This window comes from Bacillus sp. FSL K6-0255, from assembly GCF_045040725.1.
In the GTDB taxonomy this organism is placed as follows: domain Bacteria; phylum Bacillota; class Bacilli; order Bacillales; family Bacillaceae; genus Bacillus; species Bacillus subtilis.
This window is the reverse complement of record NZ_CP150278.1, coordinates 102501-157805: the sequence shown is the minus strand read 5'-3', so window position 1 is coordinate 157805 and position 55305 is coordinate 102501. Positions and strand designations below refer to the sequence as shown.

70 protein-coding genes, 1 pseudogene and 2 other annotated features (2 of these 73 running past the window's edge) are annotated in these 55305 nt (G+C 42.7%); all 71 genes and pseudogenes read right to left on the bottom strand.

The features are described from left to right. Positions 1–796, bottom strand: partial view of an iron-sulfur carrier protein/transcriptional regulator SalA gene (salA, locus tag MHB62_RS00920; protein ID WP_003235124.1) — the 5' portion only. The gene continues 263 nt to the left of window position 1, outside the view; 796 of the gene's 1059 nt are visible here — the first part of the coding sequence; it begins with the start codon at positions 794–796; the stop codon falls past the left edge of the window. 95 nt (positions 797–891) lie between these two features. After that, on the bottom strand, positions 892–1605 hold the full coding sequence (gene cwlD, locus MHB62_RS00915; RefSeq protein ID WP_015252979.1) for an N-acetylmuramoyl-L-alanine amidase CwlD: 714 nt from the start codon (positions 1603–1605) through the stop codon (positions 892–894). Positions 1606–1664: 59 nt separating this feature from the next. After that, on the bottom strand, positions 1665–2108 hold the full coding sequence (locus tag MHB62_RS00910) for a YbaK family protein (RefSeq protein WP_003235118.1): 444 nt from the start codon (positions 2106–2108) through the stop codon (positions 1665–1667). A 185-nt stretch (positions 2109–2293) separates the two neighbouring features. Next, positions 2294–3061: a class I SAM-dependent methyltransferase gene (locus tag MHB62_RS00905; protein WP_032723020.1), complete on the bottom strand. Its 768-nt coding sequence runs from the start codon at positions 3059–3061 to the stop codon at positions 2294–2296. 463 nt (positions 3062–3524) lie between these two features. Beyond that, positions 3525–3917: a 30S ribosomal protein S9 gene (gene rpsI / locus MHB62_RS00900; RefSeq protein ID WP_004399691.1), complete on the bottom strand. Its 393-nt coding sequence runs from the start codon at positions 3915–3917 to the stop codon at positions 3525–3527. 20 nt (positions 3918–3937) lie between these two features. Then, on the bottom strand, positions 3938–4375 hold the full coding sequence (rplM, locus tag MHB62_RS00895; protein WP_003241966.1) for a 50S ribosomal protein L13: 438 nt from the start codon (positions 4373–4375) through the stop codon (positions 3938–3940). Between the two features lie 161 nt (positions 4376–4536). After that, positions 4537–5280 (bottom strand): tRNA pseudouridine(38-40) synthase TruA, encoded by a 744-nt coding sequence (gene truA / locus MHB62_RS00890; RefSeq protein ID WP_004399657.1) that lies wholly within the window; start codon positions 5278–5280, stop codon positions 4537–4539. 9 nt (positions 5281–5289) lie between these two features. After that, positions 5290–6087 carry an energy-coupling factor transporter transmembrane protein EcfT gene (locus MHB62_RS00885; RefSeq protein WP_004399656.1) on the bottom strand — a complete coding sequence of 266 codons (798 nt, stop codon included), beginning with the start codon at positions 6085–6087 and terminating at the stop codon, positions 5290–5292. After that, on the bottom strand, positions 6084–6953 hold the full coding sequence (locus MHB62_RS00880; RefSeq protein WP_029727019.1) for an energy-coupling factor ABC transporter ATP-binding protein: 870 nt from the start codon (positions 6951–6953) through the stop codon (positions 6084–6086). Before MHB62_RS00880 ends, MHB62_RS00885 begins: the two co-directional genes overlap by 4 nt. Next, positions 6929–7774, bottom strand: a complete 846-nt coding sequence (locus tag MHB62_RS00875; RefSeq protein ID WP_004399689.1) for an energy-coupling factor ABC transporter ATP-binding protein — start codon at positions 7772–7774, stop codon at positions 6929–6931. Before MHB62_RS00875 ends, MHB62_RS00880 begins: the two co-directional genes overlap by 25 nt. A gap of 127 nt (positions 7775–7901) precedes the next feature. After that, a complete protein-coding gene (gene rplQ / locus MHB62_RS00870; protein WP_003225836.1) occupies positions 7902–8264 on the bottom strand; it encodes a 50S ribosomal protein L17 in 363 nt (120 codons plus the stop codon). A gap of 77 nt (positions 8265–8341) precedes the next feature. After that, positions 8342–9286 carry a DNA-directed RNA polymerase subunit alpha gene (locus tag MHB62_RS00865; protein WP_003225835.1) on the bottom strand — a complete coding sequence of 315 codons (945 nt, stop codon included), beginning with the start codon at positions 9284–9286 and terminating at the stop codon, positions 8342–8344. Between the two features lie 176 nt (positions 9287–9462). Beyond that, positions 9463–9858 (bottom strand): 30S ribosomal protein S11, encoded by a 396-nt coding sequence (gene rpsK, locus MHB62_RS00860; RefSeq protein WP_009966385.1) that lies wholly within the window; start codon positions 9856–9858, stop codon positions 9463–9465. A 20-nt stretch (positions 9859–9878) separates the two neighbouring features. Continuing rightward, positions 9879–10244 carry a 30S ribosomal protein S13 gene (gene rpsM, locus MHB62_RS00855; RefSeq protein ID WP_003235095.1) on the bottom strand — a complete coding sequence of 122 codons (366 nt, stop codon included), beginning with the start codon at positions 10242–10244 and terminating at the stop codon, positions 9879–9881. A gap of 22 nt (positions 10245–10266) precedes the next feature. Further along, positions 10267–10380, bottom strand: a complete 114-nt coding sequence (rpmJ, locus tag MHB62_RS00850) for a 50S ribosomal protein L36 (protein WP_003156543.1) — start codon at positions 10378–10380, stop codon at positions 10267–10269. 33 nt (positions 10381–10413) lie between these two features. Continuing rightward, a complete protein-coding gene (infA, locus tag MHB62_RS00845) occupies positions 10414–10632 on the bottom strand; it encodes a translation initiation factor IF-1 (protein WP_003156508.1) in 219 nt (72 codons plus the stop codon). Then, positions 10610–10878: pseudogene (locus tag MHB62_RS00840) on the bottom strand (ribosome-binding protein ybzG). The gene infA and the pseudogene MHB62_RS00840 overlap by 23 nt, the downstream one beginning before the upstream one ends. A 65-nt stretch (positions 10879–10943) precedes the next feature. After that, entirely contained in the window at positions 10944–11690 is a 747-nt protein-coding gene (gene map, locus MHB62_RS00835) for a type I methionyl aminopeptidase (protein WP_003225828.1), read from the bottom strand. Next, entirely contained in the window at positions 11687–12340 is a 654-nt protein-coding gene (locus tag MHB62_RS00830) for an adenylate kinase (protein ID WP_004399686.1), read from the bottom strand. Before MHB62_RS00830 ends, map begins: the two co-directional genes overlap by 4 nt. 54 nt (positions 12341–12394) lie before the next feature. Then, positions 12395–13690 (bottom strand): preprotein translocase subunit SecY, encoded by a 1296-nt coding sequence (gene secY / locus MHB62_RS00825; RefSeq protein WP_004399662.1) that lies wholly within the window; start codon positions 13688–13690, stop codon positions 12395–12397. Position 13691: 1 nt separating this feature from the next. Further along, complete coding sequence (gene rplO / locus MHB62_RS00820; RefSeq protein WP_003225819.1) at positions 13692–14132, bottom strand: 50S ribosomal protein L15; 441 nt, start codon at positions 14130–14132, stop codon at positions 13692–13694. 30 nt (positions 14133–14162) lie between these two features. Further along, entirely contained in the window at positions 14163–14342 is a 180-nt protein-coding gene (gene rpmD, locus MHB62_RS00815; protein ID WP_003156497.1) for a 50S ribosomal protein L30, read from the bottom strand. A 13-nt stretch (positions 14343–14355) separates the two neighbouring features. After that, positions 14356–14856: a 30S ribosomal protein S5 gene (gene rpsE / locus MHB62_RS00810; RefSeq protein WP_003328273.1), complete on the bottom strand. Its 501-nt coding sequence runs from the start codon at positions 14854–14856 to the stop codon at positions 14356–14358. Between the two features lie 24 nt (positions 14857–14880). Beyond that, on the bottom strand, positions 14881–15243 hold the full coding sequence (gene rplR, locus MHB62_RS00805) for a 50S ribosomal protein L18 (protein ID WP_003225816.1): 363 nt from the start codon (positions 15241–15243) through the stop codon (positions 14881–14883). 32 nt (positions 15244–15275) lie between these two features. Then, positions 15276–15815: a 50S ribosomal protein L6 gene (gene rplF / locus MHB62_RS00800; protein WP_004399690.1), complete on the bottom strand. Its 540-nt coding sequence runs from the start codon at positions 15813–15815 to the stop codon at positions 15276–15278. 29 nt (positions 15816–15844) lie between these two features. Further along, positions 15845–16243 (bottom strand): 30S ribosomal protein S8, encoded by a 399-nt coding sequence (gene rpsH, locus MHB62_RS00795; protein WP_003241998.1) that lies wholly within the window; start codon positions 16241–16243, stop codon positions 15845–15847. Positions 16244–16274: 31 nt separating this feature from the next. Then, positions 16275–16460 carry a 30S ribosomal protein S14 gene (gene rpsN, locus MHB62_RS00790; protein WP_003156488.1) on the bottom strand — a complete coding sequence of 62 codons (186 nt, stop codon included), beginning with the start codon at positions 16458–16460 and terminating at the stop codon, positions 16275–16277. Between the two features lie 22 nt (positions 16461–16482). Beyond that, positions 16483–17022, bottom strand: a complete 540-nt coding sequence (gene rplE, locus MHB62_RS00785) for a 50S ribosomal protein L5 (RefSeq protein WP_003225809.1) — start codon at positions 17020–17022, stop codon at positions 16483–16485. Between the two features lie 26 nt (positions 17023–17048). After that, positions 17049–17360: a 50S ribosomal protein L24 gene (rplX, locus tag MHB62_RS00780; RefSeq protein WP_003156486.1), complete on the bottom strand. Its 312-nt coding sequence runs from the start codon at positions 17358–17360 to the stop codon at positions 17049–17051. A 36-nt stretch (positions 17361–17396) separates the two neighbouring features. After that, positions 17397–17765 carry a 50S ribosomal protein L14 gene (gene rplN, locus MHB62_RS00775; RefSeq protein WP_003225805.1) on the bottom strand — a complete coding sequence of 123 codons (369 nt, stop codon included), beginning with the start codon at positions 17763–17765 and terminating at the stop codon, positions 17397–17399. 40 nt (positions 17766–17805) lie between these two features. Further along, positions 17806–18069 carry a 30S ribosomal protein S17 gene (gene rpsQ, locus MHB62_RS00770; protein WP_003225804.1) on the bottom strand — a complete coding sequence of 88 codons (264 nt, stop codon included), beginning with the start codon at positions 18067–18069 and terminating at the stop codon, positions 17806–17808. A gap of 22 nt (positions 18070–18091) precedes the next feature. Continuing rightward, positions 18092–18292, bottom strand: a complete 201-nt coding sequence (gene rpmC, locus MHB62_RS00765; protein ID WP_003156482.1) for a 50S ribosomal protein L29 — start codon at positions 18290–18292, stop codon at positions 18092–18094. Continuing rightward, positions 18282–18716: a 50S ribosomal protein L16 gene (rplP, locus tag MHB62_RS00760; protein WP_003225801.1), complete on the bottom strand. Its 435-nt coding sequence runs from the start codon at positions 18714–18716 to the stop codon at positions 18282–18284. The genes rpmC and rplP overlap by 11 nt, the downstream gene beginning before the upstream one ends. Position 18717: 1 nt before the next feature. Then, on the bottom strand, positions 18718–19374 hold the full coding sequence (gene rpsC / locus MHB62_RS00755; protein WP_003235068.1) for a 30S ribosomal protein S3: 657 nt from the start codon (positions 19372–19374) through the stop codon (positions 18718–18720). 3 nt (positions 19375–19377) lie between these two features. Beyond that, entirely contained in the window at positions 19378–19719 is a 342-nt protein-coding gene (gene rplV / locus MHB62_RS00750; RefSeq protein ID WP_003156475.1) for a 50S ribosomal protein L22, read from the bottom strand. 16 nt (positions 19720–19735) lie between these two features. Beyond that, the gene (rpsS, locus tag MHB62_RS00745; protein WP_003156472.1) at positions 19736–20014 is read right to left on the bottom strand and encodes a 30S ribosomal protein S19; all 279 of its coding nucleotides are present in this window, start codon (positions 20012–20014) and stop codon (positions 19736–19738) included. 57 nt (positions 20015–20071) lie between these two features. Then, the gene (gene rplB, locus MHB62_RS00740) at positions 20072–20905 is read right to left on the bottom strand and encodes a 50S ribosomal protein L2 (RefSeq protein WP_003225795.1); all 834 of its coding nucleotides are present in this window, start codon (positions 20903–20905) and stop codon (positions 20072–20074) included. A 31-nt stretch (positions 20906–20936) separates the two neighbouring features. Continuing rightward, positions 20937–21224 (bottom strand): 50S ribosomal protein L23, encoded by a 288-nt coding sequence (rplW, locus tag MHB62_RS00735; protein ID WP_003156467.1) that lies wholly within the window; start codon positions 21222–21224, stop codon positions 20937–20939. After that, a complete protein-coding gene (gene rplD, locus MHB62_RS00730; RefSeq protein WP_032723019.1) occupies positions 21224–21847 on the bottom strand; it encodes a 50S ribosomal protein L4 in 624 nt (207 codons plus the stop codon). The genes rplW and rplD overlap by 1 nt, the downstream gene beginning before the upstream one ends. A 27-nt stretch (positions 21848–21874) precedes the next feature. Next, positions 21875–22504 (bottom strand): 50S ribosomal protein L3, encoded by a 630-nt coding sequence (rplC, locus tag MHB62_RS00725; RefSeq protein ID WP_004399671.1) that lies wholly within the window; start codon positions 22502–22504, stop codon positions 21875–21877. 39 nt (positions 22505–22543) lie between these two features. After that, a complete protein-coding gene (gene rpsJ / locus MHB62_RS00720) occupies positions 22544–22852 on the bottom strand; it encodes a 30S ribosomal protein S10 (protein ID WP_003156464.1) in 309 nt (102 codons plus the stop codon). 236 nt (positions 22853–23088) lie between these two features. Then, positions 23089–24045 carry an alpha/beta fold hydrolase gene (locus MHB62_RS00715; protein ID WP_032723018.1) on the bottom strand — a complete coding sequence of 319 codons (957 nt, stop codon included), beginning with the start codon at positions 24043–24045 and terminating at the stop codon, positions 23089–23091. A 98-nt stretch (positions 24046–24143) separates the two neighbouring features. Next, positions 24144–25334 carry an elongation factor Tu gene (gene tuf, locus MHB62_RS00710; RefSeq protein WP_003235058.1) on the bottom strand — a complete coding sequence of 397 codons (1191 nt, stop codon included), beginning with the start codon at positions 25332–25334 and terminating at the stop codon, positions 24144–24146. 119 nt (positions 25335–25453) lie between these two features. Then, positions 25454–27532, bottom strand: coding sequence for an elongation factor G (fusA, locus tag MHB62_RS00705; RefSeq protein ID WP_003235056.1), 2079 nt, complete (start codon positions 27530–27532; stop codon positions 25454–25456). Between the two features lie 53 nt (positions 27533–27585). Continuing rightward, the gene (gene rpsG / locus MHB62_RS00700) at positions 27586–28056 is read right to left on the bottom strand and encodes a 30S ribosomal protein S7 (RefSeq protein WP_003225784.1); all 471 of its coding nucleotides are present in this window, start codon (positions 28054–28056) and stop codon (positions 27586–27588) included. 41 nt (positions 28057–28097) lie between these two features. Beyond that, the gene (gene rpsL / locus MHB62_RS00695) at positions 28098–28514 is read right to left on the bottom strand and encodes a 30S ribosomal protein S12 (protein WP_003225781.1); all 417 of its coding nucleotides are present in this window, start codon (positions 28512–28514) and stop codon (positions 28098–28100) included. Between the two features lie 113 nt (positions 28515–28627). Then, complete coding sequence (locus MHB62_RS00690) at positions 28628–28876, bottom strand: 50S ribosomal protein L7ae-like protein (RefSeq protein WP_003225778.1); 249 nt, start codon at positions 28874–28876, stop codon at positions 28628–28630. Between the two features lie 178 nt (positions 28877–29054). Beyond that, on the bottom strand, positions 29055–32654 hold the full coding sequence (rpoC, locus tag MHB62_RS00685) for a DNA-directed RNA polymerase subunit beta' (protein WP_004399688.1): 3600 nt from the start codon (positions 32652–32654) through the stop codon (positions 29055–29057). A gap of 61 nt (positions 32655–32715) precedes the next feature. Then, positions 32716–36297 (bottom strand): DNA-directed RNA polymerase subunit beta, encoded by a 3582-nt coding sequence (gene rpoB, locus MHB62_RS00680; protein WP_009966326.1) that lies wholly within the window; start codon positions 36295–36297, stop codon positions 32716–32718. 245 nt (positions 36298–36542) lie between these two features. Beyond that, entirely contained in the window at positions 36543–37148 is a 606-nt protein-coding gene (locus MHB62_RS00675; RefSeq protein ID WP_003235045.1) for a class I SAM-dependent methyltransferase, read from the bottom strand. 89 nt (positions 37149–37237) lie between these two features. After that, positions 37238–37609, bottom strand: a complete 372-nt coding sequence (gene rplL / locus MHB62_RS00670) for a 50S ribosomal protein L7/L12 (protein ID WP_003156436.1) — start codon at positions 37607–37609, stop codon at positions 37238–37240. A 45-nt stretch (positions 37610–37654) separates the two neighbouring features. Further along, positions 37655–38155, bottom strand: coding sequence for a 50S ribosomal protein L10 (gene rplJ, locus MHB62_RS00665; protein ID WP_003235042.1), 501 nt, complete (start codon positions 38153–38155; stop codon positions 37655–37657). A 65-nt stretch (positions 38156–38220) separates the two neighbouring features. Then, positions 38221–38361: a sequence feature (ribosomal protein L10 leader region), on the bottom strand. A gap of 45 nt (positions 38362–38406) precedes the next feature. Continuing rightward, on the bottom strand, positions 38407–39105 hold the full coding sequence (rplA, locus tag MHB62_RS00660) for a 50S ribosomal protein L1 (RefSeq protein ID WP_003235040.1): 699 nt from the start codon (positions 39103–39105) through the stop codon (positions 38407–38409). 94 nt (positions 39106–39199) lie between these two features. Beyond that, the gene (gene rplK / locus MHB62_RS00655) at positions 39200–39625 is read right to left on the bottom strand and encodes a 50S ribosomal protein L11 (RefSeq protein ID WP_003156430.1); all 426 of its coding nucleotides are present in this window, start codon (positions 39623–39625) and stop codon (positions 39200–39202) included. A gap of 167 nt (positions 39626–39792) precedes the next feature. After that, positions 39793–40326, bottom strand: a complete 534-nt coding sequence (gene nusG, locus MHB62_RS00650; protein ID WP_003225764.1) for a transcription termination/antitermination protein NusG — start codon at positions 40324–40326, stop codon at positions 39793–39795. A 178-nt stretch (positions 40327–40504) separates the two neighbouring features. Continuing rightward, positions 40505–40684, bottom strand: coding sequence for a preprotein translocase subunit SecE (secE, locus tag MHB62_RS00645; RefSeq protein ID WP_004399676.1), 180 nt, complete (start codon positions 40682–40684; stop codon positions 40505–40507). Between the two features lie 33 nt (positions 40685–40717). Beyond that, on the bottom strand, positions 40718–40867 hold the full coding sequence (gene rpmG, locus MHB62_RS00640; RefSeq protein ID WP_003156421.1) for a 50S ribosomal protein L33: 150 nt from the start codon (positions 40865–40867) through the stop codon (positions 40718–40720). Positions 40868–40959: 92 nt separating this feature from the next. Then, positions 40960–41616, bottom strand: coding sequence for an RNA polymerase sporulation sigma factor SigH (sigH, locus tag MHB62_RS00635; RefSeq protein WP_003225758.1), 657 nt, complete (start codon positions 41614–41616; stop codon positions 40960–40962). Between the two features lie 62 nt (positions 41617–41678). Further along, positions 41679–42191: a ribosome-dependent mRNA decay endonuclease Rae1/YacP gene (gene rae1, locus MHB62_RS00630; protein ID WP_003235032.1), complete on the bottom strand. Its 513-nt coding sequence runs from the start codon at positions 42189–42191 to the stop codon at positions 41679–41681. Positions 42192–42197: 6 nt separating this feature from the next. After that, the gene (gene rlmB, locus MHB62_RS00625; RefSeq protein ID WP_004399684.1) at positions 42198–42947 is read right to left on the bottom strand and encodes a 23S rRNA (guanosine(2251)-2'-O)-methyltransferase RlmB; all 750 of its coding nucleotides are present in this window, start codon (positions 42945–42947) and stop codon (positions 42198–42200) included. Continuing rightward, the gene (locus MHB62_RS00620) at positions 42931–43362 is read right to left on the bottom strand and encodes a mini-ribonuclease 3 (protein WP_004399685.1); all 432 of its coding nucleotides are present in this window, start codon (positions 43360–43362) and stop codon (positions 42931–42933) included. Before MHB62_RS00620 ends, rlmB begins: the two co-directional genes overlap by 17 nt. A gap of 3 nt (positions 43363–43365) precedes the next feature. Beyond that, positions 43366–44766 (bottom strand): cysteine--tRNA ligase, encoded by a 1401-nt coding sequence (gene cysS, locus MHB62_RS00615; protein WP_004399682.1) that lies wholly within the window; start codon positions 44764–44766, stop codon positions 43366–43368. Further along, entirely contained in the window at positions 44763–45416 is a 654-nt protein-coding gene (gene cysE, locus MHB62_RS00610; protein ID WP_003225749.1) for a serine O-acetyltransferase, read from the bottom strand. Before cysE ends, cysS begins: the two co-directional genes overlap by 4 nt. Positions 45417–45484: 68 nt before the next feature. After that, positions 45485–45715, bottom strand: a binding site (T-box leader). Between the two features lie 2 nt (positions 45716–45717). Continuing rightward, complete coding sequence (gene gltX / locus MHB62_RS00605; RefSeq protein ID WP_004399675.1) at positions 45718–47169, bottom strand: glutamate--tRNA ligase; 1452 nt, start codon at positions 47167–47169, stop codon at positions 45718–45720. Between the two features lie 90 nt (positions 47170–47259). Further along, a complete protein-coding gene (gene ispF / locus MHB62_RS00600) occupies positions 47260–47736 on the bottom strand; it encodes a 2-C-methyl-D-erythritol 2,4-cyclodiphosphate synthase (RefSeq protein ID WP_003225745.1) in 477 nt (158 codons plus the stop codon). Beyond that, positions 47729–48427, bottom strand: a complete 699-nt coding sequence (gene ispD / locus MHB62_RS00595; RefSeq protein ID WP_003235019.1) for a 2-C-methyl-D-erythritol 4-phosphate cytidylyltransferase — start codon at positions 48425–48427, stop codon at positions 47729–47731. Before ispD ends, ispF begins: the two co-directional genes overlap by 8 nt. Positions 48428–48441: 14 nt before the next feature. Further along, positions 48442–49542, bottom strand: coding sequence for a PIN/TRAM domain-containing protein (locus MHB62_RS00590; RefSeq protein WP_003235014.1), 1101 nt, complete (start codon positions 49540–49542; stop codon positions 48442–48444). Positions 49543–49657: 115 nt separating this feature from the next. Continuing rightward, positions 49658–50740 (bottom strand): DNA integrity scanning diadenylate cyclase DisA, encoded by a 1083-nt coding sequence (gene disA, locus MHB62_RS00585; protein ID WP_003225736.1) that lies wholly within the window; start codon positions 50738–50740, stop codon positions 49658–49660. A gap of 3 nt (positions 50741–50743) precedes the next feature. Continuing rightward, complete coding sequence (radA, locus tag MHB62_RS00580; protein ID WP_004399687.1) at positions 50744–52120, bottom strand: DNA repair protein RadA; 1377 nt, start codon at positions 52118–52120, stop codon at positions 50744–50746. 91 nt (positions 52121–52211) lie between these two features. Further along, on the bottom strand, positions 52212–54644 hold the full coding sequence (gene clpC / locus MHB62_RS00575; protein WP_003235011.1) for an ATP-dependent protease ATP-binding subunit ClpC: 2433 nt from the start codon (positions 54642–54644) through the stop codon (positions 52212–52214). Next, positions 54641–55305, bottom strand: the 3' portion of a protein-coding gene (locus MHB62_RS00570; protein ID WP_003235007.1) for a protein arginine kinase. It continues 427 nt past the right edge of the window; the window shows 665 of its 1092 coding nt (coding positions 428–1092); its start codon lies beyond the right edge, outside the window — the gene reads right to left on this strand; it ends in the stop codon at positions 54641–54643. The genes clpC and MHB62_RS00570 overlap by 4 nt, the downstream gene beginning before the upstream one ends.

Sequence of the window (55305 nt, the reverse complement as noted above, 5' to 3'; positions counted from 1 at the left end):
GATCGGTTTTAATCGCCATAGAGCCCGCTCTGGCCGCGACAAAAGCAGCTGTCGGATGTGGCGTAGATACGATAATTTCTTTGCAGCTCGGAAGCATTGTATGTACATCGAGAGCAACGTCCCCTGTACCAGGCGGAAGATCAAGAACGATATAGTCTACTTCTCCCCACTCTACTTCATGGAAAAAATTATTCAGCATTTTGCCGAGCATCGGCCCTCTCCATACGACCGGGGCATTTTCTTCTACGAAAAAGCCCATTGACATGACCTTTACTCCAAAGCGTTCAACAGGAAGAAGTTTCTCTCCTTCAATTGTTGGACGCACAGTGATACCCATCATGTCCGGCACACTGAACCCATAAATATCCGCATCAATTAAACCAACCTTTTTCCCTAGACGAGCCAGAGAAATAGCTAGGTTTACTGACACAGTTGACTTGCCTACGCCGCCTTTTCCACTTGCTACAGCAAGAAAGACTGGCGGGTTATCCATATTTAATAATGTTTTTTTCTCAGCTGACGGCGCCCGGAATTTAGCAACCGTTTCTTCAGGCAGCTCTTCAAATCGAAGGCCGACTGTCTCAGCTCCTGCCCCTTTTAATACGTTTACGATCTCTTGCTGAATCTGCATTTGTTCTGCAGTTCCTGTTTTTGCAAGAGCGACTTTTACACTGATATGCCGTTTTTCAGGCTTTATTTTAATTTCCTTAACGGCATCCAATTCTCCCAGAGGTCTTTGAAGAAAAGGTTCGCGCATTTCTCCGACTAGTTTTCTTACTTCATCTTCTCTTATCATCGAACCTCACCCTTTTGTGTATTCGTTTACAATTATTATTATATCATACATAAATGGCGGGTGTCTTATGCTTAGAACCACAAGAAAACCCTCCATTACTCCGGAGGGTCTCCTTTTTCTGTGAAATATCGCAAAATGCCTTTATATATGGAAGATGCCACCTTGTCTTGATATTTCGGTTTACCGAGCAGCGTTGCTTCGTTTGGATTGGATAAAAATCCGACTTCTATAAGCGCCCCCGGTTTGGTGACGTTTTGCATTAAGTAGATACCATGAATCCGCTTTGCTTTCCGGGTTGTGTTTTCCAGATTTCTTCTCAGCTCATCCTGGATGTATTTTGCGACTTTCTCATTTTCCGCATATTTCCCGTAATAAAAGCTTTGGGCTCCGCTCCATTTTTGTGACGGAATCGCATTAAGATGAATGCTGATATAGAGCTCCGCCTCTGAATGGTTTATTAATTTGACTCGTTGTCTTAGATCCTCAGCTTTTCGTCGACTATAGCCTTTTGTTCCTTCTGGAGCGAGATCAGTATCACTTTCTCTGGTCATGATAACAAGCGCTCCTTGTTCTTGAAGATAATCCCTGACTCTAAAGGCCACTTCCAGGGTAACATCCTTCTCTAACAGCTTTCCGCCGACTGCTCCGCCGTCAGGCCCGCCATGACCTGGATCTAGATAAATGATTTTACCGCTCAAGGGCAGGCTCCACGGCTTCCAAGAGTCGTTGTTGCTGAATTGATATTTGAACAGAAATAGTAATACGATGAAGCCTAGCAAAAAACTGAGCCATTTAAGCTTTTTCCTCATCCCTTCCCCTCCCGCTTGTCCGTTATTACATAACTATGGGACAGGGCCGGGAAATATGATTACCGCATGCGAAGCTTACACTGTTTTTCTCTTTGAACAAACCCCGCTGTCCACCAATCTTTAATGAACTTGCGTGCCGCTTCATAAACCGTGTTTTTATCAAATGTTGCGTATTGCTCGTGTATCCAATTATAGAGATAATCAAAAAACTCCATACGCAGCTCTTCTTCTTCTCTTGCAGAGCGGGCACTGATACTCTGCATGGATTCTCCGTAATAGCCGAATATCCCAAAACGCCCGCCTAACAAATAAGCTTCAATCGCAAAATCAATACAGCCTTCAGTAATAATATCTCGTTCATCATGTAAAAATGGAAATAATGGTTCCAAACAATCCTTAACAGACTGGATAATTTGTCTCAGAGAGAGTTCTTTGAGCAAGTTCTTTTCTAATTCAAAATCCTTTTGGCGTTTCACATCCATAAAAGACAGTACTTCTGCCATATAAATTCACTCTCCTTTTACCGATTATTTTGAGGTTTGGATGATGAAACAATGCCCGAATTCGGTTGGAAATTCGCCCAAATGAAGGTGTAAAATCGATAAAAAGTCAGCTTTCCGCAGGATCTGGAACAAACGTTCTGTAAGTAGTTATGAAAAAAGCAGCCCCTCTAACAGGTCGCTGCTTTTCATACTTTCATGCTTCTTGTTGCAGAATATGTATGGATATATTGGTCTAATACAAACCCGCCTTTATCTTCATAAAAACCAGTAACGATAAAACCGGCATCAATTTGGCCTTTGATTTGGTCTTCTAAGGAATGGCCGAATTCCAGAGCCTCATTATTTTCGATCAGTTTTTTCACTTTATGTTTCGGAAGATCTTCTGGGTCAGCGTATGGAATGGAGTGTTTTACTTTTAAAACACCTTGCTGTTCTAATTCTGTATCAAACAGAAATACAACAGGATTGACAAAACCCGAGATTAGAATGCCGTTCCTTTTCAACACACGGTGCGCTTCCTTCCATACCGGGAGGACATTCTCAACAAAAACATTGGCAACAGGATGTACAATGACATCAAATGATTCATCATTAAATACACTTAAATCGTCCATGCTTCCTTTGACAGTGTGTATCGTGAGACCATCTCGCTCAGCAATCATTCTATCCTGATTCAGCTGTTTTTCTGAGTTATCTAATACGGTGACATCCGCGCCTGCGGCTGCCAAAACTGGACCCTGCTGGCCGCCGCCTGATGCTAAACAGAGTACTTTCAGACCTTTGATAGGCGGAAACCAATCCTTCGGTACATCTTTCATTGGTGTTACCCTTATATCCCAATTGCCTTTTTTTGCTTGTTCGATAACCTGCTGTTCAACAGCAACAGTCCATTCATTGCCTGTTTCTACTTTTTTATCCCAGGCTTTGCTATTATGAGCTACTAACGCATTCATGAATCTTCTCCTTACTTTAATGTATAGAGTATAACAAATATTTCTAGATTGATATCGCTTTCCCTTTGCATATTTAGAAAAAAGTTCATAAAAACGCAAAAAAATCACAAAGGAGATATGTGATTTATATCATCAGATTTACTTTTACTTCGTTACATAAAGCCATTAGCAATGAGAGCTATTGTTTCTCCGGGTTAAGAATCAGCAGTGAACTTTAACGGATGAGATACAGTGGTTAGATGAAGCTGGGCTGATCACATAACGATAATAAACATTGACCGAAGTTCCAATTGAATAAGAATGAAAGCTATCATGATTATTACAAAGAGACCGTTTATAAACAAACAATTTGCTTAACCCCGCCAAACGTCCATTCAGTTGTTATTTTTATGCGAGGCTGTCACGTTTTATTGAAAGAAAAAAGCTCCCAACCCAAGGTCGAGAGCTTTTTGAAAACGTAAAATTAACGTTTTGAGAACTGAGGTGCACGACGAGCGCCTTTAAGACCGTATTTTTTACGTTCTTTCATACGAGCGTCACGAGTCAGAAGACCTGCACGTTTAAGAGTTGTACGGTATTCTGGATCTGCTTCAAGCAAAGCACGAGCGATACCGTGACGGATTGCTCCAGCTTGACCAGATAGGCCGCCTCCATGTACGTTTACTAAAACATCATAAGTGCCAGCTGTTTCAGTCAAAGTTAATGGTTGTTTGATATCTTCGATTAAAGCTGCAGATGGGATATGTTCGCTGATTTCACGATTATTAACGACGATACGGCCTTCTCCTGGAACTAAACGCACACGCGCTACAGAGCTTTTACGACGGCCAGTACCGTAATATTGAACCTGTGCCAAATTGGTAACCTCCTTTTTAATTAACCGCGAAGTTCGTAAACTTCAGGTTTTTGTGCTTCGTGTGGATGCTCAGAACCACGGTATACGTTCAATTTTTTGAACATTTGACGACCTAGAGAACCTTTTGGAAGCATGCCTTTGATAGCAAGCTCAAGCATTTTCTCAGGGTAGTTTGTACGCATTTCAAGAGCAGTTCTTGATTTTAATCCGCCTGGATGTTGAGTGTGACGGTAGTAGATTTTGTCAGTTAACTTTTTACCAGTTAACTCGATTTTTTCAGCGTTGATGATGATCACATGATCTCCAGTATCAACGTGTGGTGTGTAAGTTGGTTTGTGTTTTCCGCGAAGGATAGCTGCAACTTCTGAAGAAAGACGACCTAAAGTCTTGCCAGCAGCATCAACAACTAACCACTTGCGTTCAATAGTACTTGCGTTAGCCATAGGTGTTGTACGCATTGAATTTCCCTCCTAAATGATCTGTCATTTTCAATAAACTTCGATTACGTTCTATTTCACAACACAATAAGTTCCGGGGCTTATCGTGGGGTTGAAATACATACCATATGATATCTTATAACTTTATGCAGACTCTGTCAAGAAAATATTATACACCTGGTTTAGTTGTCATAGTAAACGTTCCATAAATATAGCCCGTGCCCCGGCGCTGTGCGCCCTGCCGCTTCGCGATCCTTCGCTTCCAGCATGGATTTCACCTCATCGGGAGAAATTTTTCCAATACCTGCATCAAGCAAAGTACCCGCAATAATTCTGACCATATTATATAAGAAACCGCTGCCTGTGATCCGCATTTGCAGGCCGTCAGCCGTCTCAGTCCAATCAAGTTCGTATATCGTTCTTACCTTGTCCTGCACTTCTGTTTTAGCCGCGCAAAAGCTCGTAAAATCATGTGTCCCTATAAGATGCTTTGCCGCTTCTCTCATGTCCTGCACATTAAGGCGATATGAAAAATGGTAAGCGTAATGCCGTTTAAATACGTCCGGGTGTTTCTCCGTGTATACAAAGTAGCGATATTCTTTTTTGACTGCGCTAAATCGTGCATGGAACCCATCATCCGCAATTTCTGCCTGTTTGACTGCGATATCGTCCGGAAGCAGTGCATTTAAGGCATATGGCCATCTCTCAGCCGGGATAGACAGCGGAGTGTCAAAATGAATCACCTGTCCGGCTGCGTGAACCCCGCTGTCTGTTCTTCCAGACGAAACGACCGGAATTCTGTCTTTTGACTTATGCAGGACAGCCAAAGCCTTCTCCAGTTCATCCTGAACCGTTCTTTTGCCCGGCTGAACCTGATAACCGTTAAACAAATGTCCGTCATAAGAAATCGTGCATTTCAGTCTCATACAGCACCTCTAAGCCCTTAAGAAAAATAACAAAGCAGCTAATACAATTAAGCTGACAATGACAGAAGTGTCTTTTCCTGTCCATACAAGCTTTCTATATTTCGTACGTCCTTCTCCGCCTTGATAGCCTCTTGCTTCCATTGCCACCGCAAGCTCTTCGGCGCGTTTAAATGCGCTGACGAAGAGCGGGACAAGAAGCGGGACAATAGCCTTCACTCTTTCTTTGACAGGCCCGCTTGTAAAATCAACGCCTCGCGCCATCTGAGCCTTCATGATCTTATCTGTCTCCTCCATCAGTGTCGGAATAAACCGTAAAGAAATTGACATCATAAGAGCCAGCTCATGAACAGGAAGCTTTAATTTTTTCAATGGGTTCAGCAGCTGTTCCATTCCATCGGTAATCTCAATCGGTGTGGTCGTAAGCGTTAATAAGGTTGTGATTAAAATCAAATAGACGAATCTAAGAGAAATGAATATCCCCTGAACCAGACCGCCCTCATAGACTTTGAAAAAACCTATTTGAAAGATAATCGGTCCTTCATGTGTCATAAGGATGTGAAGAAGGAACGTAAAAAGGACAATCCAGATGATTGGCTTCAGCCCTTTCATTAAAAAAGAGAAAGGAACTCTTGTTAAAGAAACGACGCCAATTGTAAATAAACCAAGCAACGCATATGTCTGAACATTATTGGCTAAGAATACGATGCAGACAAATAAAAAGATCGTGATCAGTTTTGTTCTGGGGTCAAGCCGGTGCACAAGTGAAGTACCCGGTACATACTTGCCGATAATCATGCTGTCCATCATAAAGTCTTCTCCCCCTGAAAAAGAGCACGGATTTTGGCAGCGGCATCTTCGATTGTGAGCATAGGCTCATTAAATCTCATACCCAGTACAGCTTCAAGGTGTCTTTGGAATTTTATTGTTTCAGGAAGATCCAGCCCCCAGCCGGCCATCTCTTCACCCTTTAAAAACAGATCACGCGGACTGCCTGATGCTTGTATCGTTCCTTTATGCATAACAATCATTTCATCAGCGTATGCAGCTGCATCCTCCATGCTGTGTGTCACAAGGATCGTCGTCAGGTTCCCACGTTGATGAAGCTCATAAAACATGTCCATAATCTCTTTTCGCCCTCTTGGGTCCAATCCTGCAGTCGGTTCATCCAGAACAAGCACTTCAGGGTCCATTGCAAGTACGCCGGCAATTGCAACTCTGCGCATTTGCCCCCCGCTTAATTCAAAGGGTGACCTGTCCAAAAGCTCTTCTGATAAACCTACAAGCTGCAGCATCTCTCTCGCTTTTTGTTCAGCATCTTCTTTTTTAACACCAAAGTTCATCGGTCCGAATGAAATATCTTTAAGAACTGTTTCTTCGAATAATTGATGCTCAGGAAATTGGAAAACGATTCCGACTTTTTTACGAAGTTTTTTCAGATCTTTATTCTTTTTCCCTGCCTGAATGACAGTGCTGCCTAGTGATATCTGTCCCTTCGTCGGCTTCAGGAGACCATTTAGGTGCTGAAGAAGAGTGGACTTGCCAGAGCCTGTATGCCCGATAACGGCTACGTAGCTTCCTTCTTTAATCGATGCATTGATATCATACAGTGCTAGGCGCTCAAACGGCGTCTTCATCTGATAGCGATGCTCTACATCTTTGATTGTAATGTCCACAGCTCTTTCACCAGCCCTTCCTGAGTCAAATGGTTTTCTTCCAAAGCCAGTCCATTTTCTCTTAAAAGCTGGCTAAGCTGAAATGAGAAGGGTAAATCAAGCCCAATTCGAACAAGTTCTTTATTCAATTTAAAAATCTCTTCAGGCGGCCCTTCAGCATATTTTTTACCGCCATTCATGACAATGATCCTGTCTGCTTTTGCTGCCTCATTCAGATCATGTGTAATGGATATGACAGTCGCCATGCCCTGCTCTTTTAAATGTCTTACCGTTTCAAGCACTTCTTCTCGCCCGATCGGATCAAGCATGGATGTTGCTTCATCTAAGATAATAATATCAGGACGTGCGGCAATAACCCCCGCAATCGCAACTCTCTGCTTTTGGCCTCCGGAGAGATGGTGCGGCTCTTGATCGAGAAAATCTTGCATATTCACCTGTTTTACTGCCCAGTCTACTCTCTCAATCATTTCTTCCCGCGGTACACCATTGTTTTCTAAACCAAAAGCCACATCATCGCGAACAGTCGTTCCGACAAATTGGTTATCCGGATTTTGAAAGACCATACCTATCTTCTTACGCACTTCCCAAACAGATTCCTCTGTCAATTGAATCCCGGCAACCTCAATGTCGCCTGATTCAGGAAGAATTAAACCATTCAATGCCCGGGCCAGTGTTGATTTCCCTGAACCGTTATGACCTACGATTGCAAGCCATTCACCCTCATACACCTGCAGGGAGACGCCGTCTAGTGCTCGTCTTTCTGCGTCCTTCCGATATCGAAATACGATATCCTCTACCGATATCAACTGATTTTGATTCATGGAAAACCGGCCTCCTCTCAGCTAATGCTCTGCTTTTCTCTCTATTAAAAGTTGCAGTATCTAAAAAAAGGGCATAGATCCAGTTAGAAACTGTCCCGCCCTTCTTTAGATACACAAAAATATGTGATTAAACCAATTCGATAATTGCCATTGGTGCTCCGTCACCACGGCGAGGACCAAGCTTCATAATACGTGTGTATCCGCCTTGGCGCTCCTCGTAACGAGTTGCAATGTCAGAGAATAATTTTTGAAGTGCATCTTGGTTATTTTCTTCGTTTGCAACCTCGTTGCGGATGTATGCAGCAGCTTGACGGCGAGCGTGAAGATCACCGCGTTTGCCAAGCGTGATCATTTTTTCAACTACAGAGCGAAGTTCTTTCGCACGTGTTTCAGTTGTTTCGATTCTTTCGTTGATGATCAAATCAGTTGTAAGATCACGAAGCATAGCTTTACGCTGTGCACTCGTACGTCCTAGTTTTCTGTATGACATGTGATGTCCCCTCCTTTATTGGAATGCTGTTTCTGAATAATAAACACACGAAAATCCTAGTTCACAAGGGAAACTAGTCAATCGTCTTTGCGAAGTCCGAGTCCAAGTTCTTCTAGTTTCGCTTTCACTTCTTCAAGTGATTTGCGTCCTAGATTTCGAACTTTCATCATATCTTCTTCCGTCTTGTTCGCAAGCTCTTGAACCGTGTTAATACCCGCACGCTTTAAGCAGTTGTAAGAACGAACAGAAAGATCCAATTCTTCAATTGTCATTTCAAGAACTTTCTCTTTTTGATCTTCTTCTTTTTCAACCATGATTTCAGCATGTTGAGCTTCGTCAGTTAAACCAACGAATATATTAAGGTGTTCAGTTAAAATCTTTGAACCAAGCGCAATTGCTTCTTTCGGTCCAGTGCTTCCATCAGTCCAAACATCAAGTGTAAGTTTATCATAGTTTGCAACTTGGCCTACACGAGTGTTCTCTACCTGATAAGATACACGAGAAACTGGCGTATAGATAGAATCGATCGGAATCACGCCGATTGGCTGATCGTCTCTCTTGTTTGCGTCAGCAGGCGTATACCCACGTCCTCTTTGAGCAGTAAGGCGAACTCGGAAACTCGCATTCTCACCAAGAGTCGCGATATGAAGATCAGGATTTAAGATCTCTACATCACTATCGTGTGTAATATCAGCTGCCGTTACAGTTCCTTCACCCTGTACATCAATTTCTAGCGTCTTCTCTTCATCAGAGTAGATTTTCAATGCAAGCTTTTTAATGTGTAAGATAATCGTTGTAACATCTTCCACAACGCCTTCAATTGTCGAGAATTCGTGCAGTACACCATCTATCTGGATTGATGTTACAGCGGCACCAGGGAGTGAGGATAAGAGGATACGACGTAAGGAGTTACCCAGAGTTGTACCATATCCACGCTCAAGTGGCTCTACGACAAACTTACCAAATTTGGCATCGTCGCTGATTTCAACCGTTTCGATTTTTGGTTTTTCAATCTCGATCATTACTTAAAACCCTCCTTCAAAACGTCGAAACCTCGAATAGAATCATATGAGATTCCATCCGAAATTCCCCATTGTTTAGTCCCGTATGTGCTCAGGCAACGAGTCGGTGCATTCGTTTCATAAATAACTGTATCATAACCCATTATTGACAGGGACACAAAATCTATACAAACAAATTACACGCGGCGACGTTTTGGTGGACGGCATCCGTTATGAGGAACAGGAGTTACGTCTCTGATAGCAGTGACTTCTAGTCCAGCAGCTTGAAGTGCACGGATTGCAGCTTCACGGCCTGAACCAGGTCCTTTAACAGTAACCTCTAGAGTTTTAAGACCATGTTCGATTGAACCTTTAGCAGCTGTTTCTGCAGCCATTTGCGCAGCAAAAGGAGTAGATTTACGAGAACCTCTGAATCCTAAAGCTCCGGCACTAGACCAAGAAATAGCATTACCATGAGTGTCAGTGATCGTAACGATCGTGTTATTGAAAGTTGAACGAATATGAGCAATTCCAGACTCAATATTCTTTTTCACGCGACGTTTACGCGTGTTAGATTTACGAGCAGCAGCCATTGTTTAAGAACCTCCCTTACTTATTTTTTCTTGTTAGCTACAGTACGACGCGGACCTTTACGAGTACGCGCGTTGTTTTTAGAGTTTTGTCCACGAACAGGTAATCCTCTGCGATGACGGATTCCGCGGTAGCTTCCGATTTCGATCAGACGTTTGATATTAAGAGAAACTTCACGGCGAAGGTCACCTTCTACTTTCAGTTTGTCAATAATATCACGGATTTTACCAAGTTCTTCTTCAGTAAGATCGCGCACACGAGTATCTTCTGAAACTCCAGCTTCTTTTAAAACTTGCTGAGCCGTTGTGCGGCCAATTCCGAAGATGTATGTTAAAGAAATAACAACACGTTTGTCACGTGGGATATCTACACCAGCAATACGAGCCATTCTCTGGGCACCTCCTTATAAATTATCCTTGTTTTTGTTTATGCTTTGGATTTTCACAGATCACCATTACTTTTCCTTTTCTGCGAATAACTTTACATTTTTCGCAGATTGGTTTAACTGATGGTCTCACTTTCATGTGTTTCCAACCTCCTTCAGTTTCCGGAGTGCTTTATTTGTAACGGTACGTAATCCTGCCACGAGTTAAGTCATATGGAGATAATTCTACCGTAACTTTGTCTCCAGGTAAAATGCGAATGAAGTGCATGCGGATTTTACCAGATACATGAGCCAAAACAGTGTGGCCATTTTCAAGTTCAACTTTGAACATCGCGTTTGGCAGTGTTTCGACTATAGTACCTTCCACTTCAATTACATCGTCTTTCGCCATTCAAGTGTTCTCCCTTCTTCAAATCAGTAACTTGCTTTCTGACAAATTTCAAAAGAAGTTTGTCACACGCCCTGTTTCGTTTATACTGTTCTGAACTTCCGGAGATACGCAATCATAAAGGGTTAAATGATTGATATTCTTTTTCTTAGGAGAATGAAATGTACGCTTTTCTCCGTCTGCTGTTAGTACATTGATGATGGTTAAAATTCCAACGACAAGCAGCAAGATGAATTCGGTCTTGCCAATGTTCACCCAAGCTTTCTGCCCTATCAAGCTTGAAAAACATCTGTCTTCGGAATTATTTTCATCATCTAGACTCTCGTCAGTATATCAAAACCCGTTTCCGTAATCGCAATCGTATGTTCAAAATGAGCACACTTTTTCCCATCTACCGTTACAACCGTCCAGTTATCAGCCAATGTTTTCACGTAGCGGCTGCCAGCGTTCACCATAGGTTCAATAGCGAGAACCATGCCAGGTTTAAGCCGTGGTCCTTTGTTGGGCGGACCGTAATGAGGAATTTGCGGGTCCTCATGCAAGTCTTGACCAACACCATGTCCGACATACTCCCTAACAACTGAAAACTGCTCATTTTCGACATACGTTTGTATTGCGTGGGAAATATTCGACAAACGTTCACCTGGTTTTGCTTCCTGCAAGCCTTTATATAAAGACTCCTCTGTCACTTCCAGAAGTTTTTTGTCATCATCGCTGATGTTTCCTACCGGATATGTCCATGCAGAGTCACCATGATAACCATTTAATTTAGCACCGATATCAATACTGATGATGTCACCGTCCTTCAGCACCCTGCTGCCAGGTATGCCGTGAACGAGTTCTTCATTAACTGATACGCAAATGCTCCCGCGAAACCCATTATACCCCTTAAAAGATGGGATTGCACCCTGCTTCTTAATAAAACGTTCGGCAATTTGATCCAATTCTTTTGTCGAGATTCCTGGTTTAATGTGCTTTTTTAACTCTTCATGAGTTAAAGCCACGATTCGCCCTGCTTCCCGCATGATACCAAGTTCACGTGGGGTTTTACAGATAATCATTTTTTTAATCCTCCAAGAAGATCCTTCACATCTGCATAAACGTCTTGAATGTCCTGCTGGCCATTCACGTTTGCAAGATAACCTTTCTCTGAATAGAAATCGAGTAAAGGCTGAGTTTGCTTCATGTTTACCTCAAGCCGTTTAGAGACTGTTTCCTCATTATCATCTGCCCGTTGATAGAGTTCGCCTCCGTCTTTATCACAAATACCCGGCGTTTTCGGCGGATTAAAGACTAAATGATAGGTTGTGCCGCAAACACTGCAAATTCTGCGTCCAGTCAGACGTTCCATCAGAACATCTTTGTCGACTTCAATGTTAATGACATAATCAATCGGCTTGCCGTATTCCTCAAGAATTTCTTCAAGAGCTTCGGCTTGAGCGACTGTTCGCGGAAATCCGTCCAGAAGAAAACCTCTTTCACAATCATCTTTGCCAAGTCTCTCTTTTACAATTCCGATTGTGACTTCGTCAGGTACGAGCTCTCCCTTATCAATATAAGATTTTGCTTCGAGTCCGAGTGGTGTTTCTTCTTTCATAGCAGCACGGAACATATCTCCTGTTGAGATATGAGGAATCCCATAATCCTCAACAATTCGTTCGCCCTGTGTGCCTTTACCGGCACCAGGAAGCCCCATTAAGACTAAGTTCATTCGGATTTCCCCCGTCCTCTCTTTATTAAGAGGGAATGGATAAATCCATTTCCTCTAGTTTTTCATAAATCCACGGTAGTTTCGTTTCACCAACTGGCTTTCTAGTTGTTTCATTGTCTCCAAGGCTACCCCGACAACAATTAACAAAGATGTTCCGCCAATTTGTGCACTTTGAGGCAATCCAGCGAATTGAATGAAAAAGATAGGAAGAATGGAAATCACGGCTAAGAATATAGAACCCACAAACGTAAGTCGATACAAAATGCTCGTAATTCTATCTTGAGTCATTTTCCCTGGACGAACCCCCGGGATATAGCCACCCTGTTTTTTAAGGTTATCAGCCATTTGTTCAGGGTTTACCTGTACAAAAGCATAAAAGTACGTAAAGGCAATAATCAACGCAACATATATCGCCATACCCACCGGATGCGTATTATCAAAGTTGTTTTGAATCCACTTTGTCACATCGTTTGTTCCAAAGAATGACGCGATCGTCCGCGGCGTTATCAAAAACGCAACCGCAAAGATTACCGGAATAACCCCTGCAGGATTCACTTTCAATGGAAGGTGTGTAGACTGACCTCCGCCAGCAGGTGAACGACCTGTGCCTTTAGCATATTGAATCGCAATTTTCCGTACGGCTTGCTGAATGAAAATAACTCCAACAATAACTGCTAAAATCGCAATCACAAGAAGTGCGACTTTCACAATATGAATAAACAACTGATCGTTGCTGCCGACAAATTGAGTCTCATATATTTGCCCAATTGTTTTTGGAATACTAGACACAATCCCCGCGAAGATAATGATCGATATTCCGTTGCCTACTCCATGAGAAGTAATTTGTTCCCCAAGCCACATTAAAAAGGCAGTTCCGCCAGTGAGCACTAAAGCAATGATAAGATATGTCGATACACCGGATTTTTCGATCAGCATACCGTTTGCCAGATTGTTGAATCCATATGACATACCTAACGCTTGGATGAAACCAAGCACAATCGTAAAGTACCTTGTGAACTGAGCTAATTTACGGCGGCCAACTTCACCTTGCTTAGACCACTCGGTAAACTTCGGTACCACATCCATCTGAAGCAGCTGAATGATGATCGAAGCCGTGATATAAGGAGTAATTCCCATTGCGAAAATGGAAAATTGGTAAAGCGCACCGCCGCCAAATGTATTAAGGAGATCAAAAACACCCATTTGAGACTGTGCCTGTAACGCTTCAGCGTTAACGTAAGGCACAGGAATAAACGCACCTATGCGAAAGACGATAAGCATGAGTAAAGTGAATATGATTTTATTCCTGATATCACTCACACGCATAAAGTTGGAGATTGTTTTAAACAAGTTAGATCACCTCAGCTGTACCGCCAGCAGCTTCAACAGCTTCTTTCGCAGAAGCAGAGAATTTATTGGCTTTTACAGTTAATTTTTTCTCTAATTTACCGTTGCCAAGAATCTTTACTCCTGCATTAAGTTTGCTAATAACACCAGTCTCTAGAAGAAGTTCAGGAGTGACTTCCGTTCCTTCTGCAAAACCGTTCAATTTGTCTAGGTTGACTACAGCGTATTCCTTGCGGTTGATGTTAGTGAAACCGCGTTTAGGAAGACGTTGGAATAAAGGCATTTGTCCCCCCTCGAATCCAGGGCGTACACCGCCGCCAGAACGAGCGTTTTGACCTTTGTGACCTTTACCAGCTGTTTTACCGTTGCCAGAACCAATACCACGACCTACGCGATTACGCGTTTTGCGTGAACCTTCTGAAGGTTTTAATTCATGAAGTTTCATTAGGACACCTCCTTATCCGATCAAATATTTTTATTGTTCTTTAACAGAAACTAAATGAGATACTTTATTAATCATACCACGGATCGCAGCGTTGTCTTCATGAACAACAGTTTGGTTTGTTTTCTTTAAACCAAGTGTTCTTACAGTAACGCGTTGGTCTTCCGGGCGACCGATTACACTTCGTTTGAGGGTAATTTCTAATTTAGCCATTAATGTTCCCTCCTTATCCTAACAGTTCTTCTACAGATTTTCCACGAAGCTTCGCAACGTCTTCAGCACGTTTAAGCTCACTTAAACCTTGAAGTGTTGCACGAATCATGTTGATCGGTGTGTTAGAACCTAAAGACTTAGAAAGGATATCAGCTACACCAGCTAGCTCAAGTACCGCACGTACAGGGCCTCCAGCGATAACTCCAGTACCTTCAGAAGCAGGTTTTAACAAGATGTTACCTGCACCGAAACGTCCGATGATTTCGTGTGGAATTGTAGTTCCAACCATTGGTACTTCAATCAAATTCTTTTTCGCATCTTCAACAGCTTTGCGGATCGCTTCTGGTACTTCTTGTGCTTTACCAGTACCGAATCCTACGTGTCCGTTTTTGTCACCGACAACGACTAGAGCTGCGAAGCGGAAACGACGACCACCTTTAACAACTTTCGCTACGCGGTTAACCGTAACTAAGCGTTCTTCTAACTCTAATTTGCTTGGGTCAATACGACGCATAATCATGTGTCCCTCCTTCTTTTATTAAAATTTAAGTCCAGCTTCACGAGCGGCATCAGCCAAAGCTTTTACACGTCCATGGTATAAGTATCCGCCACGGTCAAATACTACGTCAGAAATGCCTTTTTCAGCAGCGCGTTTTGCAACTAATTCTCCAACTTTAGTAGCAGCAGAAGTATCTCCAGTGCTTTCAACGTTCAAGTCTTTATCGAGAGTAGATGCACTAGCAAGTGTTACACCATTTACATCATCGATGATTTGAGCGTAAATGTGCTTGTTAGAACGGAAAACGTTCAGGCGCGGTCTTTCAGCAGTACCGGAAAGTTTAGCGCGAACACGAGCGTGTCTTTTAAGACGAGCAGCATTTTTGCTAGTTTTCGTAATCATCTAGGTCACTCCTTTCTTCACTTTAAGCGATCTTACTTAGCAGATTTACCTTCTTTACGGCGAACAACTTCACCTTCGTAGCGGATTCCTTTACCTTTGTAAGGCTCTGGAGAACGTACAGCGCGGATGTTAGCAGCAATAGCTCCTACGCGTTCTTTGTCTGTACCTTTTACAACTACTTTTGTTTGAGAAGGAACTTCGATTTCGATGCCTTCTTCAGGAACGATCTCAACAGGATGAGAGTATCCAACGTTTAAAACAAGTTTATTTCCGGATTTAGAAGCACGGTAACCGACACCGACTAATTCCAAACCTCTTTCAAATCCTTTAGATACACCTTCAACCATGTTGCCAAGCAGACTGCGAGTCGTACCATGCAGGGCACGGTGCTCTTTTTGATCAGAAGGACGAGCGACTGTAAGCACATTGTCCTCTACTTTAATCTCCATATCAGGGTGAAACGTACGAGTTAATTCTCCTTTTGGTCCTTTCACAGCTACAGTGTTGTTATCATTTAACGTTACTGTAACATCAGAAGGAATCTCAAGTAGCTTCTTACCTACACGAGACATACCAAACACCTCCATTCATGTTAAACTTCTTACCAAACGTATGCTAGAACTTCTCCACCAGCTTGTTTTGCACGGGCTTCTTTGTCCGTTAAAACACCTTGTGATGTAGAAATAATCGCGATTCCAAGACCGTTAAGTACGCGGGGTACTTCATTAGATTTAGCATAAACACGCAAACCAGGCTTGCTGATTCTTTTAAGACCAGTGATAACGCGCTCGTTGTTTTGTCCGTATTTCAAGAAAACGCGGATAATACCTTGTTTGCTGTCTTCTACGAACTCAACGTCACGAATGAAACCTTCACGCTTTAAAATTTCAGCAATTTCTCTTTTCAATTTAGAAGCAGGAATTTCAAGCTTCTCATGACGTACCATGTTTGCATTGCGAATACGAGTTAGCATATCTGCAATTGGATCTGTCATAACCATTATATAATTACCTCCTTCCCTTTCTTGGGGATTACCAGCTGGCTTTTTTCACGCCAGGAATTTGTCCTTTATATGCAAGCTCACGGAAACAAATACGGCAAAGTTTAAATTTACGAATGACTGAATGCGGACGTCCGCAGCGTTCACAGCGTGTGTACTCTTGTACTTTAAACTTTGGTGTACGTTGTTGTTTCGCAATCATAGACTTTTTAGCCACGATTTCGCCTCCCTTTCATTGATTATTTCTGGAACGGCATACCTACTTGAGTTAATAGCTCACGAGCTTCTTCGTCAGTATTAGCAGTTGTTACGATAACGATGTCCATTCCGCGAACCTTTGTTACTTTATCGTAGTCAATTTCAGGGAAGATTAACTGTTCTTTGATACCAAGTGTGTAGTTACCGCGACCGTCGAAAGATTTTTTAGAAACCCCGCGGAAGTCACGTACACGCGGTAAAGATACAGAAATAAGTTTATCAAGGAAATCATACATGCGCTCTCCGCGAAGAGTTACTTTCGCACCGATAGGCATTCCCTCACGAAGACGGAATCCAGCAATTGATTTCTTCGCACGAGTAACGACAGGTTTTTGACCTGCGATAAACGTTAATTCTTCAACAGCACTGTCGATTGCTTTGGCGTTTTGAACAGCGTCACCAACACCCATGTTGATTACGATTTTTTCGATTTTAGGCACTTGCATAACTGAATCATAGTTGAACTTAGTCATTAAAGCAGGTGCAATTTCTTTATTGTACTTTTCTTTAAGGCGGTTCATGAGATAGACCTCCCTTCCTTTTAATACTATTTATCTAGAACTTGCCCAGATTTTTTTGCTACACGAACTTTTTTGCCATCTTCCACTTTGTATCCTACGCGAGTCACTTCACCTGTTTTAGGATCGAGCGGCATAACGTTTGATACATGAATTGGCGCCTCTTGATTAGAAATACCGCCTTGAGGGTTAGCTTGAGTTGGTTTAGAGTGTTTCTTTACCATGTTAACACCTTCAACTAAAACGCGGTCCTTTTTAGGGAAAGCAGCAAGGATTGTTCCTTGTTTGCCTTTATCTTTACCAGAGATAACCATAACTTTATCGCCTTTTTTTACATGCATCCTGATCGCACCTCCTTGAGTAAGGCATTTATTTCATTAGATAACTTCTGGAGCTAGAGAAACAATTTTCATAAAGTTGTTTTCACGCAATTCACGAGCAACTGGTCCGAAGATACGAGTTCCGCGTGGGCTCTTGTCGTCACGGATGATAACACATGCATTCTCATCGAAGCTGATGTATGAACCGTCACTTCTGCGCGCTCCGCTTTTAGTGCGAACGATAACAGCTTTTACGACTTCACCTTTTTTGACAACGCCTCCTGGTGTTGCTTGTTTAACCGTGCAAACAATTACATCACCAATGTTAGCTGTTTTACGTCCAGAACCACCAAGAACTTTAATAGTAAGTACTTCACGTGCGCCAGAGTTGTCAGCTACTTTTAAACGAGTCTCTTGTTGAATCATTATTTGTTACCTCCCTTCGGAAAAAGAATTCCGAACTTTATTAGATAATAACAGCTTCTTCGACAACTTCAACTAGACGGAAACGCTTAGTTGCAGACAATGGACGAGTTTCCATGATCTTAACGATGTCACCGATTTTAGCTTGATTATTTTCATCATGTGCTTTGAATTTTTTTGAGTATTTTACGCGTTTACCGTAAAGTGTATGTTTTTTGTATGTCTCAACAACAACAGTAATGGTTTTATCCATTTTGTCAGAAACAACACGGCCTTGGTAAACTTTGCGTTGGTTACGTTCGCTCATGCTCACGACCTCCCCTCAGTGATTATTTATTAGCAGCAATTTCTCTTTCACGAATCACAGTTTTCATGCGCGCGATAGCTTTGCGCACTTCACGAATGCGAGCAGTATTTTCAAGTTGTCCTGTCGCTAATTGAAAGCGAAGATTGAAAAGTTCTTCTTTAAGAGACTTTACTTTTTGTTCAATTTCAGCAGTGGTAAGGTCACGAATTTCATTAGCTTTCATTTGATTCACCACCAATTTCTTCACGTTTTACGAACTTCGTTTTAATTGGCAATTTGTGAGATGCAAGGCGAAGCGCTTCACGAGCAACCTCTTCAGACACACCAGAAATTTCAAATAAAACTTTGCCCGGTTTTACAACAGCTACCCAACCTTCTGGAGCCCCTTTACCGGATCCCATACGTACCTCAAGTGGTTTAGCAGTGTAAGGTTTAGAAGGGAAAATTTTGATCCAAACTTTACCGCCACGTTTCATGTAACGAGTCATCGCAATACGTGCAGCTTCGATTTGACGGTTAGTAATCCAAGAAGCTTCTAGAGCTTGGATACCGAATTCTCCGAAATGTACTTCAGTACCGCCTTTCGCACGGCCACGCATTTTTCCGCGATGCTCTCTGCGATATTTAACGCGTTTTGGTAATAACATATTATTTTCCTCCTTCCTCATTTTTCTTCTTAGTAGGAAGAACCTCTCCACGATAGATCCAGACTTTTACACCAAGCTTACCGTAAGTAGTATCAGCTTCAGATGTTGCATAGTCAATGTCCGCACGTAATGTGTGCAATGGAACAGTTCCTTCACTGTAGTATTCAGAACGAGCGATATCTGCACCGCCAAGACGACCAGAAACCATTGTTTTCACACCTTGTGCTCCAGCACGCATAGTACGTTGGATTTGTTGTTTCTGCGCACGGCGGAAAGAAACACGGTTTTCTAATTGACGAGCGATGTTGTCAGCAACTAGCTGTGCATCAAGATCTGCTCTTTTGATTTCAAGAATGTTAATGTGTACACGCTTGCCAGTAAGGCTGTTAAGGGCTTTGCGAAGTGCTTCGACTTCAGAACCGCCTTTACCGATAACCATACCAGGCTTAGCTGTGTGGATCGTAATGTTAACGCGGTTTGCTGCACGCTCGATTTCTACTTTAGAAACAGAAGCGTCAGAAAGGCGTTTGCTAATGTATTCACGAATTTTTAAATCTTCGTGCAGGAAGTCAGCGTAATCTTTACCAGCGTACCACTTAGATTCCCAATCACGAATGACTCCGATACGAAGACCGACTGGATTTACCTTTTGACCCACTACTTATCCCTCCTTCTTTTCTGATACAACGATTGTAATGTGGCTCGTACGTTTGTTGATTTGGCTCGCACGTCCCATAGCACGTGGGCGGAATCTTTTTAACGTAGGGCCTTCGTCAACGAATGCTTGAGAAATAACCAGGTTGTTAGCGTCCATTTCATAGTTATGCTCAGCATTTGCAATAGCGGATTTTAATACTTTCTCGATAATTGGAGAAGCAGCTCTTGGTGTAAGGTTCAAGATTGATACTGCCTCACCTACTTGCTTGCCTCGAATCAGGTCCATTACTAGACGTGCTTTACGAGGAGCAATACGGACTGTTCTTGCAACAGCTTTAGCTTGCATTTAAAAGCCTCCTCTCTTAGCGTCTTGTTTTTTTGTCATCACTAGCATGACCTTTGTACGTACGAGTTGGAGCGAATTCACCCAACTTGTGCCCTACCATATCTTCAGAGATGAATACAGGCACGTGTTTACGTCCGTCATAGACTGCGATTGTGTGACCAATAAACTGTGGGAAAATAGTAGAACGACGAGACCAAGTTTTTACGACTTGTTTCTTGTCTGTTTCATTTAATTTCTCGATTTTAGTCATCAAGTGTCCATCGACAAATGGTCCTTTTTTTAAGCTGCGAGCCATTTTGGAACCTCCCTTCGTGATTGCACTACGGTCCGAAAAGAACCGTAGACAACCCCGTTATTTATTTTTACGACGACGTACGATAAATTTATCGGATTTGTTCTTTTTCTTACGAGTCTTGAATCCAAGAGTAGGTTTGCCCCATGGAGACATTGGTGATTTACGTCCGATTGGCGCACGTCCTTCACCACCACCGTGTGGGTGATCGTTAGGGTTCATTACAGAACCACGAACTGTAGGACGGATGCCTTTCCAGCGAGAACGTCCAGCTTTACCAATGTTGATAAGTTCGTGCTGTTCGTTACCTACTTGACCGATAGAAGCACGGCAAGCAGAAAGGATCATGCGAACTTCACCAGAGTTAAGACGTACAAGAACGTATTTACCTTCTTTACCAAGAACCTGAGCAGATGTACCAGCTGAACGTACAAGCTGTCCGCCTTTACCAGGTTTTAATTCAATGTTATGCACAACTGTACCAACAGGGATGTTGATAAGTGGAAGTGCATTACCTACTTTAATGTCAGCTTCAGGACCTGACATGATTTCAGTACCTACTTGAATTCCTTTAGGAGCAAGAATGTAACGTTTTTCTCCGTCTGCATAGTTGATTAGAGCGATGTTAGCTGAACGGTTTGGATCGTATTCAACTGTAGCAACGCGTCCAGGTATACCATCTTTATCGCGTTTGAAGTCGATAACACGGTATTGGCGTTTATGTCCGCCACCTTGGTGACGTACAGTCAATTTACCTTGGTTGTTACGTCCGCCTTTTTTGTGAAGGGGAGCAAGCAAGGATTTTTCCGGCTTGTCAGTCGTGATTTCAGCAAAATCTGAAGTTGTCATGCCACGACGTCCATTAGAGGTCGGTTTATACTTTTTAATCGCCATTTTGAATTTCCCTCCTTCTTTTTACAGATAATTAAGCTTCAAAAATTTCGATTTCTTTGCTGTCTGCAGTAAGTTTTACGATCGCTTTTCTGCGACGGCTAGTCATACCAGTGTAGCGTCCAACACGTTTTGATTTACCTTTGTAGTTCATGATGTTGACTTTGTCAACTTTCACTCCAAAGATGCTTTCAACCGCGTCTTTCACTTCTGTTTTGTTAGCTCTTACATCAACTTCAAAAGTATATTTCTTTTCAGTCATTAAATCAGCAGAACGTTCAGTAATGACGGGGCGCTTTAGAACATCACGAGGATCTTTCATTATGCAAGCACCTCCTCTACTTTTTCAACCGCTGCTTTTGTAATCAGAAGCTTCTCGTGGTTGACAACGTCTAAAACGTTGATTCCATTAGCTTCAACAACAGTAACTCCAGGAATGTTACGAGCAGATAAAGTTACTGCTTCGTTTGCATCCGCAGTTACGATTAAAGCTTTTTTCTCAACAGATAATCCTTTAAGGATAGCTGCCATTTCTTTTGTTTTAGCCGTATCAAGAGTAAGATCTTCAAGAACGATGATGTTGTTGTCGATCACTTTAGAAGACAATACTGATTTGATTGCCAAGCGGCGAACTTTTTTAGGTAATTTATAAGAATAGCTGCGTGGTGTTGGGCCGAATACGACACCACCTCCGCGCCATTGCGGTGAACGGATTGAACCTTGACGGGCACGTCCAGTACCTTTTTGACGCCATGGTTTACGACCTCCGCCGCGTACTTCAGAACGATTTTTTACTTTGTGAGTTCCTTGACGTAAGGAAGCTCTTTGCATAAGAATAGCGTCGAATACAACACTCTCATTTGGTTCGATACCAAATACAGAAGCGTTTAATTCGATGTCACCAGCAGTAGAACCGTTTTGGTTGTATAATGCTACTTTTGGCATAATCAATTTCCTCCTTTCCTAAGAGAATTATTTAGATTTAACAGCACTTTTAACAGTGATTAAAGATTTCTTCGCACCAGGTACGTTACCTTTGATCAAAAGAAGATTGCGTTCTGCATCAACTTTTACGATTTCAAGGTTTTGAACAGTGATTTGCTCTCCGCCCATACGTCCAGGTAATAATTTACCTTTGAATACACGGTTAGGATCTACAGGTCCCATTGAACCAGGACGACGGTGGTAGCGTGAACCGTGAGACATAGGTCCGCGAGATTGTCCGTGGCGCTTGATCGCACCTTGGAAACCTTTACCTTTAGATACTCCTGTTACATCTACGATTTCTCCAGCAGAGAAAATTTCAACCTTGACTTCCTGACCAACTTCATACGCATCCATTTCCACTCCGCGTAATTCTTTAACGAAGCGCTTAGGAGCAGTTTCCGCTTTTGCAACGTGCCCTTTTTCAGGTTTGTTAGAAAGCTTTTCACGCTTGTCGTCAAAACCAAGCTGGATTGCTTCGTAACCGTCGTTTTCAGCTGTTTTCTTTTGAAGAACAACGTTTGGAGCAGCCTCGATAACAGTTACCGGAATAAGATCACCATTCTCAGCGAATACTTGCGTCATACCAATTTTTCTTCCTAAGATTCCTTTGGTCATTCGTCACACCTCCTATTAAGATCATTCTATATTTTAGAATTAAAGTTTAATTTCGATATCGACACCAGATGGTAAGTCTAATCGCATAAGAGCATCAACAGTTTGTGGTGTTGGGTTCACAATGTCGATTAAACGTTTATGTGTACGCATTTCAAATTGCTCACGAGAATCTTTGTATTTGTGCACCGCACGAAGGATTGTGTAAACTGATTTTTCAGTTGGCAACGGAATCGGACCAGATACGCTGGCACCAGAACGTTTTGCCGTTTCAACAATCTTCTCTGCAGATTGATCAAGGATTCTATGATCATATGCTTTCAAACGAATACGAATTTTTTGTTTTGCCATTATTTTCCCTCCTTTTCGCCTACATCACGTTAGACAGTTCTCCGTGAGAAAAACCTGAACACCTTGCCATGGCAAAGCGGCCGGGTGTGTCAGCAACCTCTCACTTCATCGCAGTCAAAGACCAACATACACCATTATACAGAAAATAGGCGCATGTTGCAAGACTTATTTAAAATATGCATGGTTTGCACACTTTTTTTATTATACAGGGGTTTTTCTTATTTATCAAGGATCTATCATAAATGGTGTCGTGCATGTCGACTTAATGTGTTCGCGAATAATGACGGCTCCTCAATATGCGGGGTGTGAGCTGAGTTCTCAAATTGAAACCAGCGCTTTTCGGGTGCCTCAAGTTCTTGATAATACTGTTTCGATATTTCAGCAGGAACAATTAAGTCATGTTTCCCTGAAATGAAAACACACGGTACTTTAATAGAAGGAACTGATGTAAAACCATTAAACCGGTACAACTCATCAGTTAAATGTTTTTTACTGAAGCGCAATCCATTAAGGAAACTGTGCATGTTCCGCACTCCATACTCATTGCCAGTAAGCATTTGAAATAATACAGCTAGAGATTGACGATGACGGCGAGTGAAGCCTCCCCTGCTTAGCTCGACACAAATCCGATAGATAAGGTGCTGGATATCCTGCTTCCAAGGCGGAGCACCAATGAAACGTGTGAGGAAAGATAATAAGCTGGCTTTTTTTGATTCAGAAATTTCACGAATATGTTGATAAGCAGTTGATTCTTCATCGTGAGGGTTAACAACCTGGCTGATTCCATAATACGCGTAAAATAAATCAGGACACTGCTGCAAAACATAAAGCGCCAGTATTGACCCCCAAGAATGACCGGCTAGGTAAAGTTTTGATTTTGAAAAATGAGCTAAAAGCCATTGAGTGACTTGGATTGTATCTTTAATGAAGTGATTTATTGTCATAGAGTGATGCGAAATTCGCTTAGAATAAGAAAGCCCCGATCCTCTCTGATCCCAATGAACTACTGTAAAATACTGTTCCAGCTCTTTTTGATAATGTCTAACATATCCGATTTGCGGCGTTCCCGGCCCTCCATGTAAAAAAAGCAGCAATGGATTTTTCACGTCAACTCCATTAATCATCAGCATTTGCTTTGTATTTCCAATGCTTAGTTCTTTCATGATTGCGATTGATTTCTTTTCAGGAATCATAAATATTAACCCCTCGAATATGATAGATCCTATTATACAAGAAAAAGATAAGCAAACAAAAAACGAGACCCGCAGGGGTCTCGTTTAAAATCATACTATTACTCAGTGATTGTAGAAACAACGCCTGAACCAACAGTACGTCCGCCTTCACGAATAGAGAAACGAGTTCCTTCTTCGATAGCGATTGTAGAAATAAGTTCAACGTTCATTTCAGTGTTATCTCCAGGCATAACCATTTCTACGCCTTCTGGAAGATGGATGATACCAGTTACGTCAGTTGTACGGAAGTAGAACTGAGGACGGTAGTTAGAGAAGAATGGAGTATGACGTCCACCCTCTTCTTTAGAAAGAACGTAAACTTCAGCTTTGAATTTGCTGTGTGGAGTGATTGTACCTGGTTTAGCAAGTACTTGACCACGTTGGATTTCTTCACGAGATACACCGCGAAGAAGGGCACCAATGTTGTCACCAGCTTCAGCGTAATCAAGAAGCTTACGGAACATTTCAACACCTGTAACAGTTGTTTTCTTGTTCTCTTCTTGAAGACCGATGATTTCAACTTCGTCACCGACTTTAACTTGTCCGCGTTCTACACGGCCAGTAGCAACTGTACCACGACCAGTGATTGAGAATACGTCCTCAACTGGCATCATGAATGGTTTTTCAGTGTCGCGTTCTGGAGTTGGGATGTACTCATCAACCGCATCCATAAGTTCGAAGATTTTAGCTTCCCACTCAGCGTCTCCTTCAAGAGCTTTAAGAGCAGAACCTTTAACAACTGGTACATCATCACCAGGGAAGTCGTATTCGCTAAGAAGATCGCGAACTTCCATTTCAACTAGTTCAAGAAGCTCTTCGTCGTCTACCATGTCGCATTTGTTTAAGAATACAACGATGTATGGTACACCAACGTTTTTAGAAAGAAGGATGTGCTCACGAGTTTGTGGCATTGGGCCATCAGCAGCAGATACTACAAGGATAGCTCCGTCCATTTGCGCAGCACCAGTGATCATGTTTTTAACATAGTCAGCGTGTCCTGGGCAGTCAACGTGTGCATAGTGACGAGTTTCAGTTTCGTACTCAACGTGTGCAGTAGAGATTGTGATACCGCGCTCGCGTTCTTCTGGAGCACCATCAATTTGATCGTACGCCATAGCTGTACCTTTACCAGATTTCTTATGAAGTACTGTTGTGATAGCAGCAGTTAAAGTTGTTTTACCATGGTCAACGTGTCCAATTGTACCAATATTGGCATGTGATTTGGAACGGTCGAATTTTTCTTTAGCCATTCTAAAATCCTCCTTAAGAGCTTTTAATTAGTAATGTATAGAGTGATAGGAAGTGAAAGAAAGCTTTCACTTCCTCATCTTACAATAGTAGTTATACTTGAGTTAAGCGGCAAAATCAATTATTCGCCTTTATTTTTTTTGATAATTTCTTCTGCGACGCTCTTCGGCACTTCTTCGTAGTGATCCATGTGCATAGTGAACGTACCGCGACCTTGCGTATTAGAACGAAGTGCAGTAGCGTAACCGAACATTTCAGCAAGAGGAACCATAGCACGAACAACTTGAGCGTTACCGCGTGCTTCCATACCTTCTACGCGTCCGCGACGTGAAGTGATATCACCCATGATATCTCCCATATATTCTTCTGGAATAACCACTTCCACTTTCATGATTGGTTCAAGAAGAACTGGGTTACATTTGCTGACTGCATTTTTCAATGCCATAGAAGCAGCGACTTTAAATGCCATTTCGTTTGAGTCAACATCATGGTAAGAACCGTCGAAAAGTTTAGCTTTAATGTCGATAAGCGGGAAGCCTGCTAGTACACCATTTTCGAGTGCATCTTCCAGACCTGCTTGAACAGCTGGGATGTATTCACGAGGAACGACCCCACCGACAATCGCATTTTCAAATTCAAAGCCAGCGCCTTCTTCGTTTGGTTCGAATTCGATCCAAACGTGTCCGAACTGACCGCGTCCACCAGACTGACGTACGAATTTACCTTCAACTTTTGCACCGGTACGGAATGTTTCACGGTACGCAACTTGAGGAGCACCAACATTGGCTTCTACTTTAAATTCGCGTTTCATACGGTCAACAATGATATCAAGGTGAAGTTCACCCATACCAGAGATGATCGTTTGGCCAGTTTCTGGGTTTGTTTGAGTACGGAATGTAGGATCTTCTTCAGCAAGTTTCGCTAAAGCGATACCCATTTTATCTTGGTCAGCTTTTGATTTAGGCTCAATAGCAACGTCGATAACTGGTTCTGGGAATTCCATTGACTCAAGGATAACAAGATCCTTCTCATCACATAGAGTATCTCCAGTAGTTGTATCTTTTAGACCTACAGCAGCTGCGATATCCCCTGCGTATACAGTAGAGATTTCTTCACGGCTGTTAGCGTGCATTTGAAGAATACGTCCAACACGCTCACGTTTGCCTTTAGTAGAGTTTTTCACGTATGAACCAGAATCAAGTGTTCCAGAGTACACACGGAAGAACGTCAACTTACCAACGTAAGGGTCAGTCATAACTTTAAATGCTAATGCAGAGAATGGCTCTTCGTCAGAAGAATGACGCTCAATCTCTTCATTTGTATCAGGACGTGTACCTTTGATTGCAGCAACGTCAGTTGGTGCAGGAAGGTAGTCAAGAACAGCATCAAGTACTAGTTGAACACCTTTGTTTTTGAAGGCAGAACCAACAAGAACAGGGTAGAATTCAACATTTAATGTACCTTTACGAATTCCTGCTTTTAACTCGTCAATTGTGATTTCTTCACCCTCAAGGTACTTATCCATAAGCTCTTCATCAAGCTCACATACAGCTTCAATAAGGCTGTTGCGAAGCTCTTCAGCTTGCTCTTTGTACTCTTCAGGGATTTCTTTTGCATCAGAACGAGTTCCGAGGTCATCTTCGTAGAAATACGCAACGTTTTCTACAAGGTCAATGATACCTTCGAAGTTATCTTCAGCACCGATCGGCAATTGAATTGCATGAGCGTTTGCTTGAAGACGGTCTCTTAAAGTTCCTACAGAGTAAAGGAAGTCTGCACCGATTTTGTCCATTTTGTTAACAAAAACGATACGCGGTACTCCATAAGTTGTTGCCTGACGCCAAACAGTTTCTGTTTGAGGCTCAACGCCTGATTGCGCGTCAAGTACAGCAACAGCACCATCAAGTACACGAAGAGAACGTTCAACTTCAACTGTGAAGTCTACGTGTCCTGGAGTATCGATGATGTTTACGCGGTATCCTTTCCACTGTGCAGTAGTCGCAGCGGAAGTGATTGTGATACCACGTTCTTGTTCCTGCTCCATCCAGTCCATTTGTGAAGCTCCTTCATGAGTTTCACCAATTTTGTGGATACGACCAGTATAGAACAAGATACGTTCTGTAGTAGTCGTTTTACCGGCATCGATGTGAGCCATGATACCGATATTACGAGTTTTTTCTAAGGAGAACTCTCTTGCCATTGGGTAATTTCTCCTTCCTTATTAGGAAATTGTGTTTTGTTAATCTATAAATCCTACCAGCGATAGTGAGCAAATGCTTTGTTTGCTTCAGCCATCTTATGAGTGTCTTCACGTTTCTTAACAGCAGCACCAGTGTTGTTAGCTGCGTCAAGGATTTCGTTAGCTAAACGCTCTTCCATCGTTTTTTCTCCACGAAGACGAGCGTAGTTAACTAACCAGCGAAGTCCAAGAGTCGTACGACGTTCAGGACGAACTTCTACAGGAACTTGGTAGTTCGCACCACCTACACGGCGTGCTTTTACTTCAAGTACAGGCATGATGTTTTTCAATGCTTGTTCGAAAACCTCCATTGCATCATTGCCAGTACGTTCTTTAATGATATCGAATGACTTGTATAGGATCGTTTGAGACTTACCTTTTTTACCATCGATCATCATTTTGTTGATTAAACGAGATACAAGCTTAGAGTTGTAAATCGGATCAGGTAAAACATCTCTTTTTGCTACAGGACCTTTACGTGGCATCTGAATATCCTCCCTTCATCAATTATGCGTATTTTCGTATATTATTTTGCTTTAGGTTTTTTCGTACCGTATTTAGAACGGCCTTGTGCACGGTTTTCAACTCCAGCAGTATCAAGCGCACCACGAACGATGTGGTAACGTACCCCTGGTAAGTCTTTTACACGTCCGCCGCGGATAAGTACAACACTGTGCTCTTGCAGGTTGTGACCGATACCAGGAATGTAAGCAGTAACCTCGATTCCGTTAGTCAAACGAACACGAGCATATTTACGAAGTGCTGAGTTCGGTTTTTTCGGTGTCATTGTACCAACACGAGTACATACCCCGCGTTTTTGTGGAGAAGATACGTTAGTGTGCTCTTTTTTAAAGCTGTTGTATCCTTTGTTAAGTGCAGGAGACTTTGAGTTTTCTACTTTACTCACGCGTCCTTTGCGAATTAGCTGATTAATTGTAGGCATGAATTTTTCCTCCCTTCATTACGTTTTATAACCCACATACCCAGGTGGTTCATCAAAAGGCAAAAAACAATGTCTTTACACAAGATGGAATCTTACGCAAAAACAAAAGTACGTTATAAAATAATGGCAACAGCGGCTGCTCCTACCTCAATTCCGCAGGCTTTGCCGAGCTTTTTCATGGATTCAACCATTGAGACAGAGATACCTTGATCTTCAGCAAGTGAAACAACACTTGACGTGAGTATCGGATCTGCGTCTTTTGCAACGACTACTTCCTTTACTGAACCTCGCTTTAGAGCTTTCACTGTTTGCTTCGTACCAATAATAATTGATTTGGCCTGTGATACTTTATCATAAGACATAAACATATCCTCCAAAGTAACAGGTTTATTTCGAGCACCTTGGTTATATTATCATTCTAGGAGACGAATGTCAACAAGGTATGACATTTTTTAGATTCGTTCTTCTCATAGAGTGACTTTTTCATAAATATATCTGCTGAAAGACTGTTTTTGCAGTCTTTCAGCAGAGTTAAATCAGTTATTCAACCGGGACCATATCGTCAGTCGGCTGAACATTTGATACTGGTTTTACTTTACGGTATTTCATCATTCCTGTACCAGCTGGAACAAGCTTACCGATGATAACATTCTCTTTCAAGCCGAGAAGCTCGTCACGCTTACCTTTGATCGCTGCATCTGTAAGGACACGTGTTGTTTCCTGGAAGGAAGCAGCAGATAAGAATGAATCAGTTTCAAGAGATGCTTTTGTAATACCGAGTAAGACAGGACGGCCTGTAGCAGGTCGATTGCCTTCAAGCAATACCTTTTTGTTCGCTTCAGTAAATTGGTGAATATCAAGCAATGTACCTGGAAGCACATCAGTGTCACCGGCATCAATCACGCGTACTTTGCGAAGCATCTGGCGAACCATTACTTCTACGTGTTTATCACCGATTTCAACACCCTGCATACGGTAAACCTTTTGAACCTCATGGAGAAGATACTCTTGAACAGTCGTCAGGTCAGTCACTTTAAGAAGTTCTTTCGGATCGATTGAACCTTCTGTCAGTACTTGGCCTCGAGTAATTTTATCTCCTTCCGCTACTTTCAAGCGGGAGTTGTAAGGTGCCGTATAAGAACGTGTTTCCACTGCGCCTTGAACCACAATTTCCTGTTGCTTGTCACGAACTTCATTGATCTCAACGACTGTACCGTCGATTTCTGTAATTGTTGCCTGACCTTTCGGATTACGCGCTTCGAAAAGCTCTTGGATACGCGGAAGACCCTGTGTGATATCGTCTCCGGCAACCCCGCCTGTATGGAATGTACGCATTGTTAACTGTGTACCAGGCTCACCGATTGATTGGGCAGCAATGATTCCGACAGCTTCACCGACTTCAACATCGGAGCCAGTTGCAAGATTTCGGCCATAGCATCGTTTACATACACCATGAGGCGTATTACATGTGAAGGCAGAACGGATCCACACTTCTTCAATGCCGGCTTCGACAATCTCCAGTGCTTTATCTTCATCGATCAGTTCGTTTTCATTCACAAGCACTTCACCTGTTTCAGGGTGCTTCACTTGTTTTCTTGCAAAACGTCCGATTAAGCGTTCTTCTAAACGCTCAATTGTTTCAGTTCCTTCTTTAAGTGGCTTAGCAAGAATGCCTCGGTCAGTTCCGCAATCAGTTTCACGAATGATAACATCCTGCGCAACGTCAACTAGACGGCGTGTAAGGTAACCTGAGTCAGCAGTTTTAAGAGCGGTATCGGCAAGACCTTTACGCGCACCGTGTGTGGAGATAAAGTACTCCAATACTGTCAGACCTTCACGGAAACTTGATTTGATCGGCAACTCAATGATACGTCCAGCCGGGTTGGCCATCAGGCCGCGCATTCCGGCAAGCTGCGTAAAGTTAGACGCGTTACCACGGGCACCAGAGTCACTCATCATGTAGATCGGGTTGAGTTCATCAAGTGATTTCATCAGTTTGCCTTGGATAACGTCTTTTGCAGCACTCCAGATAGAGATGACTCTCTCATAGCGTTCTTCTTCAGTGATAAGACCGCGGCGGAACTGCTTCATAACGTTGTCAACTTTGCTTTGCGCTTCTTCAAGAATTTCTTGTTTATCATCGAGTACGACGATGTCAGAAACCCCAACTGTAATACCAGCTTTTGTTGAATATTTGAAACCTAGGTTTTTCATGCGGTCAAGCATTTTAGACGTTTCCGTAATATGGAATCGTTTAAAGATTTCCGCGATGATTTTACCCAGAATGCCTTTTTTAAACGGCGCATTGATTGGCTGCTGTGCGATAACAGCTTTAACGTCAGCACCTTTTTCTAAGAAGAAACGGTCAGGTGTTTTCTCTTCAATGTTGCTCTTCGTTGGTTCATTCATGTAAGGGAATGATTCCGGAAGAATTTCATTGAAGACAAGCTTACCGACAGTTGTAATTAACAATTTTGAGCGCTGTTCTTCGGTAAATGTCACATTCTTAAGTGAGTTAGCTGCAACAGCTACTCTCGTATGAAGGTGAACATATCCGTTTTGATAAGCAAGAAGCGCTTCGTCTGTATTCTTGAAGACCATACCTTCACCGACAGCACCGGCACGCTCAAGTGTCAGGTAATAGTTACCCAGTACCATATCCTGAGACGGTGTTACAACCGGTTTACCATCTTTAGGGTTCAAGATGTTTTGAGCAGCAAGCATCAAGATGCGTGCTTCAGCTTGTGCTTCAGCAGATAATGGTACGTGAACCGCCATTTGGTCACCGTCAAAGTCAGCGTTGTAAGCTGTACATACGAGCGGGTGAAGACGGATTGCGCGTCCTTCAACAAGCGTTGGTTCAAACGCCTGGATACCTAATCTGTGAAGTGTAGGGGCACGGTTCAGCAGTACCGGGTGCTCCTTAATAACTGATTCTAGTACATCCCAAACTTCAGGCTGTACGCGCTCAATTTTGCGTTTCGCACTCTTAATGTTGTGAGCAAGACCTTTTTCAACAAGTTCTTTCATAACGAAAGGTTTGAAAAGTTCAAGCGCCATTTCCTTCGGTAATCCGCATTGGTACATTTTCAAATGAGGACCAACAACGATTACAGAACGTCCGGAGTAATCGACACGTTTACCAAGAAGGTTTTGACGGAAACGGCCTTGCTTCCCTTTCAGCATGTGAGAAAGAGATTTTAACGGTCTGTTACCAGGACCTGTTACAGGGCGTCCGCGGCGGCCGTTGTCAATTAGGGCATCGACAGCCTCTTGAAGCATACGCTTTTCGTTTTGAACGATGATGCTAGGCGCACCAAGGTCCAAAAGGCGTTTCAAACGATTGTTACGGTTGATGACACGACGATAAAGGTCATTCAAATCAGAAGTCGCAAAACGTCCGCCATCTAGCTGAACCATCGGTCTAAGCTCCGGAGGAATAACAGGAAGCACATCAAGGATCATCCAAGAAGGCTTGTTTCCTGAGTTACGGAAGGCTTCTAAAACTTCAAGACGTTTGATCGCACGAGTACGGCGTTGTCCTTGTGAAGTTTTCAGCTCTTCTTTTAACATATCAACTTCTTTGACAAGATCGATATCTTGAAGAAGTTTATGAATTGCTTCAGCACCCATAGATGCTTGGAATTTATTACCGTATTTATCAAGATAAGCACGGTATTCTTTCTCAGACAGAAGCTGTTTCTTTTCAAGCGGTGTATTCGCCGGATCAGTTACAACGTAAGAAGCAAAGTAAATGACTTCTTCTAAAGCACGAGGTGACATATCCAGCACAAGACCCATACGGCTTGGAATACCTTTGAAATACCAAATGTGGGAAACTGGGGCAGCCAGTTCAATGTGCCCCATTCTCTCACGACGGACTTTAGCCCGTGTTACTTCGACTCCGCAGCGGTCACAAACTACGCCTTTATAACGAACTCGCTTGTACTTCCCGCAATGACATTCCCAGTCCTTAGTCGGTCCGAAAATGCGTTCGCAGAATAGACCGTCCTTTTCAGGTTTTAACGTACGATAGTTTATCGTTTCAGGCTTTTTCACTTCACCAAAAGACCATGAACGGATTTTATCTGGTGAAGCAAGACCGATGTTCATATACTCAAAATTGTTCACATCTAGCAAGGGGCCTACCTCCCTTTTTATCTTCGGATTAACCGATGTCACTTGCCTTTATAACTAGAGATTATTCTTTTGTTACTACATCGCGTTCAACGTCTGCAGATGCTGTTTCTTCCGGCTCTTCATCACCTGATAATGCCAGGCCGTCAGCTTGTTTCGCATCTTCTTCGTCTTCTAAATCTCTCATTTCTATTTCTTCTTCATCACCAGAAAGGATTTTGACATCCATACCTAAGCTTTGAAGTTCTTTGATTAATACTTTGAATGATTCCGGAACACCTGGTTCAGGAACATTGTCGCCTTTAACGATGGCTTCGTATGTTTTCACACGTCCAACCACGTCATCAGACTTAACAGTCAGAATTTCTTGAAGAGTGTAAGCCGCACCGTAAGCTTCAAGTGCCCAAACCTCCATCTCACCAAAACGCTGTCCGCCAAATTGCGCTTTACCGCCAAGAGGCTGCTGCGTAACAAGTGAGTAAGGGCCTGTAGAGCGTGCATGAAGTTTATCGTCAACCATGTGAGCTAGTTTGATCATGTACATGATACCGACAGATACACGGTTATCAAACGGCTCTCCAGTACGTCCGTCGTAAAGCACTGTTTTGGCGTCACGAGACATGCCGGCTTCTTCAAGTGTTTCCCAGACATCCTCTTCTCGCGCTCCGTCAAATACAGGAGATGCAATGTGAATGCCAAGGTAACGAGCGGCCATACCCATGTGAAGTTCCAATACCTGCCCGATGTTCATACGTGATGGTACGCCCAGCGGGTTAAGCATGATATCAATTGGTGTGCCGTCAGGAAGGTAAGGCATATCCTCTTCAGGAAGAATCTTAGAGATAACACCTTTGTTACCGTGACGACCGGCCATTTTATCCCCTTCAGAAATCTTACGTTTCTGAACGATATATACGCGTACTAACTGGTTAACACCTGGAGGAAGTTCGTCTCCGTCTTCACGGTTGAAGACTTTAACGTCATGGATAATTCCGCCGCCGCCGTGAGGCACACGAAGAGAAGTATCACGAACCTCGCGGGCTTTCTCGCCAAAGATGGCGTGAAGAAGGCGTTCTTCTGCAGTCAGTTCAGTTACGCCTTTAGGCGTTACTTTACCAACAAGAAGATCTCCGTCTTTTACTTCTGCCCCAATACGGATGATTCCGCGGTCATCAAGATTGCGAAGTGCATCTTCACCGACGTTTGGAATATCGCGAGTGATTTCTTCAGGTCCAAGTTTCGTATCACGTGCTTCTGATTCGTATTCTTCAATGTGGATAGATGTATAAACATCATCCTTCACTAGGCGTTCACTCATGATGATGGCATCCTCATAGTTGTAGCCATCCCATGTCATGAAGCCGACCATTACGTTACGGCCAAGTGCAAGTTCACCAAGCTCCATAGAAGGACCGTCAGCAAGGATTTCTCCTTTTACCACTTCATCGCCGACACTTACGATCGGACGCTGGTTGTAGCACGTACCTTGGTTAGAGCGGACAAATTTCAGCAGGCTGTATTTATCCAGGTTTCCTTTTACTTTTTGACCGTCTACTTCTTCATAACGGCGAACCCAAACGTTTTTCGCTTCTACGCGTTCAACGATACCAGGGTGTTTACAAATAACAGCGGCACCAGAGTCTTTTCCTGATACGTATTCCATACCAGTTCCAACAAATGGCGCTTCCGGCTGCATCAAAGGCACAGCCTGACGCTGCATGTTAGCTCCCATGAGGGCACGGTTGGAGTCATCGTTTTCTAAGAACGGGATACATGCTGTCGCAGCAGATACAACCTGCTTAGGCGATACATCCATGTAGTCTACACGATTTCTGGAAACAACGGTGTTCTCCCCGCGGAAACGAGCTACGATGCTGTCATCAATAAAGGCGCCTTCGTCATCAAGACGAGCATTCGCTTGAGCGACAACATAGTTATCCTCTTCATCAGCAGTTAAGTAATCGATTCTGCCCGTTACCTTCCCTGTTTCAGGGTCAACGCGGCGATATGGCGTTTCAATAAAGCCAAAACGGTTTACTTTTGCATAAGATGATAGTGAGTTGATCAAACCGATGTTCGGGCCCTCAGGCGTTTCAATCGGACACATACGGCCATAGTGGGAGTAGTGAACGTCACGCACTTCCATTCCGGCACGCTCACGTGTCAATCCGCCCGGTCCTAATGCTGACAGACGACGCTTGTGCGTTAATTCAGCAAGCGGGTTCGTCTGATCCATGAATTGAGAAAGCTGTGAGCTTCCAAAGAACTCTTTAATGGACGCAATAACAGGACGAATATTGATCAGCTGCTGAGGCGTAATTGTATTCGTATCTTGAATTGACATTCTCTCACGAACCACACGCTCCATACGGCTTAAACCGATACGGAATTGATTCTGGAGAAGCTCGCCTACAGAACGTAAACGGCGGTTTCCAAGATGATCGATATCATCTGTGTCGCCTACTCCGTGCAGCAGGTTGAAGAAGTAGCTGATTGAAGAAATAATATCAGCAGGCGTGATGTTTTTAATCTCTTCTTCGATGTAAGCATTGCCGATTACATTAATAACCTGTTCTCCTTCTTGATCAGTCGGAGCAAAGATTTTAATTGATTGAAGAGTCACTTCATCTTCAACAACGCCGCCATTCGGATACAGCTTTCTGAAACCGATTCCGTTTTCTAAGTATGGCAGTACTTTATCAAGTGTTCTTCTATCAAGAATCTGACCTTTTTCAGCAAGGATTTCTCCTGTTTCAGGATCAACAAGCGTTTCAGCAAGTCTCTGATTGAAGAGGCGATTCTTAATATGAAGTTTTTTATTAATTTTATAGCGTCCTACATTGGCAAGATCGTATCGTTTCGGATCAAAGAAACGAGAATCAAGCAAGCTTTTCGCATTTTCTACTGTAGGCGGCTCTCCAGGACGGAGACGCTCGTAAATTTCCAGCAACGCTTTGTCGCTGTTTTCTGTGTTATCTTTATCAAGCGTATTTCGCAGGTATTCGTTTTCTCCTATGAGATCAAGAATCTCTTGATCGGAGCCGAAGCCGAGAGCACGCAAAAGAACCGTAACCGGCAACTTACGTGTGCGATCAATGCGGACATAAACAACATCTTTCGCATCAGTTTCGTATTCTAACCATGCGCCACGGTTTGGAATGACAGTTGCGGTAAAACCTTTTTTACCGTTTTTGTCTACTTTACCACTGAAATATACACTTGGAGACCGAACAAGCTGGGAAACGATAACACGTTCCGCACCGTTAATGATAAAAGTACCTGTATCTGTCATAATAGGGAAATCACCCATGAAGACATCTTGGTCTTTTACCTCTCCAGTTTCTTTGTTAATTAAACGAACCTTCACTCTTAGCGGAGCTGAGTAAGTCACATCACGTTCTTTTGATTCCTCTACAGGATATTTAGGCTCACCTAAACTATAATCAATGAACTCAAGAGAGAGGTTACCAGTGAAATCCTCAATTGGTGATATGTCTTGAAACATCTCTCTAAGACCCTCATCAAGAAACCACTGATAAGAAGAGGTTTGAATTTCAATGAGATTTGGTAATTCTAACACTTCGCTAATGCGAGCATAGCTTCTGCGCTGGCGGTGTCGTCCATACTGAACTAGTTGACCTGTCAACTGATTCACCCCTCAAATCATGCGTATTATATGTGTAATAAGTATTTCTTCCAAAGAAAGAAAATACTTTTACAAGACAAAAGAAAAAAGGGTTTCTAATTAAGAAAACCACATCCAAAAACAAATACCGATTTTATTAGCATTTCCATACTTGTATAATTTATACATAGATATTGACAATTCATCATATCAAGCAAAATATATACATTGGCATTTTACAATATTAACATAGTTAAAATACCGAGTCAAACTTTTTTTGCTTTTATGATATAATAGCCTTTCTTTTTTTGAACGACGGAAACTTCATCGAACAGTTCCTCGAGCTTTTCAATGGCAGAAGGCGCGCCTTGCTTTTTCTGTATGACGATCCACAATTCACCTGAAGCTTTTAAGTGTTCAGCGCTTTTCTCAAAGATAGCATGGACAACTTTTTTTCCGGCTCGGATTGGGGGATTTGTAAGAATAGAAGCAAATGTTTGAGCAGAATCAACGTTTGAAAACAAATCGCTTTGATAAATCTTAACGTTTGTTATTCCGTTCTGTTCCGCATTTTCATTTGATAGTTCTACGGCTCTCTCATTAACGTCAATCATGTGGATAGTCCGGTCTTTAAAGTCGCTGGCGAGCGATAAACCAATCGGGCCGTACCCGCAGCCTACATCTAAAATGCCGCCCTCAACCTCAGGCTCTTCAAAAGAATCAATCAGCAGGCGGGAGCCGAAATCAACTTCTTTTTTAGAAAAAACCCCGCTGTCGCTGGTAAACGTGAAATCTTTATTCCGAAGCCTAAAAGACCAGGTTTGCTTGTTGCTTTTTACTGAAGGTTTTTCTGAATAATAGTGCTCACTCATTATTAGAACCTCCTTTTTTCATGGCTTAAAGAATGGCAAAGAAAAAGCTCGCCTCATAAAAGCGAGCTTCCCCTACAGGTAAGTGAAGATTACTTAACTTCTACAGAAGCGCCAACTTCTTCAAGTTTAGCTTTAAGCTCTTCAGCTTCTTCTTTAGCAATACCTTCTTTAAGTGGTTTTGGAGTGTTGTCAACAAGTTCTTTAGCTTCTTTCAAGCCAAGACCAGTGATTTCACGTACAACTTTGATAACTTTGATTTTTTGAGATCCTGCACCAGCAAGGATAAGATCGAATTCGCTTTGCTCTTCAGCAGCTCCGCCTGCAGCAGCTCCGCCAGCTACAGCTACAGGAGCAGCAGCAGTTACGCCAAATTCTTCTTCGATTGCTTTTACTAGGTCGTTCAATTCAAGTACAGTTGCTTCTTTAACGGAAGCAATGATTTCTTCGATATTTAAAGCCATTTGTAATTCCTCCATTTTGTTTTAATTTATGAAAAACTGATTAGATTAAGCGCCTTGTTCTTCCTTTTGTTCTGCCACAGCTTTTGCAGCAAGAGCAAGGTTGCGAACTGGAGCTTGAAGTACGCTAAGCAACATAGAAAGCAAGCCTTCGCGTGATGGAAGTTCAGCAAGAGCTTTCACTTCTTCAACAGTAGAAACTTTACCTTCGATAACGCCAGCTTTGATTTCAAGAGCTTCGTGATTTTTAGCGAAGTCATTAAGAACTTTAGCCGGAGCGACAACATCTTCAGTGCTGAATGCGATCGCGTTCGGTCCAGTTAAGAAATCATTCAAACCATTAAGCTCAGCTTGTTCAACCGCACGGCGAGTCATCGTATTTTTGTAAACTTTGAACTCAACGTTAGCTTCGCGAAGCTGTTTACGAAGTTCAGTTACTTCAGAAACGTTAAGTCCGCGATAGTCAACGATGATCGTTGATTTACTTTCTTTCAGTTTAGAAGCAATTTCTTCAACAACAACTTTTTTTGTTTCAATTGCGCTGCTCATGGTTACACCTCCTGTAGATTCTTGTGTAACACTTATACCGTTAGGTGATCACGACTGAGACGACGGATTCCATATAAAAAGCCTCCATGAGACATGGAGGCTGTATATACAAGCATACGTAACGTAATAGCTGTGATAATATACACCTCGGTAGGATAATTAAGCGGTTAGGCCCCTACTGTCTACGGTATAAATGATATTCTATTTTACAACATTTTGAATAATATCAGAATGTTGATGTCATGTCAATATTATTTTACGTTAAAAGTTGAAGAGTCTACTTTGACACCAGGTCCCATAGTAGAAGTTACAGCAACGTTTTTCACGTAAACGCCTTTAGCTGCAGCAGGTTTAGCTTTAAGGATTGTATCGTACATTGTTGTGAAGTTCTCAACAAGTTTTTCATCCTCGAAAGAAACTTTACCGATAGGAACATGAATGTTTCCAGCTTTATCAACGCGGTATTCAACTTTACCCGCTTTGATTTCGCCGATCGCTTTTTCAACTTCGAAAGTAACTGTACCAGTTTTAGGGTTTGGCATTAAACCTTTTGGTCCAAGTACACGACCGATTTTACCAACTTCACCCATCATGTCAGGTGTAGCTACGATTACATCGAAATCGAACCAGCCTTGTTGAATTTTGTTGATGTAGTCAGTATCGCCTACGAAATCTGCACCAGCAGCTTCAGCTTCTTTCGCTTTTTCGCCTTTTGCGAAAACGAGAACGCGCTGAGTTTTACCAGTTCCGTTTGGAAGCACAACTGCTCCACGGATTTGCTGGTCGTTTTTACGAGGGTCAACCCCTAAACGGAAAGCCACTTCAACTGTAGCGTCGAATTTAGCTGTGTTTGTTTTTTTAACGAGAGCTACTGCTTCAGAGACGTCGTAAGCTTTAGAACGGTCTACAAGCTTAGCAGCTTCAACGTACTTTTTACCTTTTTTAGCCATTTTAAAATTTCCTCCTTATGTGGTTATAGCGGAATAACCTCCCACGAATAAGGGTTGCGAACTTGTTAAAACTCGCAACCCGACAAGAAACAAATTAATCCTCGATTACAATACCCATACTGCGGGCAGTACCTTCAACCATGCGCATTGCCGCTTCAACGTCTGCTGCGTTTAAGTCAGGCATTTTCGTTTCAGCGATTTCGCGTACTTTATCGCGCTTAACGGTTGCCACTTTATTACGGTTTGGTTCACCAGAACCAGACTCAATTCCAGCTGCTTTTTTAAGCAATACTGCAGCAGGTGGAGTTTTTGTAATAAATGTAAATGAACGGTCTTCGTAAACCGAAATTTCAACAGGAATGATTAAACCAGCTTGGTCAGCTGTACGAGCGTTAAACTCCTTACAGAATCCCATGATGTTAACACCGGCTTGACCAAGTGCAGGTCCAACTGGTGGTGCTGGGTTAGCTTTTCCAGCAGGAATTTGCAATTTTACAACTTTAACTACTTTTTTAGCCACGAGACACACCTCCTTAAGTCCGTGATGTGGTAATAGGGTAAACCCTCCCACTCAAGGTTTCATTCTTTATATGAATGACGAAATATCATGCTAGTTGCCTTGGATAAGTCCAAGACGTACCTTTGCTATATTATCATTTATATATAGCAATTTCAAGTTTTTTCACATTACAATTTATCGATTTGGGTAAATTCCAGCTCAACCGGCGTTTCACGGCCAAACATATTAACGAAAACTTTGACCTTGCTTTTATCATAATCAATCTCTTCAATTGATCCTGTAAAGTTAGCAAAAGGTCCGTCTATTACTTTCACTGTCTCTTTCAGTTCAAAGTCAATATCAGTTTTTCGTTCATCCATGCCCATTCTCTTCAGAATGGTTTCTGCTTCGCCCGGAAGAAGCGGCGTCGGTTTTGAACCTGACCCGGCAGATCCTACGAATCCAGTAACGCCCGGCGTGTTTCGGACAACATACCAAGAGTCGTCTGTCATTACAATTTCAACAAGCACATAACCAGGGAACACTTTCTTTTTCACGACTTTTTTCTTGCCGTTTTTGATATCTGTTTCTTCTTCTTCGGGTACGACTACACGGAAAATTTTATCCTGCATCCCCATTGATTCAACACGCTTTTCCAAGTTGGCTTTTACTTTATTCTCATAACCAGAGTACGTGTGAACAACATACCAATTCTTTTCCATTCTATTCAGGACTGTCCAGTCCTTCCCTCCCCGCATTTGGTTTTAGTGAATTACCATAACGCTTCAAAAAATAGGCGGCAAGCCTATGATAACTTTCATTTTAAGCCACAATAAAAAACCCGCTGAACGGGTTTTGGCAAGTAATATTATGATCTATTATAGCACGTATTGCTGATCATTATTCAACTATTAAACGAATTAATTGAGAAATTCCTGTGTCAAGGAGGGCAAAAAAGATAACAAAAAAGATAACTGTTGAAATTACCGTAATGGTATAACGCGTTAACTCTTTTCCTTTAGGCCAGCTTACCTTTTTCATTTCTTTCCCAACATCTTTAAAGAATTTCATAATACGCATGTAAAAGACCTCCACAATTTAAAAGCGCAAAAACTATTTTGTTTCAAGATGAGCTGTATGTGAATTGCAAGTACTGCAGTATTTCTTTACTTCTAATCGCTCAGCCGCTGATGCAGAGCTCTTCATTGTCGTATAATTACGGTTTCCGCATGTCTTGCATGCTAACGTAATCTTTTTTCTCATGTCATTACACCTTTTTCTAAATAGACATTAGTTCTTATCTTTAGTAACATATCATAGTCAGAAAAATACTGTCAATATAGCATAAATTCCTATTACAAACTGATTTCGCGAATTTCCAAGTACTTCTCCAGCTTGCGTTTCACACGCTGAAGGGCATTGTCGATCGATTTCACATGTCGGTTCAGTTCATCAGAAATCTCTTGGTAACTTCTCCCGTCGAGATATAAGACGAGTACTTTTCTCTCTAAATCACTTAATAGTTCTCCCATTTTCATTTCAATATCATCAAATTCTTCCTGATTAATGATCATTTCCTCAGGATTTAAGGTTTTCGCTCCTGAAATGACATCCAGCAGCGTTCGGTCTGATTCTTCATCAAAGATCGGTTTATCTAATGAGACGTAGGAATTCAAAGGAATGTGTTTCTGGCGAGTAGCTGTCTTTATTGCGGTAATAATTTGGCGGGTAATACATAATTCTGCAAAAGCTTTGAATGAGGTAAGCTTGTCCTCTTTGAAGTCACGAATAGACTTATAGAGGCCTATCATGCCTTCCTGAACAATATCCTCTCTGTCCGCCCCTATTAAGAAATAGGATCTTGCTTTTGCCCGAACAAAGTTTCGGTACTTCGTAATCAAGTAATCTAACGCATCACTGTCCCCAACATGAACCTTTTCAATGACCTGCTCGTCCTCCAACTGGCAAAACTGCTCTTTGTTGAATTTTCCCTTGTTGTTCTGTAGATTCACTCCGATCCCCCCGGCGCACGTAGATAGAAATATTATACAGTATTGGGCAAAAAAGCGTCAACTTAATCTAAGTCTCCCCGCCTCCACTTTTCAAACGTTTTCAAAACCTCTTCCGATAAAGCAATTTTACCCGCCGGCTTTTCGGAAGTGATTTTTCTTACCCGTCTCTCTATTCGCCTTTCAATCGTTTCTACCTCTCTCAGAAGCTCCCGGGCCGATTTCCGCAATGCCCCCTGTCCGAAAATCGCCCACTGCTCAGTATAGTCAGAGGTCGCAACGTGAATTTGAGTCGCAATATTATTCAAAGCCTGAGCGAGCTTTTCTATCCGCTCATCAGCCGTCTCATTTTCTTTTGTAAAAATTACTTCAACTCTATGGTTGGTCTGTTTTTTCTCAAGCCCTTTTACGAGATGCGCGTCAAAAACAACAATAACCCTGTTTCCTGTATACGATTGATATTCCGCCATTTTCTGAATCAGTACGTCTCTCGCCTCTTCAAAACTGTTCGCTTTTAAATCCTTCAGCTGCGGCCAGGCTCCAATCATGTTGTACCCGTCTACTAACAGGATATCCATGGGTCTTTATTCTCCCACAGGGTTTCGTTTCCGGTAGACTTCATACATCAAAAGACCAGCCGCGACAGATGCATTTAGTGAAGTTACCTTTCCGGCCATCGGGAGTTTAATGAGAAAATCGCACTTTTCCTTCACAAGGCGGCCCATCCCTTTTCCTTCACTTCCGATGACTAGAGCCAAAGGCATATTGCCGTCCATATTACGGAAATCCTCACGCGCGGACGCATCCGTTCCGACAACCCAGATTCCCCGCTCTTTCATCTCTTCTAACGTCCGTGCCAAATTGGTGACTCTTGCTACAGGAATGTGCTCAATTGCTCCTGTTGAAGCTTTTGCCACTGTTGTTGTCAGCCCGACAGCTCTCCGTTTTGGAATGACGATGCCATGAGCGCCGACCGCATCTGCTGTCCTCATAATGGAACCAAGATTATGAGGGTCTTCAAGCTCGTCCAGAATGAGGAAGAAAGGCTGTTCATTTTTTTCTTCGGCTGCTTTATATAAATCGTCCAGTTCTGCATATTCATACGCTGCAACCTGTGCCACTACGCCCTGATGCTGTCCTGTCACCATTTGATCGAGTTTTTTTCTCGGGACGTATTGAATCGTGATTCCCTGCTTTTTGGCAAGCTCAATCACTTGCTGTGCTTGTCCCTTTACGGTGTTTTCCGCCATCCACAGCTTATACAGCTTCCGATCAGATTTTAACGTCTCGATCACTGCATTTTTCCCTATGACGTAATCATGTTGCTGACTCATTTGTTTTCCTCCCTGACGTCCCGAATTGTATAGCTTCGGCTACGAGCTGACTAAGTCGTTCCTCTTTTTTCTCTAGAAAAAGGTAGCCCAGAAGCGCTTCAAATGCTGTACTGTAGCGGTACGTCTGAACATCTGTATTTTTAGGTGTTGTCCCTGACTTGGCATTTCTGCCTCTTTTCAGCACCGCTTCCTCTTCTTCCGTAAAAAATGATTGATTCTGCAGAAAAAATAGGATCTCAGCCTGTGACTTTGCTGAAACAATCCGGCTTGATTTCTTATGAAGATCATTTGGTTTGGTAAAGCCCTGCTTAAGCAGGTGATGCCTGACATACACTTCAAAAATGGCATCACCTATATAAGCAAGCGCAAGACCGTTAAGCTGCTTAGAATCTTTTATCGTATCAAATTCAAGCATCTGTTATTCTCCCCGTTTCCAGCGAGTGCCTTGAGCCGTATCTTCAAGAATGATATTCATGCTTTTCAGCTGGTCGCGGATCTGGTCTGACAATGCAAAATCGCGATTCCGGCGCGCTTCATTTCGCTTTTCGATTAAGTCTTCAATCTCTTGATCGAGAAGTTCCTGCTCACCCAACGAAAAACCGAGGACAGAAACAATGCGGTCAAACATCTCAATAAACGCCGTAATCACATGATCAGCCGTATGATCTTTCTGAAGATAATAATTGGCGTGTTTCGCTAAGTCAAACAAGACTGAAATGGCATTCGCCGTATTAAAATCATCGTCCATCTCTTCTTCGAATGCTTTGCGGTGTTCTTCAACCTTTTCAAGCCATTGATCGTCATCTTCGGTTAAATTCGTACTGCTGTTCAGACGGTGCTGAAGATTGCTGTACGCTGTTTTTAAACGGCTGAACGCGCTTTTCGTATTCTCCAGAAGCTCTTCTGAATAGTTAATCGGATGGCGATAATGAACAGATAGCATAAAGAATCTCAAAAGCTGCGGATCATGCTGTTTAATGATGTCATGCACAAGCACAAAGTTGCCTAGTGATTTTGACATTTTTTCATTATCAATATTGATATAACCATTATGAAGCCAGTACTTCGCAAACGTTTTGCCTGTCAGCGCCTCAGATTGCGCAATTTCGTTTTCATGGTGAGGGAATGTTAAATCCTGTCCGCCCGCATGGATATCAATCTGGTCACCGAGATACTTTTTCACCATTGCTGAGCATTCAATGTGCCAGCCCGGACGCCCTTTCCCCCAAGGGCTATCCCAAGAGATTTCTCCTTCTTTTGCCGCTTTCCACAGTGCGAAATCAAGAGCATCTTCTTTTTTCTCGCCGACCCGGATGCGTGCACCTGATCTTAGTTCATCGATTGATTGCTGAGAAAGCTTTCCGTACCCTTCAAATGCTCTGGTTTTGAAATATACGTCACCTTCTGATTCATATGCGTAGCCCTTTTTCACGAGCTGATCTACGAATTCGATAATGGCATCCATGTTCTCCATTACTCGCGGATGAAGGTCGGCTTTTCGGCAGCCGAGCGCACCTACGTCTTCAAAGTATGCTTTAATAAAACGCTCTGAAATGGTGGGTACATCCTCACCGAGTTCATTTGCCGCTTTAATTAATTTATCGTCTACGTCTGTGAAGTTAGAGACATACTGCACATCATAGCCTTTATACTCTAAATAGTTTCGAACCGTATCGTAAACGATTGCCGGACGCGCGTTCCCGATATGAATGTAATTGTAAACCGTGGGTCCGCATACATACATTTTCACTTTTCCCTCTTCAAGAGGAACGAATGTTTCCTTCTGTCTAGTCAATGTATTATAAAGTGTGATTGTCATTTTTGATTGATCCTTTCTTTTCTGTCTTCAAGTTCTGCCTTCAGCTCTAAAATCTGCTGTTCCAAAGACTTAAAGCGGTCAGCAACTGGATCGGGCAAATCCTGATGGTTTAAATCGCGTCTTACTTTCTTGCCATTTTGTACAACGACCCGTCCAGGGATACCGACAACTGTTGAAAAATCAGGAACATCATGCAGCACTACTGAACCAGCGCCAATCTTTGAGCCTTCACCGACCGTAATAGAACCGAGCACTTTAGCACCTGTGGCTATCAATGCGTCATCTTTAATCGTTGGGTGCCTTTTTCCCTTTTCTTTTCCCGTTCCCCCGAGGGTAACCCCCTGAAAAACGGTTACGTTATTGCCGATTTCACATGTCTCCCCAATGACAACCCCCATGCCGTGGTCTATGAAAAATCTTCTCCCGATTGTAGCGCCGGGGTGGATTTCTATCCCGGTAAAAAATCGGCTTACTTGAGATATAAGGCGTGCAAGGAAATAAAATTTTCGTTTATATAAAGCATGTGCAATCCGATGCGCCCATATAGCATGTAAACCGGAATAAGTTAAAATCACTTCAAAATAGCTTCTTGCTGCGGGATCTTGATCGAACACAGTATCAATGTCTTCTTTGAGCATTCTAAAAAACACATGCTTCCCCCCGTTTCTCTATCTGATTTCCTCTACCCAATAAAAAAAGCGTCTCTGCATGTAAACATGACAGAGACGCTTTAACCGCGCGGTTCCACTCTGTTTGAAAAGCAGACTTCTGCTCTCCCAACTTCAGCCTGTAACGGCGGCGGCCGCCTTTGAATACTGATTTCAAAAAACGTTCTTCAAAGGTCTTAAGGGCGCACTTCTAAAACCCGGCTCATGGATCTCTCTCAGCCAATGAAGATCCTTTCTGTAATGGCCTAAAGCTTTATACTCTTCCCTGTCAACAATCATTTATTTAGATATTCTTTAAACGCTGAATTGCAGTCTCTTTACCGATCAATTCAATTGATTGCGGCAGTTCCGGACCGTGAGTTTGCCCTGTTACAGCAACACGAATCGGCATAAACAGTTTTTTCCCTTTATGGCCAGTTTCTTTCTGCACTGCTTTGATCGATGCTTTGATATTATCCGGAGTGAACTCCTCAAGCTCTTCAAGCTTCGCTGCGAATGTGCTGAGCACTTCAGGAACCTGTTCTTCTTCCAGAACAGCTTTCGCTTCTTGATTATACTCGATCTCATCCGTAAAGAACAAATCAGTCAGCTCAACAATTTCCGCACCGTAGCTTAATTGCTCATGATACAGGGAAATCAGTTTACGAACCCATTCTTGTTCTTCAGCAGAAAGCTCAGTGCCAACTTTGCCGGCTTTTTGCAAATGCGGAAGCGTCAGTTCAACAACCTGATCAAGATCCAGCTTCTTCACATATTGGTTGTTAACCCATTTTAGCTTATGCATATCAAACAAAGCTGGTGATTTAGATAAACGATTTACATCAAAAATTTCAATAAACTGCTCTTTTGTGAAAAGCTCTTCTTCTCCAACCGGTGACCAGCCTAACAAGCCGATAAAGTTGAACAGCGCTTCTGGCAGGTAGCCAAGCTCTTTGTACTGCTCGATGAATTGAATAATGGATTCATCACGTTTGCTGAGCTTTTTACGGCTTTCGTTTACAATCAGCGTCATGTGTCCGAACTGAGGAATATCCCACCCGAATGCTTGATAGATCATAATCTGTTTCGGTGTGTTAGAAATATGATCCTCACCGCGCAGCACGTGTGTCATTTTCATTAAGTAGTCATCAATAGCTACCGCGAAGTTATAAGTAGGCGTTCCGTCCTTTTTCACAATAACGAAGTCGCCGATGCCATCTGATTCAAAAGAAATTTCGCCTTTTACGATGTCGTTGAAGGCGATGACTTTTCCTTCCGGCACACGGAAACGAATACTTGGTTTTCTGCCTTCGGCGATAAATTTCTCCTGTTCTTCCTGAGTCAGGTCTCTGTGTTTTCCGGAATAACGAGGCATTTCTCCGCGGGCAATCTGTTCTTCACGCTCTTTTTCAAGCTCTTCTTCCGTACAGTAACATTTATAAGCAAGCCCTTTTTCAAGAAGCTCTTCATAGTACACTTTATAGATATCGTTACGCTCTGACTGACGGTATGGACCGTACTCTCCTCCGACATCCACACTCTCATCCCAGTCAATACCTAGCCACTTCAGATAATTCAGCTGGCTTTGTTCTCCGCCCTCAATATTGCGCTTTTTATCAGTATCCTCAACTCGAATGATAAACTTACCGCCTTGATTGCGGGCAAATAAATAATTAAAAAGCGCCGTTCTGGCATTTCCAATATGCAAATGTCCGGTTGGACTCGGTGCATAACGGACGCGTACTTCGTTTCCCATTTTCAAATACTTCCTTTCATGTCATGTATGGCCTCAGGCAAAAATGTATGAATCTATTCTACCACCAAATAGACCCGGCATCAAAACAAGTTAGCCTTTTTGTATCAGTACTGTCGCCTGAGCCGCTATTCCTTCCGCCCGGCCTGTAAATCCAAGCTTTTCTGTCGTTGTTGCTTTTACATTTACTTGAGAAACATCTGCCTCAAGGCCTTCAGCAATTCTTTTTCTCATATCTTCTATGTACGGCAGCATCTTCGGCTTTTGCGCTATGATGGTGCAATCAATGTTCCCAAGGACATACCCCTTCTGTTTCACGATTCCCCAGACATGCTGAAGTAATTTGAAAGAATCTGCGTCCTTGAACTCGGGATCTGTGTCAGGAAAATGCTTGCCTATGTCTCCTTCACCCACAGCTCCCAGGCAGGCGTCAGCGACGGTATGCAACAATACGTCTGCATCAGAATGGCCAAGCAGCCCTTTTTCGTACGGGATTTCAATTCCGCCAATAATGAGAGGACGGCCCTCCACTAATTGATGCACATCAAATCCTTGTCCAATTCTAAACATGTTTATTCCCACTTTCTGATTCCATGATAGCTTCAGCTGACGTCAAATCGTCTGGCGTCGTCAGCTTAATATTTGTATAGCTGCCTTCTACAACACGGACCGAACCGCCCTCCATCTGTTCAACGAGGCTGGCGTCATCCGTCCCTAAAAATCCCTTGCGCTCGGCCTCAGCGTGAGCCTTCATCAATAAAGAAAGACGAAAAGCTTGTGGCGTTTGGACAGCCCACAAGCTTGAACGTTCAATCGTCTCACTGACTTGTAAATCTTGAACGCGTTTAATCGTATCTTTTACCGGAACAGCAAGGATGGCCGCTCCTGTCTGTTCCGCCTCTGCGATCAGTTCGTCAATTTGTTCATGTTTTATAAATGGACGGGCACCGTCATGTACAAGGACAATCTTTTCCTGCTTTACGGCTTTCAGCCCCTTATACACACTGTGCTGTCGCTCATCTCCGCCTGCAACAAGCTCAATTGAAGTTTGAAACGGGTAATCGGACAGCAATTGCTGAAAGTGCTCCCGCTCCTGCTCGTTAATCACCAAAATGATTTTATCGCACTGCCGGTGGCTGTCAAACACTCTTAACGTGTGTATGATCACCGGGTCTCCCTTCAGCTCAATGAACAGTTTATTTCTCCCTGCCTTCATCCGCTTTCCCTGTCCGGCTGCAGGAATCACCACATCATAACTCATTGTTTCTTCTCCCTTTACAGCGCCTTCTCCAACAGCTTAGGCTTCGCAAAAATCATTCGTCCCGCTGCTGTCTGCAGCACACTTGTGACGAGTACATCAATATGCTTGCCGATATAATTCCGTCCTTCTTCAACGACAATCATCGTACCGTCATCCAAGTAGGCAACTCCCTGATTATGCTCTTTCCCGTCCTTAATGACCTGAACATTCATTTCCTCGCCAGGAAGCACAACAGGCTTAACCGCATTGGCAAGGTCATTAATGTTTAATACTGCTACCTTCTGAAGCTCGCACACTTTATTTAAATTAAAATCATTCGTCACAACGACCCCGGATGTCAGCTTAGCAAGTTTGACGAGCTTGCTGTCAACCTCCTGAATATCTTCAAAGTCGCCTTCGTAAATTTCAACTTCAATGTCTAATTCTTTCTGAATGCGGTTCAGGATATCAAGACCGCGGCGTCCTCTGTTTCGTTTTAAAACATCTGAAGAGTCTGCAATATGCTGCAATTCCTCAAGGACAAACTGCGGAATCACGATAACTCCCTCTAAAAAACCAGTCTGACAAATATCTGCTATTCTCCCATCAATAATAACACTAGTGTCCAAAATTTTCAGCTTCTTGTCTTGAACCTCATGTTCTTCATCAGCTGTTCCTTTTTTCTTTTGCATTCTGGCGGAAATGGAAAACAGGCTGATCAATTCATCCTTTTTCTTAAAGCCCACCTGGAAGCCGAGATAACCGAGGAAGAAAGCCAAAAATACAGGAATTATTGTGCTGAATATGCGGTAAGGTATATTGTCTAAAGGAATAACATTTACGATAAGATAAGCAATTATAAGTCCAAAAACTAAGCCAAGACTTCCAAATAACAAATCTGGAACCGGCGCTTTTAACAATGAATCCTCTATCCACTTCACCCAGTTCACAACGTATTCTGTACCCCATATACTGATGAGAAAAAAGATAATTGCTCCTATTGCCGCAGACGTATATGCGTTTGTTATTAAAGGTATGTCCTGTATATTTAACAGTACAAACAATTCAGGTATCAAAAATATACCAACAACGCCGCCAAAAATAATGAAGAACGCCTGAACTATTCGTTTTAACATACCCCCACCTCCTTTTTTAACATTTTAATTTCACAAAGTCTTATGCATCCTACGAATATCAGAATAAACAAAAACCAACATTAATATACCCGTATTCATAAGGTTTTAACCGAAATCACAGTTGTCTGTCTAAATAATGCTTCTCTTGCAGGCGTTTTAATCCTTTTTTGATTTTTTGGGCTCGTACTTCACCGATTCCCTCTACTTCATCTAATTCTTCTGCACTCGCCTCAATAATCCTTGGCAGGACTCCAAATGCTTCTACAACATTTTCAACAATCGGCATCGGAAGACGCGGTATCTTATTTAACAGCCTGTATCCTCTCGGCAATACATAATCATCAAGATTAGTAGAAGCAGGGTAACCGAGAAGCTTATACACAATGGAATCATCCAGCAGATCATAACTGGACATATCCTGCAGCTCCTTCAAGAGAACAAACGGATCTTTAATCTTTTCTTTTACATAGTCCTTAATAAATAAAGCGGCCTCTTCTTCCATATCCGTAATCAATTCAATGACTTGCAGTTTGATCAGATGCCCTTCTGTCCCCAGCTCTTTGATATACATATTAATTTCGTTTTTGATTCTCAGTACCATTTCATAACGATGCATGACAGACAAGACATCACTGAAGGTAACAAGTTCCTCAAACTCTAACGCGTTCAGTGCATTAATCGTTTTATCGAGGATTGTCTTATATTTTTCAAGTGTTTGAATGGCTTGGTTCGCCTTGGTTAAAATAAATCCTATGTCTTTTAGTGTATACTTCATGTTTTCCTGATATAACGTTATGACATTTCTTCTTTCAGAAATGGCGATTACAAGACAGCCAGTTTGCTTAGCTACTCTTTCGGCAGTTCTGTGCCGCATTCCTGTTTCTGATGAAGAAATTGTGGCATCCGGCATCAGCTGAGTATTCGCGTATAGGATCTTTTGACCAGAATCACTTAAAATGATCGCTCCATCCATTTTAGCCAGCTCATATAAATGCGCCGGAGAAAAAGCCGTGTTTATGTGAAAGCCGCCGTCCACCACTTCTTTTACTTTATCATTATATCCAACAACAATCAGACCGCCTGTATTTGCTCTCAAGACGTTTTCCATCCCCGCTCTGAGCGGTGTACCCGGAGCAACAAACTGCAATATAGATGACAGGTCTAACTCGTGTTTCGCCCCTTTTTTCTCTTTTTCCATCTATTATCCTCCTAATGAAGTACGAAGCGCTTCTGCAACATTTGCTACTCCGATAACCTCAATCCCTTTTGGTTTTGTCCATCCATCCAGATTTGCCGCGGGTATGATCATGCGTTTAAAACCAAGCTTTGCCGCTTCTTTCACACGCTGTTCAATTCTTGAAACCCGCCGGACTTCTCCGGTTAATCCCACTTCTCCAATAAAACAATCTGCAGGATTTGGAGGTGTGTCTCTAAAGCTTGATGCAATACTAATCACAATCGCAAGATCAATTGCCGGTTCATCAAGCTTAACGCCGCCAGCCACTTTCAAATAAGCATCCTGATTTTGCAGCAGCAGTCCAACTCTTTTTTCTAACACAGCCATTAACAGAGAAACCCTGTTATGGTCTATTCCCGTTGCCATACGCCTTGGGTTGCCAAAACTTGTTGGCGAGATGAGTGCCTGAATTTCAACGAGAATCGGTCTAGTGCCCTCCATAGAGGCAGTGATACTCGAGCCTGCGGAACCAGCAGAGCGTTCTTCTAAGAAAATTTCCGAAGGATTCAAAACCTCAGTGAGCCCCTCTTCCCGCATTTCGAAAATGCCCATTTCGTTTGTAGATCCGAAACGGTTTTTTACAGCCCGCAAAATACGGAAAGTATGGTGGCGTTCTCCTTCAAAATATAAAACAGTGTCAACCATATGCTCCAACAGTCTCGGACCTGCAATAGACCCTTCTTTCGTCACGTGCCCTACGATAAAAATCGGAATACCTTTTGTTTTTGCAATTTTCATCAGCTCAGCGGTACATTCTCTGACCTGTGACACACTGCCTGGAGCAGATGTAATATCGCTTTGGTAAACCGTTTGAATAGAGTCAACAACGACAAACGATGGATTCATCTCTTGTATAGCAGACGAAATATACTCCATATCGGTTTCAGATAAAACATGCAGTGACGGATTATTAATGCCGAGACGGTCTGCTCGCAGCTTCGTTTGCTTTACAGATTCTTCTCCCGAAATATACAGGACACTGTTTGATGAGCCTGATAATTGAGCGGAAACCTGCAGTAATAGCGTTGACTTTCCGATACCAGGATCACCGCCAATTAAAACGAGGGAGCCTTTAACGACACCTCCGCCGAGTACTCTGTTAAACTCGCCAAGCTGGGTTTTGACGCGGGGTTCTTCTGATGTTTCGATTGATGTAATAGGTGAAGGTTTCTGTACAGTTTGAACAGAATGAGAAAAAGCCGCTCTCCGATTGGCCGGTGCTTTTTTAATCATTTCTTCCACCATTGTATTCCAAGCACCACAGCCCGGACATTTCCCCATCCATTTTGGAGACTCGTAGCCGCAGGATTGGCAGATGAACTTCGATTTTGTTTTAGCCATATATAGTGTAAGACCTCTCCCTTGTTCTATTTCTTGATATGAAAGTGAGGCATACACTTACATGCTGTATGCCTCATTTCCGTCTTCTATATTAATTCGTTTTAGCAGTCGTTTTTACGACAAATTCGCCATCTTCTACATCAAGAACAATATGCTGTCCTTTATGAATATTTCCTCTGAGGAGTTCTTCAGATAAACGATCCTCGACATGTTTTTGGATCGCTCTTCTTAACGGACGGGCACCGTATTCCAGGTCAACGCCCTCTTCCGCGACTTTCGCTTTTGCAGCATCTGTCAATTCGATAGAAAGATCTTGTTCTTTCAGGCGTTTCGTTAATTGATCAGACATTAATGACACAATCTCAGTGAGATGTTTTTTCTCAAGTGAATGGAAGACAATGATTTCATCAATACGGTTGATGAACTCAGGTCTGAACGCTCGTTTTAATTCACCCATCACTTTATCTTTCATGTCTTTATGATTTTGAGTTTCATCCTGAACGTTAAAGCCGACATATTTATTGCGTTTTAGCTCACTTGCTCCGACGTTTGATGTCATGATCAGAATGGTATTGCGGAAATCGACTGTGCGTCCTTTAGAATCAGTCAATCGTCCGTCTTCAAGAACTTGCAGAAGGATATTGAAGACATCAGGGTGCGCTTTCTCGATCTCATCAAGAAGCACGACAGAGTAAGGTTTTCTTCTGACTTTCTCTGTCAATTGACCGCCTTCATCATATCCCACATAACCCGGAGGTGAACCAACAAGTCTTGAAGTTGAATGTTTTTCCATGTATTCAGACATATCAATTCTGATCATGGATTCTTCATCGCCAAAAATGGATTCAGCAAGTGCTCGTGCAAGTTCTGTTTTACCTACACCTGTAGGGCCTAAGAAAATGAATGAGCCGATTGGGCGTTTAGGATCTTTCAATCCTGCTCTTGCACGTCTGACGGCTTTTGCAACCGCTACAACTGCTTCATCCTGGCCGATGACACGGGAGTGAAGAATGTTTTCCATATTGAGAAGCTTATCAGTTTCAGTTTGGGCGATTTTAGATACAGGCACACCGGTCCAGCTGGATACAACCATCGCAATATCATCCACAGTAACCTCTGAGTTTTCCTGCCCTTGCTTCTCTTTCCATGATTTCTTCGTATCCTCTACTTGCTCGCGCAGGCGTTGTTCAGTATCACGCAAGGAAGCAGCTTTTTCAAACTCTTGGCTTTGCACTGCCGCATCCTTCTCTTTACGAACCTCATCAAGCTTCTGCTCAAGCTCTTTTAAGTTAGGAGGCGTTGTAAATGAGCGCAGTCTCACCTTTGAACCCGCTTCATCGATCAAGTCAATTGCTTTATCCGGAAGGAAGCGGTCAGAAATATATCTGTCAGAAAGCTTAACCGCAGCTTCAATGGCATCATCAGTGATAGAAACGCGGTGGTGGGCTTCGTATCTGTCACGCAGACCTTGTAAAATTTGAATACTTTCATCTACAGATGGCTGATCAACCTGAATCGGCTGAAAACGGCGTTCCAGTGCTGCATCTTTTTCAATATATTTACGGTACTCATCAAGAGTCGTTGCACCAATACATTGGAGTTCGCCACGAGCAAGTGAAGGTTTTAAAATATTAGATGCATCAATAGCACCTTCTGCTCCGCCTGCCCCGATTAATGTATGGAGCTCATCGATGAATAGAATGATATTTCCTGCCTGGCGAATTTCATCCATGACCTTCTTCAGGCGATCCTCAAATTCTCCGCGGTATTTTGTGCCGGCAACAACTGTTCCCATGTCTAATGTCATCACACGTTTATCACGCAAAATTTCGGGTACTTCATTATTGATAATTTGCTGTGCCAAACCTTCTGCGATAGCCGTTTTACCTACACCTGGTTCCCCAATGAGAACAGGGTTGTTTTTCGTTCTGCGGCTTAACACTTCAATGACACGCTGGATCTCCTTGCTTCTGCCGATTACAGGGTCAAGGCTGTCTTCCTTCGCAATAGCAGTTAAGTCTCTTGCCAAGCTGTCAAGCGTAGGCGTATTCGCATTGCTGTTTGTTCCTGCCGCTGATGATCCTGTTTCATTACTTCCTAGAAGCTGGAGCACCTGCTGTCTTGCTTTATTTAAGCTGACACCGAGATTATTCAGAACTCTCGCAGCAACACCTTCTCCTTCACGAATCAGACCAAGAAGAATATGTTCTGTTCCCACATAAGAATGACCGAGTTTTCTTGCCTCATCCATTGAAAGCTCAATGACTTTTTTAGCTCTAGGAGTATAATGAATCGTTTGAGACATTTCCTGCCCGCGCCCGATCAAACTTTCTACTTCTTTCTGAATTTTTTCTGAACCGAGTCCAAGCGCTTGAAGAGCTTTAGCAGCAATGCCCTCTCCTTCTCTTACCAGTCCTAATAAAATATGCTCAGTGCCAATGTTATTATGACCTAACCGAAGTGCTTCTTCCTGTGCTAGCGCCAGTACTTTTTGAGCTCGTTCTGTAAATCTTCCAAACATCATATCGATTCATCCTCCTGTCTTTTCCCATTCATTTCTAAGTGAAGCCGTTCTCTGATGAGAGCCGCTCTTCGAATGTCCCTTTCGTTCGGACGCAAAGCGCCTCCCGAGTATTGCTGTAAAAACCCTGGCTGCGTCAAAATCATAAGTTCGTTAAGTATGTTGCTTGAAAGTCCTTTTATTATGCCTAAGTCTATGCCTAACCGAACATCTGAAAGGCACTTTGCAGTTTCTTTCGATTCTATCATCCGGCAATTAGACAAGACCCCATATGACCGATATACCCGATCCTCAAGTTCGATTTTAGAAGTTTGATAAATCGCTTCTCGGGCAGATCGTTCTTGTTCAATCAACTGAGCAGCAACACTGTTAAGATCCTCTACAATATCCTGCTCTGACTTACCAAGCGTGATCTGATTTGAAATTTGAAAGATATTCCCTACTGCTTCGCTGCCTTCCCCATAAATTCCTCTAACAACTAAGCCTAATTGATTAATTGCCGGTATAATTCGATTTATTTGCCTAGTTAAAACCAGCGCCGGCAGATGCATCATGACCGAAGCCCTTAAACCAGTACCTACGTTTGTAGGACAGCTGGTTAAGTATCCTCTTTGCTCATTGAATGCATAATCAACTTTTTCTTCAATCCAGTCGTCGACCTGGT

Excerpts from the sequence above, each read along its gene's own strand:
- rpmC (WP_003156482.1), bottom strand. The coding sequence starts at position 18,292 with ATGAAAGCTAATGAAATTCGTGACCTTACCACTGCTGAAATTGAACAA.
- MHB62_RS00620 (WP_004399685.1), bottom strand. The coding sequence starts at position 43,362 with ATGCTTGAATTTGATACGATAAAAGATTCTAAGCAGCTTAACGGTCTT.
- rplF (WP_004399690.1), bottom strand. The coding sequence starts at position 15,815 with ATGTCTCGTGTAGGTAAGAAGCTACTTGAGATTCCTTCTGATGTTACA.
- MHB62_RS00910 (WP_003235118.1), bottom strand. The coding sequence starts at position 2,108 with ATGGCAGAAGTACTGTCTTTTATGGATGTGAAACGCCAAAAGGATTTT.
- rpsJ (WP_003156464.1), bottom strand. The coding sequence starts at position 22,852 with ATGGCAAAACAAAAAATTCGTATTCGTTTGAAAGCATATGATCATAGA.
- rpsE (WP_003328273.1), bottom strand. The coding sequence starts at position 14,856 with ATGCGTCGTATTGACCCAAGCAAATTAGAGTTAGAAGAACGCTTAGTT.
- radA (WP_004399687.1), bottom strand. The coding sequence starts at position 52,120 with ATGGCTAAAACAAAATCGAAGTTCATCTGCCAATCCTGCGGCTACGAG.
- rpsM (WP_003235095.1), bottom strand. The coding sequence starts at position 10,244 with ATGGCTCGTATTGCTGGTGTAGATATCCCACGTGACAAACGTGTTGTT.
- rplL (WP_003156436.1), bottom strand. The coding sequence starts at position 37,609 with ATGGCTTTAAATATCGAAGAAATCATTGCTTCCGTTAAAGAAGCAACT.
- rplX (WP_003156486.1), bottom strand. The coding sequence starts at position 17,360 with ATGCATGTAAAAAAAGGCGATAAAGTTATGGTTATCTCTGGTAAAGAT.
- cysS (WP_004399682.1), bottom strand. The coding sequence starts at position 44,766 with ATGACAATCACACTTTATAATACATTGACTAGACAGAAGGAAACATTC.
- fusA (WP_003235056.1), bottom strand. The coding sequence starts at position 27,532 with ATGGCAAGAGAGTTCTCCTTAGAAAAAACTCGTAATATCGGTATCATG.
- cwlD (WP_015252979.1), bottom strand. The coding sequence starts at position 1,605 with ATGAGGAAAAAGCTTAAATGGCTCAGTTTTTTGCTAGGCTTCATCGTA.
- infA (WP_003156508.1), bottom strand. The coding sequence starts at position 10,632 with ATGGCGAAAGACGATGTAATTGAAGTGGAAGGTACTATAGTCGAAACA.
- rplQ (WP_003225836.1), bottom strand. The coding sequence starts at position 8,264 with ATGTCATACAGAAAACTAGGACGTACGAGTGCACAGCGTAAAGCTATG.
- disA (WP_003225736.1), bottom strand. The coding sequence starts at position 50,740 with ATGGAAAAAGAGAAAAAAGGGGCGAAACACGAGTTAGACCTGTCATCT.
- MHB62_RS00830 (WP_004399686.1), bottom strand. The coding sequence starts at position 12,340 with ATGAACTTAGTCTTAATGGGGCTTCCTGGTGCCGGTAAAGGCACACAG.
- MHB62_RS00875 (WP_004399689.1), bottom strand. The coding sequence starts at position 7,774 with ATGAATCAAAATCAGTTGATATCGGTAGAGGATATCGTATTTCGATAT.
- rplE (WP_003225809.1), bottom strand. The coding sequence starts at position 17,022 with ATGAACCGCCTTAAAGAAAAGTACAATAAAGAAATTGCACCTGCTTTA.
- ispF (WP_003225745.1), bottom strand. The coding sequence starts at position 47,736 with ATGTTTAGAATTGGACAAGGATTTGATGTGCATCAATTAGTGGAGGGC.
- rplN (WP_003225805.1), bottom strand. The coding sequence starts at position 17,765 with ATGATTCAACAAGAGACTCGTTTAAAAGTAGCTGACAACTCTGGCGCA.
- rpsL (WP_003225781.1), bottom strand. The coding sequence starts at position 28,514 with ATGCCTACAATTAATCAGCTAATTCGCAAAGGACGCGTGAGTAAAGTA.
- rplA (WP_003235040.1), bottom strand. The coding sequence starts at position 39,105 with ATGGCTAAAAAAGGTAAAAAGTACGTTGAAGCTGCTAAGCTTGTAGAC.
- rplV (WP_003156475.1), bottom strand. The coding sequence starts at position 19,719 with ATGCAAGCTAAAGCTGTTGCAAGAACAGTCCGTATTGCTCCTCGTAAA.
- rpsQ (WP_003225804.1), bottom strand. The coding sequence starts at position 18,069 with ATGAGCGAACGTAACCAACGCAAAGTTTACCAAGGCCGTGTTGTTTCT.
- MHB62_RS00590 (WP_003235014.1), bottom strand. The coding sequence starts at position 49,542 with ATGTTAAAACGAATAGTTCAGGCGTTCTTCATTATTTTTGGCGGCGTT.
- MHB62_RS00715 (WP_032723018.1), bottom strand. The coding sequence starts at position 24,045 with ATGATTCCTGAAAAGAAATCAATCGCAATCATGAAAGAACTAAGCATT.
- rpmJ (WP_003156543.1), bottom strand. The coding sequence starts at position 10,380 with ATGAAAGTGAGACCATCAGTTAAACCAATCTGCGAAAAATGTAAAGTT.
- rplR (WP_003225816.1), bottom strand. The coding sequence starts at position 15,243 with ATGATTACGAAAACTAGCAAAAATGCTGCTCGTCTTAAAAGACACGCT.
- rpsG (WP_003225784.1), bottom strand. The coding sequence starts at position 28,056 with ATGCCACGTAAAGGTCCTGTAGCAAAAAGAGATGTTTTACCTGATCCG.
- ispD (WP_003235019.1), bottom strand. The coding sequence starts at position 48,427 with ATGAGTTATGATGTGGTGATTCCTGCAGCCGGACAGGGAAAGCGGATG.
- rplW (WP_003156467.1), bottom strand. The coding sequence starts at position 21,224 with ATGAAAGATCCTCGTGATGTTCTAAAGCGCCCCGTCATTACTGAACGT.
- rplP (WP_003225801.1), bottom strand. The coding sequence starts at position 18,716 with ATGTTATTACCAAAACGCGTTAAATATCGCAGAGAGCATCGCGGAAAA.
- map (WP_003225828.1), bottom strand. The coding sequence starts at position 11,690 with ATGATTATCTGTAAAACCCCACGTGAACTTGGTATCATGCGGGAAGCA.
- tuf (WP_003235058.1), bottom strand. The coding sequence starts at position 25,334 with ATGGCTAAAGAAAAATTCGACCGTTCCAAATCACATGCCAATATTGGT.
- rpsK (WP_009966385.1), bottom strand. The coding sequence starts at position 9,858 with ATGGCTGCTGCTCGTAAATCTAACACGCGTAAACGTCGCGTGAAAAAG.
- MHB62_RS00865 (WP_003225835.1), bottom strand. The coding sequence starts at position 9,286 with ATGATCGAGATTGAAAAACCAAAAATCGAAACGGTTGAAATCAGCGAC.
- gltX (WP_004399675.1), bottom strand. The coding sequence starts at position 47,169 with ATGGGAAACGAAGTACGCGTCCGTTATGCACCGAGTCCAACCGGACAT.
- MHB62_RS00905 (WP_032723020.1), bottom strand. The coding sequence starts at position 3,061 with ATGAATGCGTTAGTAGCTCATAATAGCAAAGCCTGGGATAAAAAAGTA.
- rplM (WP_003241966.1), bottom strand. The coding sequence starts at position 4,375 with ATGCGTACAACACCTATGGCTAACGCAAGTACTATTGAACGCAAGTGG.
- MHB62_RS00690 (WP_003225778.1), bottom strand. The coding sequence starts at position 28,876 with ATGTCTTATGATAAAGTATCACAGGCCAAATCAATTATTATTGGTACG.
- rplB (WP_003225795.1), bottom strand. The coding sequence starts at position 20,905 with ATGGCGATTAAAAAGTATAAACCGACCTCTAATGGACGTCGTGGCATG.
- secE (WP_004399676.1), bottom strand. The coding sequence starts at position 40,684 with ATGCGTATTATGAAATTCTTTAAAGATGTTGGGAAAGAAATGAAAAAG.
- rplO (WP_003225819.1), bottom strand. The coding sequence starts at position 14,132 with ATGAAACTTCATGAATTAAAACCTTCAGAAGGTTCACGCAAAACGCGT.
- rpsH (WP_003241998.1), bottom strand. The coding sequence starts at position 16,243 with ATGGTTATGACAGATCCAATTGCAGATATGCTAACTCGTATTCGCAAT.
- rplC (WP_004399671.1), bottom strand. The coding sequence starts at position 22,504 with ATGACCAAAGGAATCTTAGGAAGAAAAATTGGTATGACGCAAGTATTC.
- rplD (WP_032723019.1), bottom strand. The coding sequence starts at position 21,847 with ATGCCAAAAGTAGCATTATACAACCAAAACGGTTCTACTGCTGGTGAC.
- rpsS (WP_003156472.1), bottom strand. The coding sequence starts at position 20,014 with ATGGCTCGCAGCTTAAAAAAAGGACCATTTGTCGATGGACACTTGATG.
- truA (WP_004399657.1), bottom strand. The coding sequence starts at position 5,280 with ATGAGACTGAAATGCACGATTTCTTATGACGGACATTTGTTTAACGGT.
- rplJ (WP_003235042.1), bottom strand. The coding sequence starts at position 38,155 with ATGAGCAGCGCAATTGAAACAAAAAAAGTTGTTGTTGAAGAAATTGCT.
- MHB62_RS00885 (WP_004399656.1), bottom strand. The coding sequence starts at position 6,087 with ATGATGGACAGCATGATTATCGGCAAGTATGTACCGGGTACTTCACTT.
- nusG (WP_003225764.1), bottom strand. The coding sequence starts at position 40,326 with ATGGAAAAGAATTGGTATGTTGTTCACACGTACTCTGGTTATGAGAAT.
- rpmG (WP_003156421.1), bottom strand. The coding sequence starts at position 40,867 with ATGAGAAAAAAGATTACGTTAGCATGCAAGACATGCGGAAACCGTAAT.
- rae1 (WP_003235032.1), bottom strand. The coding sequence starts at position 42,191 with ATGGATATCCTGTTAGTAGACGGGTACAACATGATTGGAGCCTGGCCG.
- rlmB (WP_004399684.1), bottom strand. The coding sequence starts at position 42,947 with ATGAGTCAGCAACATGATTACGTCATAGGGAAAAATGCAGTGATCGAG.
- MHB62_RS00675 (WP_003235045.1), bottom strand. The coding sequence starts at position 37,148 with ATGAGTGAGCACTATTATTCAGAAAAACCTTCAGTAAAAAGCAACAAG.
- rpmD (WP_003156497.1), bottom strand. The coding sequence starts at position 14,342 with ATGGCTAAATTAGAAATTACCCTCAAACGAAGTGTAATCGGTCGCCCG.
- clpC (WP_003235011.1), bottom strand. The coding sequence starts at position 54,644 with ATGATGTTTGGAAGATTTACAGAACGAGCTCAAAAAGTACTGGCGCTA.